We start from the raw sequence: 45,387 nt of genomic DNA on the forward strand, positions 1-45,387 counted from the left end.
ACGATGCCGGAGTTGGAGCTGTTGGTGAAGCCGTTGATCGACAGGCCGGGGAAGCTCACCGCGTGCTCGACGCCGGGGTGCTTCAGCGCAACGTCACCCATGCGGCGGATCACGTCTTCGGTGCGGTCCAGCGTGGCGCCGTCAGGCAATTGCGCGAAGCCGATCAGGTACTGCTTGTCCTGGGCCGGCACGAAGCCGCTGGGCACGGCTTTGAACAGGCCGCCGCCCAGTACGAGCAGCGCAACGTAGACACCCATCATCACCGCCTTGCGCGAAACCACCCGCGTCACGCCGCCGCTATAGCCCGCCGCACCACGCTTGAACGTGCGGTTGAACCAGCCGAAGAAGCGTCCGAACAGCGCGTCCATGCCCCGCGTCAGCGCATCCTTGGGCGCACCGCGGCGTTGCAGCAGCAGCGCGGCCAGCGCTGGCGACAAGGTCAGCGAGTTGATCGCCGAGATCACCGTCGAGATCGCGATGGTCAGCGCGAACTGGCGGTAGAACTGCCCCGTCAGGCCGCTGATGAAGGCCAGCGGCACGAACACCGCCACCAGCACCAGCGCGATGGCGATGATGGGCCCGGACACCTCACGCATCGCGCGGTAGGTGGCTTCACGCGGCGTCAAGCCGGCTTCGATGTTGCGCTCGACGTTCTCGACCACCACGATCGCGTCGTCGACGACGATGCCGATGGCCAGCACCAGGCCGAACAGGCTCAGCGCGTTGATGGAGAAGCCGAACAAATGCATCACCGCGAAGGTGCCGATCACCGAGACCGGCACTGCCAGCAAGGGGATGATCGACGCGCGCCAGGTCTGCAGGAAGACGATGACCACCAGCACCACCAGCGCAATGGCTTCCAGCAGCGTGTGGATCACCGATTCGATCGAAGCGCGCACGAACTGCGTCGGGTCGTAGACGATCTCGTAGTCCACGCCTTCGGGCATGTACTGCTTGAGTTCGGCCATCGTGGCGCGCACCTGGTTCGAGATCTCGATCGCATTCGACCCCGGCGCCTGGAAGATCGGCACGGCCACCGCCGACTTGTTGTCCAGCAGCGAGCGCAGCGCGTACTCCGACGCACCGAGTTCGATGCGGCCGAGTTCGCGCAGCCGCGTCACCTCGCCGCCGGCGCCGGTTTTGACGATGATGTCGCCGAATTCTTCGACGGTCTTCAAGCGCCCTTGCGCGTTGATCGACATCTGCAGGTCGACACCCGGCAGCCCCGGCGACGCGCCGACCACACCGGCGGCGGCCTGCACGTTCTGCTCGCGGATCGCACGCACGATGTCGCTGGCCGACAGGCCGCGCTCGGCCACCTTGGCCGGATCCAGCCACACGCGCATCGAATAGTCGCCCGAGCCGAACAGTTGCACCTGGCCCACGCCCTGCACCCGCGCCAGCCGGTCCTTGACGTTGAGCAGCGCGTAGTTGCGCAGGTAGGTCATGTCGTAGCGGCCGTTCGGGGACAACAAGTGCACGACCATCGTCAGGTCGGGCGCACTCTTGACCGTGGTGATGCCCAAGCGCCGCACTTCTTCCGGCAGGCGCGCCTGGGCCTGTGCCACGCGGTTCTGCACCAGTTGCTGCGCCTTGTCCGGATCGGTGCCGAGCTTGAAGGTGACGGTCAAGGTCATCAGGCCGTCGGTGGTGGCCTGGCTGCCCATGTAGAGCATGTCCTCGACGCCGTTGATCGACTCCTCCAGCGGCATGGCCACGGTCTCGGCAATCACCTTGGGATTCGCGCCGGGATACTGCGCGCGCACCACCACCGAGGGCGGCACGACCTCGGGGTATTCCGACACCGGCAGTGCACGCAAGGCGATCAAGCCGGCGATCAGCATCAGCAGCGACAGCACGCCGGCGAAGATCGGCCGGTCGATGAAGAAGCGTGACAGGTTCATGGTGTTCTCCCTCGACTCGGTAGATCAGGACTTCTTGGCCGGCGCGTCGTTACGCGCCTGGACTTCGGGCTTGGCGTCCATCGCCACCAGCTTGGGCTCGACCAGCGCGCCCGGCCGGATGCGCTGCAGGCCGCCGACGACGATGCGCTCATTCGCCTTCAAGCCCTCGGTGACGATGCGCAGGCCTTCGACGTTGGCGCCCAGCTTCACCTCGCGGTACTCGGCGTGGTTGTCGGGCCCGACCACCATCACGAACTTCTTGCTCTGGTCGGTGCCGACCGCACGCTCGTTGACCAGCAAGGCCTGACCGTTCTTCGCCTGGCCCATGCGCAGGCGTGCGAACTGGCCCGGCATCAGGCTGCCGTCGGCGTTGTCAAACACCGCGCGCACGCGCACCGTGCCACTCTTCGCATCGACCTGGTTGTCGACCAGCTGCAGGTGGCCGTTCAGCGGCGTGCCCTCGCTGGCCGTCGTGCCCATCTGCACCTGGATGCGCTCGATCTGCGCGCGGGCGGACGCACCGCCCTTGTCCATCGTCTTCAACTCCTTCAACGCGGCGGCGACGACCTGCTCATCGGCATCGAAGCTGGCATAGATCGGGCTCACCGACAGCAGCGTGGTCAGCACCGGGGCACCGGGACCGGCGGCGACCAGGTTGCCGGCCGTCACCTCGATGCGGCCGACACGCCCGGCCACCGGCGCGCGCAGCTGTGTGTACGACAGGTTCAGCCTGGCCGATTGCAATGCGGCCTGCGCGGCACGCAGGTTGGCATCGGCCTCGCGCTGGGCATTCAGGCGTTCGTCGAGTTCGCGCTGTGCAATCGCGCGTTCGTCCCACAGCCGCTGCGCGCGCTCGAATTCGCTTTTCGCATAGCCGACACGCGCTTGTGCCGCGGCGACCTGGGCCTCGGCCCGATCGACATCCGCCGCGAAAGGTGCGGGGTCGATGGTGATCAGCAGATCGCCTTTTTGCACCAGTGCGCCTTCGCGGAAATGCAAGGACTGCACGGCGCCGGAGACGCGCGAGCGCACGTCCACACGCTCCACCGCTTCGAGCCGGCCGGAGAACTCGTGCCACGAGGCCACGTCGCTGGCAGCGACCGTGGCCACCGAGACGGGTGTGGCCTGCGCGACCGGCGCGGCCGGTGTGGACTCGGCATTGCTGCTGGACCAACCGAACAGGCCGGCACTGACGGCGGCGATGGCAGTCACTGCGGTGAAGGCGAGACCGGCCGTGACGCGGGTGCCAGACGTGTTGAAGAGATTGCGTGCCATGGTGGACTCCAGGTTGTCGTGAACAGCAAAGCTCAGCCCGTGCGACGCGGCAATGCCGGTCGCATGTTTGCTGGCGGAATGAAGGTGAAGCCTGGGCTGAGGCTCAGGGCTCGGGCTGCGTTGCCAGGAAACGCTGCAGCCGCTCGCGCAGCGGCGATATCCACGCGGCGCCGCGGGATGCCGAGTCCATGAACGAACAAGGCCAGCCGGTGACCGCCGTCAGCAGCGCTTCGTCCACCGGCACGCCCGCGTCACGCAGGCGGCTGGCGAAGGCGCGTGTCTCGTCGCGCATCGGATCGTCCTCGGCCGTGACGAGCAAAGTACGCGGCAGCAACGACAGCCGCATTGCCCGGCCGGGTGCCGCATAGGGGTGCATCGCGTCGTCGGGGCGTTGCAGGTAGTCGTGCCAGCCGTCGGCCCAGCGGCAGCCCACCGGCCCGGCCTTGGCGCTGCGCAGCGAGGCGGTCGCCACGCAGGTGTCCAGCATCGGCGACAGCAGGATCTGGCCGGCCAGCAGTGGCCGTTGCAGGTCGCGCGACTTCAGGCCGATCGCGGCGGCCAGGTTGCCGCCGGCCTCTTCGCCGGCCAGGTAGACCGGCGCACCCGCGCCGGCCAGCCTGCCGCGATAGCGCCAGGCCCATGCGAGCGCGGCATGCCCGGCCTCGACCGCGGCGGGAAACGGATGGGCCGGCGCCAGCGGGTAGTCGACCGACATCACCACCGCGCCGGCCTCGGCCAGCAGGTGGCCGATCACGCTGCCGCTGTCCAGGTCGCCGCTGACGAAGGTGCCGGCATGAAAGTGCACCACCAGCGGCTGGGCCGAGCTCGCGGACATCTGCCGGTGGCCGTAGAAGCGCACCCGCAGCGCCGGTTTGCCGTCGAACGTGATCGTCTGGTCGACCGGCAGGTCGCCGCGGGTCGCTTGCCGGGCTTTTGCAACGGCCGCCGAGGCAGTCGAGGTGGCGGTGGAGGGGATGGTGGACGACATGGTGGGGTCCGGTTCTTCGTTGCCGCAACAAAGGTATTGCCGGCTTTTGCGATGGACTGAACGATAAGCCCGCCGAGGCCGCCAACAAATAGCCGCACGGCTCATGCTTTATTTCATCGCCCTCAATAATCGGCCGCCTCGGCGCAGGCGAAGCTTGCGCCCCCACCGCCCTGCCCCGGGAGAGATGCAATGGACAAGTTCACCGCGATGCAGGCCTTCATCCGTGTGGTCGAGGCCGGCAACTTCAGCAAGGCCGCGGACACGCTGGAGATGCCGAAGCCCACTGTGACGCGGCTGATCCAGTCGCTGGAATCGCAGTTGCAGACCAAGCTGTTGAACCGCACGACGCGGCGCGTCACCGTCACGCAGGACGGCGCCGCGTACTACGAACGCGCACTGCGGGTGCTGAACGACATCGAGGAGCTGGAGTCGGGCATGTCGCACGCCAAGGCCAACCCGCGCGGGCGGCTGCGCATCGACGTCAGCGCATCACTCGGGTGCCTGGTGCTGATTCCGGCGCTGCCCGATTTCCACGCCCGCTACCCCGACATCCAGATCGACCTCGGCGTCACCGACCGCCCGGTCGACCTGATCGGCGAAAACATCGACTGCGTGCTGCGCGCCGGCGTGATCAGCGACCAGTCGCTGGTCGCCCGGCGCGTGGCCGAGGTGTACTACATCAACGCCGCGTCACCCGACTACCTGAAGCGGCATGGCCGACCGCAGCACCCGAACGACCTGGAGCGCGGCAACGGCCATCGCGTGGTGGGTTACTTCTCGGCACGCACCGGCCGCATGACGACGATGGACTACGTCAAGGGCGATGAGCGCTTGGAGATCGACGGCCACACGCTGGTGGCGGTGAACGACTCGAACGCCTATGTCGCCGCCGCCGTGGCCGGCATGGGCGTGCTGCAGGCACCCAGCTTCATGCTGCAGGAACACCTGAACCGGGGCGAGCTGGAGATCGTGCTGGCCGACTGGTGCTCCGACCCGATTCCGCTGCACGTGGTGTACCCGCCGAACCGGCACCTGAGCGCGAAGCTGCGTGTCTTCGTCGACTGGGTGGCCGAGCTTTTTGCGAAGCATGACCTGTTGCAGCGCTGCAGCAGCCTGCCCGCTGAGCACGCGAGGATTCCCGGCGCCGGATTCACGAGGGACGCCGCGGGCGCGCGCTCTGCGACTTGGTCGCCAGCACCAGCGCAATCCCCCCCAGAATCGCCGCTGAGGCCACAAGCAAGCGCGGTGTGATCGCCTCCGACAGGAACACCACGCCGCCAAATGCGGCGATGGGCGGCACCGACAACTGCACGGTGGCAGCCCGCGTGGCGGAGAGCCCTCTCAGTGCGGCGTACCAGATGACATAGCCGATGCCGGACGTGACGGCACCGGAGGCAAGGGCCAGCGCGACCCCGGCCGCATCGGCATGCGCGCGGGTGGCGAGCAGCAGGCTCAGCACCAAGGCCAGCGGCGCGGCGCGCACGAAGTTGCCCGCCGTGGCGGCCAGCGGGTTGGCCACGCCCCGGCCGCGCAGGGAATACACGCCCCACGCCAAGCCGGCAATCCCCATCATGGCCGCCCCCAGGGGTGCCGGCGCGGCAAGACCCGGCGACACCAGATAGACCAGCCCGGCGACCGCCAGGGCCAGGCCGATCCAGGCGATGGGACTGAACATCTCCCCCGCACGCAAACCCACGCTGAACATCGTCACCTGAACCGCGCCGAACAGGATCAACGCGCCCGTGCCTGCGGACAAGCTGAGATAGGCGAAGGAGAAGAACGCGACATACGCGAACAACATGGCGGCCGCGAGCCAGTCTGTTTGACGGGACGCGGACGGATTCGGATCCGATCTGAGCCGCACGATGACGGCCAGCGTGACCGCGCCGGCCACCAGCCGGATGCTGGCAAAGCTGGCCGGATCGATGAACTCCTGTCGCAGCGCAAGCCGGCACAACAGCGAATTGGCCGCGAAGGCGAGCATCGCCGCTGCGGTGAGTGCCAGCGTCTGCAGGAGCGGCAGGCCCGCGCGCCCGTCAGGCATGGGTCGCCACCAGCACCGCTGCCCAGCCCAGCAGAGCAACACCCAGCGGCGCGCTGAGCCGACGGCCCCAGCGAACATTCTTTTCGATCGCCATCACCGCGGCCAGCAGCATCATCCAGCCGAGGCTGCCGGTGCCGACGGCGAACATCAACAACATCAGCGCCCAGCAGCAGCCGACGCAGAACAGGCCGTGGTGCGCACCGAGCGCGAACGCATGCCGCGCCTGTGCCGTGCCACGCCAGTGCTCGATGACGAAGCTCAAGGGCGTGCGGCACTTCTCCAGGCACCGGTGCTTGAGCTTGCTGAACTGGAAGGCCCCGGCCACGGCGATGGTGGCAGCGCCGATCAGCCAGCCATGCCAGGCCAGCGTGGGCATGCTGGCGAGCAGCGACAGCAGTGCGGCGTGAAGCGCATGGGCCAACAACCCGAAGGCGCCCCACACGCTCACGTAGCCGAGGCCGAGCAGGGCGAGCAGCTGTCCGTGGTCGGCGCGCCGGGCCGTCAAGCGATCGAAGGCATTGAACAAGGGCAAGGTGGTCGGCAGCATCATGGCCGCCGTCATCAGGATCCACGCCGCGCCGTACAGCAGCGCGGGCACGAGCACATTGCCGCCGGGAATGACGCTGCACAGAAACGCCGCCGGCCCCGACGCCGTCCAGTCACCATGCTCGAGGTAGCGCCCGTAGGGGCTGCGCACCCACGCCCACAGCGCCAGCCACGCCAGCGCCACCAGCGCGATCAGCACCACCAGGAACACGCGACGATGGCGCGAGCCACCGGCCGGTGGCGGGCCTGCCGGCGCTGCGCCGCCCAGGGCGCTCACTGGAGCACCCTTGGCGCTGCGCGCCGTCCCGCCAAGCGGGGATGACCCCCTTCGGGCGGCCGAGCGGGGCTCATGCGTCGAAGACGAAGGTGCTCTGCAGGGCGTTGTGGTTCTTGATGTCGAGATCGATGCCGAGGGCCGCGTTCTTGGAGCGGTAGACCGGGGCCTTGCCGACAAACACCGGCGCCCCGGGCACGGTCGAGAACACGGTGTCGGACAGCGTGGTCAGGCCGCCCATCGCACCGCGATAGGGCTCGAGTTCGGCGTAGTAGTTGGTGCCGATCTCGAGAATGCCCTTGCCGTCGACCACGGTGAACTGGATCGGCGCCCGCTCCACCGACACCACCTGGCCGATGAGCGCGGCAAGATCGGCCACCGGGCCGCCCGCTTTGCCGGTATAAACCTTGAGCAGCGCCTCTTCCTGCGCTTTGGAAGCCTTGTCGTCGACGTAGATCGCGGCCGTCCAGTTGCCTTCCAGGATATTGCCGGGAACATGGGCCACCGCCGCGATGGTGTTGCCGCCGACATCGACGCCATCGACCGTGCCCTTGTCGACACGCCACGCGACGATGGTGTCGCAGGTGCCGTTGTCGGGATCTTCGCCGATCCAGCAGGGGCACAGGACATTGCAGTTGCACACCTCCAGCAGACGACCTTCCAGGTGATAGCTCATACGACCCTCCAAAGAAGCCACATGCACTTGGACTTGTCGCCGCAGTAGGGGCGGCAAGGCGAAATTCATCGTACGCCGCGGGCCGAGTCGAGTCCAGTTCCATGTCGGCCTCTGCCAGCGCCGCGCGCAGCGGCTGACGCTGGGCGGCGTCATCGCTGCGTCACGGCATCCCCCTAATGTCGTGGCTTTGTCGAGCCGCTGGGCCGATCATGGCGACATCGACACCACCCCTCGAGGAAACACCATGCGCCGAACGCTGTGCACGCTTGCCCTGGCCGCCATCACCAGCTCACTGCCCGGGCTGGCCCTGGCTGCTGCCGATAGCCATGCAAGCCAAGACAGGGCCGACAGGGCGAGCATCCAGCTCGGACCGCGCCCATTCTTCCTGGTGAACGACATGGCCGACAGCCCGCTCAAGCAGAAACTGCTCGCGTGCACCCATCGCGAATCATTCAAGCGCAGCCAGTTTTCGATCGGCCACCGCGGCGCAGCGCTGCAGTTTCCCGAGCACACCCGGCAGTCCTATGAAGCCGCGGCACGCATGGGTGCCGGCATCGTCGAATGCGATGTCACCTTTACCAAGGACAAGGAACTGGTCTGCCGGCACGCCCAGAACGACCTGCACACCACGACCAACATCCTGGTTACAGCCCTGGCCCAGAAGTGCATCAAGCCGTTCACGCCGGCCTCCTTCGACGCCAATGGCACGCGCTTGACGGCGGCGACCGCCGAATGCCGCACCAGCGAGATCACGCTGGCCGAGTTCAAGACCTTGCGCGGCAAGATGGACGCCGCCAATCCGAATGCGCGCAGCGTGGCCGAGTACCTGGGCGGCACCGCCAACTTCCGCACCGACCTCTATTCGGGTCCGAGCAGCGGAACCCTGTTGACGCACAAGGAAAGCATCGAGCTCTTCAAACAGCTGGGCGTGAAGATGACCCCCGAGCTGAAGAGCCCGAGCGTGGTGATGCCCTTCGATGGCTTCACGCAGCAGGCCTACGCGCAGAAGATGATCGACGAGTACAAGCAGGCCGGCGTGCCGGCCGACAAAGTCTGGCCGCAGTCCTTCGACAAGAACGACGTGCTGTACTGGGTGCAGAACGAACCGGCCTTCGGCCGCCAGGCGGTCTACCTGGACGATGCCAACACCGTGGCTGACTTGCCCAACGCGGCCGAACTCGCCAGCTACCGCGCGCAAGGCATTCGCATCGTTGCGCCGCCGATCTTTGCCCTGCTGAGCGCCGACGCGAACGGCAACATCCTGCCTTCGCAGTACGCCGCCGATGCCAAGAAGGCCGGCCTGGACATCATCACCTGGTCGCTGGAGCGCTCCGGTATCCTGGCCGACGGCGCCAACGGCTTCTACTACCAGACCTTCGACACCGCGATCCAGCGGGAAGGCGACATGATGCGGGTGCTGGATGTGCTGGCCAAGGACGTCGGCATCCTGGGCATTTTTTCCGATTGGCCCGCGACAGTGACGTTCTATGCCAATTGCATGGGACTGAAGTAGCTGGAATCACACGGGACGGCCATGACGAAGTGGCCGCATCCAGTTGCCATGGCCGATGTTTGGGTGTAAGAAGGGCCTGGCCTGGGGAGTTCATCCATGGGCGGCGACCTGGCGTCGTCGCCAAGCGAAGGAGATGACATGAACGCGTTCAACATCGTGCGCTTTCGGGTCAAACCCGGACGCCAAGAGGCATTCATCGAAGCCCACCGTCGTGCAGACCCCAATTTCAAGGGCTTCTTGCGCGGCACGCTGGTCAAGACCGGCGATCAAAGCTTCTGCATGGTGGGCGAGTGGGACTCGTTCGACAGCATCGTTGCGGCGCGGCCGCAGATGATCGGCCTGCTCGACGGCTTCCGTGATGAGCTCGAAGACCTCGGCAATGGCCTGGGCGTCACGGATCCTGTTTCCGGGACCGTGGTGCTGGATCTGAAGCCCTGAGGAGTCGAGGGTCGAAGCCGGCCGCCTGACACGAGCCTGGATGCTCATGCCGGAAAGACCGGCTCCCCCAGGTTCAGCATCAGGCGGTTGGCCCAGGCAAAGATGGCCACCGCATGCACGAGGTCCAGCACCTCCAGCGCTGCCAGGCCGGCAGCGCGCGCGGCCTGCAGCTGCGCGGGACCAAAGTCCGCCGGCGCGCGTGTCAGCTCGATCGCCAGTTGCACCACGGCGCGTTCGCGGGCGGTGGTGCCGGCGCCTTGCGGCTCGGCGAACAGCTGCGCGATGACGTCGTTGCGCTTGGTGAGTTGCTCGAAGCGCTGGGCGTGCACCGACGCGCAGTAGACGCAGCCGTTGACGCGTGAGACCGCCGCGCTGGCCAGTTCGCGCTCGGCGCGCGAGAGCCCGCCCGGCGCGTACATGATGGCGTTGAAGACCAGCGATCGCTCATGCAGGATGCGCGGCTGGTGAACCAGCACGCGGTAGTAATCGGAGGTCTTGGCCTTGGGGTGGCTGCTCTCCAGCACGGCCAGTTGTTCCGGCGTGGCCCAGGCCAGGTCCACCACCGGCAGCCAGGCTGTCCAGCCCAGGGTTTCGTTGGTGTAGCCGTTCACGCGCATCGGCTCGCCGGGCTGCGGCAGGTTGGCGGGATGGACGAAGGGTGATGTTGCCTCGTCGGGCGGTGCTTGCCCGGGCTGGGCACCGGCGGGGTCGATCGCCGTCATCTCCGCCATGGCCTGCAAACCGGCGACCACGCGCACCTGGTAGGCGACGAAGGCGATCAATTGGGCCAGCGTGATGACTTCGGGGGTGCTGAGGCCGGCCGCCGGCAGCTTCAACAGCGCGGCGCGGTCGCCCTGCACCGGATGCTCAGTCAGGACTTCGGTGAAGGTGAGCATGGCTTGCTGGCGCTCGCCAGCGGGCGCCGGTTCAGGCAGGCCGTCGCTGCGGTCGCGGTAATGGGCCTCCAGTGCTGCGCTGCCCGACAGTCGCGCGACGGTCTGCGCGGCCAGCAGGCGTTCGGCCAAGGACAGCCCCGGCAGGGCCGGGTCGAAGATCGCGTCATAACTGCCTTGCGTAGCGGCCACGACTTTCTCGCGCTGATGGCGCACGGCATGCAGCGGGCTGGCGGCGTGCAGCGGCACGAGGGCGTCGACGAGATCGACTTCAGAGGCGGGCGTGGACATGGTTGACCTCACTTGCCGACAGTCGTCACCTGCATCGCGGTCGTGCGGTCGCTCAACAGCGGCACGACCTTCAGGCCCTTCTTCGCGGCCCAGATGTTCTGGTAGTGGAACAGCGGGATGTGGCCGACGTCGTCGGTCACCAGCTTGACGGCGTGGCGGAACATCGCTTCGCGGCGGCGCGCGTCGAACTCCACCGTCGCTGCGTCCAGCGCCTTGTCGACCGACTCGTTGCTGTAGCGGCCCCAGTTGTTGGCGCCGCGGCCGCGCTTGGGGTCGTTGGTGGCCAGCGTCTGCAGCAGGCCGTAGCCGGCCTCGCCGGTGCCGTTGCCCCAGGCGATGACGCTGACGGCGTACTCGTTCTTCGTCGCGCGGGCGGAGTACACCGACCAGGGCACGACTTCGACCTGGGTCTTGACGCCGATGCGGGTCCAGAACTGGGCCACCGCCTGCACCGTTTCCGGCGCCTGCGGATAGCGGTCGCCGGGCACATGGATGCTGAGCTGGAAGCCTTGCGGAAAGCCCGCTTCGGCCAGCAGCTTCTTCGCCTGGTCGGGGTTGGTCGTGATGTCCTTGACCTCGGGGTTGAAGCCGAAGGTGCCCTTGGGCATCCACTGGTTGGCCTCGGCCACCGTGCCTTGCAGCACCCGGTCGGCGATGGCCTTGCGGTTGATCGCCATCGACAGTGCCTGGCGCACGCGCAAGTCCTGCAGCGGGTTTTGCGCCAGCGGCTTGCCGGCGTTGTCGATGATGAATTCATTCGGGCCTGGCCGGTGGCTGGGCTGCAGCAGCAGCACGCGCAAACCGGGGTAGGTGTAGACGCTGACCGAGGGTGTCTTCCGGAGCTTGTCGACATCGGTCACCGCGACCTTGTCGATCACGTCCACATCGCCGGCCAGCAGCGCCGCGGTGCGTGCCGCGCCGTTGTTGATGAAGCGGTAGGTGACCTTGTCCCACAGCGGCTTCGGTCCGTAGTACGTGCTGCTGCGTTCGAACACCGTGCGGTCGCCGGGGCTGTAGGAGACAAACTTGTACGGCCCCGTGCCGACCACCGCGCGGCCGGCGTTGTAGTCCTCGGTCCTGGCCTTCTCGCCGGCGTGCTTGCTGACGACGTAGATCGACGCGATGTCCAGCGGCAGCATCGGGTTCGGCGTGCTGGTCTTGACCACGACGGTGTGGGCGTCCTTCGCGGTGGTCGACTCCACCGTGCGCAGCGCCCCGGTGTACGAGGCCACCGTGCCCGGCACGTTGCGGGCGCGCTGGAACGAGAACACGATGTCCTCGGCGGTGACCGGCCTGCCGTCCTGCCATTTGATATCGCTGCGCAGCTTGAACTCCCAGGTGCGCTCGTCCAGCGCCTTCCAGCTGGCTGCCAGCGCGGGCTCGAGCTTGCCGCCGTCGCGCGAGTTGATGATCGAGTCCCAGAAGTGCAACGCCAGCGATCGGTCGCCGGCATGGTTGTTGAGCTGCGGATCGACCGACGAGACCGGGTCGGCGAAGCCGATCGACAAGGTCTGTGCGCTGGCGGCAGCGGCTGTGGCCAGCAGCATGGCGGCCAGAGTGGAAAGCCGGCGATGGTTCATGACGGTTCCTTCAAGTGAGACTAAACGGTGGGATCAAAGCGGGAGTCAGAGCGCGAAGACGAGCGCAGCATCACGCCGCGTCGTTCAGGTGACAGGCACTGGCGTGGTGGATGGCGATGCCGCGCAGCGTCGGCGCCTCGCTGCTGCAACGTGGCATGGCTTGCGGACAGCGCGGGTGGAAGTGGCAGCCCGAGGGTGGGCTGATGGGGCTCGGGATCTCGCCGCGGATGGTGTTGAAGGCCGTGCGCCGCTGGTCGATGCGCGGAATCTCGGCCAGCAGCGCGCGTGTGTAGGGGTGGTTCGGCCGCGCGAACAGTTCATCGACCGACGCACTTTCCACCACCCGGCCGAGGTACATCACGGCGACGCGGTCGCACAGGTGGCGGATCACGCCGAGGTCATGGCTGATGAAGAGGTAGGCCAGGCCGAGCTCGTCGCGCAGGTCCATGAACAGGTTCAGGATCTGCGCCTGGATCGACACGTCGAGCGCCGCCACCGCTTCGTCGCACACCAGCATCTTCGGCTGCACCGCCAATGCACGCGCAATGCCGATGCGCTGGCGCTGACCGCCGCTGAACTGGTGCGGGTAGCGGTGGCGCAGCGCCGGGTCGAGGCCCGCGCGTTGAAGTTGCGCGCTGACGTAGTCGTCCTCGCCGGCCGCATCGGTCAGGCCATGCAAGCGCGCTGCTTCGCCGACGATGCGCGAGACACGCAGCCGCGGGTTCAGGCTGGCGAACGGATCCTGGAACACCATCTGCACGCGCAGCCGGGCGGCGAGCCGCGCTGGCGCGTTCAGTTCGTGCAAGGGCAGGCCGTCGACCTGCACGCGGCCTTCGGTGGGGCTAAGCAGACCCGCGGCGATGCGGCCCAGCGTGGACTTGCCGCAGCCCGATTCACCGACCAGGCCGACGACCTCACCCGGGCGCACGGCCAGGTCGACGCCGTCGACGGCATGTGTGACCACCGGCGGCTGGGTCCAGCCCAGGCGCTGTAGTGCCCGGCCGACGGCGCCGGGTGGCTGCTGCGCGCCGAAGCGCTTGCTGACGCCTTGCAGGTCCACCAGCGGCAGCGGCACAGGCGCCTTCATGCCGACGTCTCGACAGCCACCGGCCCGGGGTGGAAGCAGCGCACGCGATGGCCGGGTGCACCGGCGCGTGGCGCGGCCATCTCGGGCATCACGGCGCAGGCCGCCGTGGCGCGCGCGCAGCGGGGCGCAAAGGCGCAGCCCGCGGGCATCTGCAGCAGGTTCGGCGCCATGCCGGGGATCTGGCGCAGCCGTGTGCCGCGACGCTGATGTTGCACGTTAGCGCTCGGCAGGCTGCCGATCAGCCCCTGCGTGTACGGGTGCTGCGGATCGTCCAGCACCTGGTCCACGGTGCCGTGCTCGACGATGCGGCCGGCGTACATCACCGCGATCTCGTCGGCCAGGCCGGCCACCACCGACAGGTCGTGGCTGATCCAGATCAGCGAGGTGCCGCGTGCGGCCACCAGCTTCTGCATCTCGGACAGGATCTGCGCCTGGATCGTGACGTCCAGCGCCGTGGTCGGTTCGTCGGCAATGATCAGGTCGGGCCCGTGCAGCAGCGCGATGGCGATCGCCACGCGCTGGCGCATGCCGCCGGAGAGCTGGTGCGGGTAGGCGCGCAGCCGCTCGTCCGGGTTGGACAGGCCCATCAGCGCCAGCGTGTCGGCGGCTTGCTGTCGAGCCATGGCCGTCGAGACGCTGCGATGGGCCCGCACGGTCTCGATCATCTGCGTGTCGATGCGCAGCACTGGGTTCAGCGTGGCCATCGGGTCCTGGAAGATCATCGCGATGCGGTCGCCGCGCAAAGCGCGCCGTTCGGCGTTCGACATCTGCAGCAGGTCGCGGCCCTGGAACAGCACCTGGCCGCCTTCGACCCGGCCCGGCGGGTCCACCAGGCCCATGATCGAGAAGCCGGTCACCGACTTGCCCGAGCCCGATTCGCCGACCAGCCCGAGCACCTTGCCGCGGCCGAGCGTGAACGACACGCGTTCGACCACCGGCAGCACGCCGCCGCGCGTGTGAAAGCGCGTCTGCAGGTCGCGCAGATCGAGCGTTAGGATTTCGCCGCTCACTTCTGCAACCTCGGGTTCAGCACGTCGCGCAACTGGTCGCCGACCAGGTTGATCGCGACGATGGTCGCCAGCAACGCCACGCCGGGAAAGAAGCTGATCCAGTATTCGTTGGACAGCAGGTACTGGTAGCCGTTGGAGATCAGCAGCCCCAGCGAGGGCTCGGTGATCGGCACGCCCAGCCCCAGGAACGACAGCGTGGCCTCCAGCGTGATGGCGCGGGCGATCTGCAGGGCGCCGATCACCAGCAGCGGCGGCAGGCAGTTCGGCAGGATGTGGCCGCTGAGGATGCGCCACGGCGGGATGCCCTGGCCGCGCGCGGCCTCGACGTAATCGCGGCGTGTTTCCACCAGCGCCTGGCCGCGTGCGGTGCGTGCGTAGTAGGCCCATTCCAGCAGCACCAGCGTCAGCACCACGTTGCCGACGCCCTTGCCGACATAGGCCAGGATCATCAGCGCCATCAGGATGGTCGGGAACGACAGCAGCAGGTCGACCAGCCGCATCAGCGCCGCATCCACCTTGCCGCCGGCGTAGGCCGCGAGCAGGCCAACGGCCGTGCCGAGCACCGCGGCGATGAGCGCCGAGCCGACGCCGACCAGCAGGCTGATGCGCAGGCCGTAGACGATGGCCGAATAGAGGTCGCGGCCCTGGCCATCAGTCCCCAGCCAGTAGGTGTAGCCGGCGGCGCTGCTGGGCGTGCCGGGTTTCAGGCGCGCGTCCAGCACATCCAGCTGCATCAGGTCGTAGGGGTTCTGCGGCGTGATCCAGGGCGCGGCGATGGCCGCCAGCGCCACCAGGGCCAGCAGCGCCAGCCCGGCCACCGCCACGCGCGACTGCAGGAAGTCGGCGGCCACGCGCCACCAGATCGAGTGTTCGTCGAAACCGCGGCGCCGGCTCATCGTGCACCCTCCAGCCGCACGCGCGGATCGAGCAGCTTGTAGAGCAGGTCCACCACCAGGTTCAGCGTGACGAAGATGACCACCACCACCATCAGGTAGGCCACCACCACCGGCCGGTCGAGGCTGTTGATGCTGTCCAGGATCAGCTTGCCGGCGCCGGGCCAGGCGAAGATCGTCTCGGTCACCACCGCGTAGGCGATCGTCGCGCCCAGCTCCAGGCCGAGCACGGTGACCAGCGGGATCAAGGTGTTGCGCAGCACATGCACCCCCACCACGCGCGCCGGCGACAGACCCTTGGCGCGCGCGAACTTGACGAAGTCCTGCGGCAGCACCTCGCGCACGCCGGCGCGCGTGAGCCGCAGCACCAGCGAGATCTTGAACAGCGCCAGGTTGAACGCCGGCAGGATCAGGTGCTGCAGGCCGTCGAGCGTCAGCCACGACCACTGCACGCCGAACAGCGCACGCGTCTCGCCGCGGCCGCTGGCCGGCAGCCAGCCGAGCTGCACGCTGAAGACCATGATGAACATCAGCGCGACCCAGAACGCCGGCAGCGAGAAGCCGACGATGCTGGCCGCCATCAAGCCCTTGGACAGCGGGTGATCGGGCTTCATGCCGGCAAACAGCCCGAGCGGCACACCGATGAGCACCGCCAGCAGCAGCGCACCGACGGCCAGCTCCATCGTCGCGGGCAGGCGGTGCAGGATCAGGCGGATCGCGTCTTCCTGGTAGACGAAGCTCTTGCCCAGCTGGCCATGCAGCGCGCCGTCGACGAAGGCCAGGTACTGGCGCCACAGCGGCTGGTCGAGCCCGAGGCGGCTGATGGCCTCCAGCCGTTCCTGCTGGTTCAGGTCTTCGCCGATCAGGATGTCCACCGGGTTGCCGATGGCATGCAGGCCGACGAAGACGATCACCGTCATCAGCAGCACGACCAGCGCCGCCTGCGCGATGCGGCGCAACAGCCAGCCGATCACGGCGTGCCCTCGATGTCGGCCTCGGCGGCCTCGCTGGTCTCGTAGGTCGGAAATTCCGCAGGCATCCACTCGTCGCCGATCAGCTCGGGCTCGTCGAAACGGTCCATCGCCGCGAAGTGCAGGGCAACGTCTTCGGCCAGCAGCTGCGCCGCCAGGCCACGCGCCAGCCGCTGCGCGCCGTCGCTGATCTGCGGAATGTCGCCGCTGGCCGCGCCGTGCGACAGCGCTGCGGGATAGCAGAAGCAGTGCACCCGCTCCAGGCCGGGGCAGGCGCCGGGCGCCTTCTGCTGGAACTCGTACAGCGGCCCGAGATCGGGCGAGGCGGCAAGCTCGGCATCGTCTTCGCCGGCGGGTGGCGTGAAGCGGTCCTGCCACAGCCGCACATGGGGCGCGAAAGGCGCGAACTCGGGGCGCAGCGACCAGTCGGTGCGAAAGCCGGTGCAGAAGATCAGCGCGTCAGCGGCCAGCGGCCCCTTGCTCGTGTCGACGCGCAAGGCGCCATCGGCGCGCTGCACGACCGAACGCACCGCAGCGCCGAGGTGGAAGAACGCGTTCGCATGGCGCGATACACGCAGCGTGCTGCCATGCGGCGGCGGCACCTGCTGCAGGTTGAGGTAGTGACGAAAGCGCCACTTCCATTCGTCGGGCAATGCCCAGAAGCCGTGCGCCATGCCGGGACTGCCGGCGCCCTTGCCCTTGTTGATGCGCGGCAGCTCGGGCCGGCGGATCAGCAGGTCGACCCGCGCGGCGCCACTTTCCAGCGCCGTCGCCGCCGCATCCATCGCCGACGAGCCGCCGCCGATGACGGCCACGCGCAGGCCGCGCAGCGAGGCGCCGTCCCACTCGTCGGATGAGTGGCGCCAACGTTCGCGCGGCAGGGCAAGCGCCCAGTCCGGCACCCAGGGGCCGCCCAGGCCGTCGCGGCCGGTGGCCAGCGCGACATGGCGGGCCAGCACTTGGTAGATCGCGCGGTGGGCCACGCCGTCGCGGGGGTCGTTCGACAGCCCATCCGACAGCCCGTCAGAGAGTTCGTCCGACACCTCCAGCTGCACCAGGCCGTCGGCGCGCGGCCGCACGGCCAGCACGCGCTGGCGGTTGCGCACGTCCAGATCCAGCACCTGGCGATACCAGCGCAAGTACTCGGCCCACTGCAGGCGCGGGATCTTGTCCATCGCGTCCCAGGCGGCCAACCCGAACTGCGCTTCGAACCAGGCGCGGAAGGTCAGCGCCGGCAAGCCCAGCGCCGGCCCGGTCAGCTCTTTCGGCGAGCGCAGCGTCTCCATGCGCGCCGTGGTGGCCCACGGGCCTTCGAAACCCGCCGGCGCGCGGTCGACGATGCGCGCCTGGATGCCCAGGTGGGTCAGCGAGGCCGCCAGCGCCAGGCCGGCCATGCCGCCACCGATGATGGCCACGTCGAGCACTTCCACACCGTCGTGACGGCCGTCAGTCCGCACCCAGCGCCGCGCCGGCAGACCCAGCCATTGCAGGTCCTGGCGCAGCCGCGCTTCGAGCGCCGGCAGGCCGGTGGGCGGGGTATCGGTCATCGGGCGGGTCTCCGCGAAACGGCGCGCTTGGCAGGAGGCTTGGCAGCGCGTTTGGCAGCGCCGTCGTCGAGCAGCAGCGCATGGTCGGCCAGCTCACGCTGCACGAAGCCGGGCAGCAACTGGGCGGCCTGCAGCAGCGCATCGGCCAGCGCCTGCACGGGGGCGGTCAGCGGCCGAGATGGCGGCGTGATGACGCCGAAGAAGAACGGGATGTCGGTGTCGATCGGTCGCACCACCAGGCCCTCCATCGGCGCGCCGTGCGCCGTCAGCGGTTCCAGCACGGCAACACCCAGCCCGGCGCGCACCAGGGCCTGCGCGCTGGTCGACGAATTGGTCTCGATCAGCGCGTCGCGGCGGTCCGGCGCACGACCGGCCCGGGCCAGTTCGGCATCGAGCCGGTGGCGCAGGCGGAACGGGTTGCTCATCGTGACGATGCGCCGCTGCGCCAGCGCTGCCAGCGGCACGGTGGTCTGCTCGGCCAGCGGGTCGCCGGCAGGCAGCACGGCCACGCAGGGCAGTTGTGCGATCCAGTGCACCTGCAGGCCGTGGTGCGCCAGCGGCAGGCTGCAAACCCCCAGTTGCACGGCACCGGTCAGCACCGCATGCAGCACCTGCTCGGGCGCGGCGGTGCGCAGCTGGATCGGCACCGGCCCGGTCTGCGCTTCCACGCGCCGCAAACCCTGCGGCAACAGGCCGACCGCCAGCGCCGAGGTCGCCGCCAGCAGCAGCGGCTGTGCATCGCCGCGCGCGATCTCCGCCGCGCGCAGGTGGATCTGGCGCAGGCCGGCCAAGGCGCGCTCGGCATCCTCGTGCAGCAGGAAGCCTTGTGCCGTCGGCGTGACCCGCGGGCCGTGGCGCGAGAAGAGCGGGTAGCCGATCTCCGCTTCCAGCTCCTGCACCAGGCGCGTGATGGCCGGCTGCGACCGCGCCAGCAAGCGCGCCGCACCGGTGATGCTTCCGGTGGACATCACGGCGGCGAAGGCTTCAAGTTGGCGCGGTTCCATGCTTCGATCATGCAGATGCCGAATCATCACGCATTTAGTATGCCAATTGCAAATACTAAGTGCGTCGCAACTTATGCGCCGATCGACTTTCGCTTTCGTGGACGGCCGCGGAACTGCCCTTCACCGGCTCGGCGGGCGGGATGCTTGCCGGCACACGAAAGCCGGCCTGCAACAGGGCACCGGCACAGCCTGGCGTGGGCGAGCCGGCCGCAGCGGCCAAGCGAGCCCGGAGCCGGCTCAGAGCCCGGCTGCGCAGCCCATCACACTCGCCCCGAAGTCCTGCAGCGAGCCGTATCCCTGTGCCTTCGCCCAGGCCTGCACGCGCTGAGCGATGTTGGTCCGAGCGTAGGGCCGCACTCTTTCGAACAACTTGCTTGCCGGCAGCACGGCGACGATCATCTCGCGCGTGCCGGTGTCGAGGGACAAGGCCTCCTGGTACGTGCTCGGCATGCGCGAGCCCGTCAGCAAAGCCATGTTCAGCGCGACCGAGCCTTCACCGATGCGCTTGCCGTCACCGCTGTCGCCGATCACGGCCGCAACGCTCGCGCCGGTCGCCGGGTTGATCGCCAGCACCAGGTCGCCCACCGATGCGCCCCATGCCTTCATCGGGTTGGTGGCGCCGCGCAGCGCCAGCGAAGGGATGAAGCGCTGATCGATCTGGTTCTTGACCATGCACTCGCCCGCGGCGTCGCCCGACAGCCCGTTCTGCTGCGAGGTGAGCGAGCCGAAGTAGCCCGCGTTGTCCTGCTTGAAGATGCACGGCTTGCCGTCCTTGGCCGCGATGACGTTTTGCCAGGTGATCCTGTAGCCGTCGGGCACCTTCCAGCCGGGGGACGCACGCCACCGGTCGAAAACTTCGATGCGCTGCGCCGTGGTCATCGATGCGCCGCTGGAGGCCTTGATGACGATGCCGTTGTCGAGGTGGTTCATGGCCAGGCGCTCGCCCTTGTAGTCTTCCGGGTGATAGGACGTCGGTGCGCCATCGGTGTTGACCGCCAGCGGCGCCTTGAATATCGCGACGTTCGCGCTGTTCGCCAGGCCGGCTGGACGGGTGAGGCGCACCGTCTCGCCGGCGAACGAGGCGGTCTTGTCGACGGTACAGGCGGCGACGGTGGCGGCGGTAAGCGGCAGCGGAATCACCTGCGATCGAAAGCTCTTTTTCTCGACCGGCACCTTTTTGTGCTTGCAGTCGCGGCCGTCCACTTGCTCATCGCCGTCGTCGCTGAGGATCACCAACTCGTTGGCGCCCTCGTCCACGAACAGCGCCTCCGCGCGCTGGCTGCCGGCGTCAGTGCCACGGACGAACATCGGCGACGGGTCGGCGACGCCGCTCCAGCGGAACAGCGCGAAGGCGGGCAGAACGGCGTTCGCATCGGCAGGCCCGTGCGGCCCGGCGGCCAACACGATCTCGTTCCCCACACGCTCCATGCTGCGGATGCCGCGGCCACCGAGGTCCAGCCGCACGAGATCGCCGAACACCGGTGCCGCGCCGCTGTCCACCACAGGCGCCGGGTTGAGCAGCGGCACCACCAGGGCCTTGCCGCCGGGCCGGGGGTTGCGCAGTCCGATGAGCAGCTTGCCGTCGGCGGTGGCAGCGAGTCCCTCGATGTTCAGACCCTTCTCGGTCTCGGGGCCGAGGCCGGCGGCTTCGGCCAGCGGGGCGAAGCGCGCATCCGCGAGCAAGGCCTTGAGCAGCGATTCGTACGGCATGCCCGCGGCCTGGACGGATGGCGCCTGCGCACCGGTGATCACGTCGGTGGCAAAGAACCGCTGCCGATGCGTGTCGACGCTGCCGTCCTTGCCCTTGCGCGCATGAGAGCTGATCCAGTAGATGCGGTTTCCGATCTGCGCTGCGCCTTCGATGTCAGCCTCGGCAGTTTCGCCATCGGCAGCACGGTTGCGCAGATGATCGGTGAGGTCCACCGCGTTCACCGGCATCGGCGTGCCGCGCTTGTAGATGCGCAGCACGTCGCTCTCGTCATCGGCCACCACGAAGTGGCCCCCACCCAGCCCCACGGCGGCCGAGGCGTCGCACAGGCCTCGATAGGCCACCTCGGCGAATGCGCCGCAACAGGCCATCGTCGCAATCGCTGCGGCCAGCAAACCCTTCCCTGAGATCGTCATGACTTCTCTCCCGTGGTGCGCATGTGATGCGTGGACAAACCGTGTCGATGCTGGGGCGTTCGGCTCGCGCCGGTGTCATCAACAAGGGGGACGTGACGCGCACGCCTTGCCGAGCGAAGGTCAAGGCCTGCTCGCGGGGCCAGGGCCGACGCAAGGTCCTCAGGCGTTGCTCCGATACTGGCGGGCTGCCGAAAGTCGATCGCAAGGCCCTGTCCTCCCATGCTGTCACGTGTCCGATCCTGCACGCTCCGCCTCGTGCTTGGCTACCTTGCCGTCGCCGCGGCGTCCTGCACGGCCCCGGCGCCGCGGCCACCCTGGGAGTCCCGTTTGACGGGCGATGCCATCGTGCTGCTCGGGGAGGTCCATGACAACGCCGCGCAACACCAGTTGCGGCTGGACCTGCTGAAAAAGGCCTTTGCCGCCGGGTGGCGGCCGGCCATCGCGATGGAGCAGTTCGACATCGAGCGCCAGGCCGACATCGAGCGCGCGCGCCGCGAGCGGCCGCGCGAGGCCCAGCACGTGATCGACTTGGCCACCGCGCCTGCCGGCGCGGCGCGCTCCGGCGGCGGCTGGAACTGGGCCTTCTACCGCCCCTACGTGGCCCTGGCGCTGGACTACGACGTGCCGCTGCTGGCGGCCAACCTGTCCAATGCCGACACCCGCCGCATCGTGCGTGAGGGGCTGGCCGCGCGCTTCGACGCCGGGCGGCTGACAGCGCTGGGGCTCGACCGTGCGATCGCTTCGGACTGGCAGCAGGCACAAGAGCGCGAGATCGACCGCGGGCACTGCGGCGCGCTGCCGTCGACGCTGTGGCCGCGCATGGCGCAGGCCCAGTTCGCGCGCGACGCCGTGATGGCTGAGCTCCTGCGGCAACATGCCAGGCAAGGCATCGTGCTGCTGGCGGGCAACGGCCACGTGCGGCGAGATGTCGGCGTGCCGCGTTGGCTTCGAAGCGAAACCTCGCGGCTGTTCGTGGTGGGCCTGCTGGAGCGAGACGACGTGCACACGCCCGCGGACGCCTTCGACGCCACGCTGCGCACCGAGCCGGCCGAGCGCCCCGACCCGTGCGCCCAGTTCAAGCCGCGAGCCATCGGCAGCTTGCAGGTACTGGCTGCACCGCTGGGTGGGTTGGGTGCTGGTCGGCCCCCACGCTGAGCATCGCGGCAGCGGCCCGCCGTGAGGGAACCGCGGCGGCCGTTCGTAGTGCAGGGAAGACGCCCTTCCACCCTCCCCCTGCAAGCCATGAACACACCGCACCTCCGTTTGGCCTCACCGCTGCATCGGCTTGCCGCCGCGGCTCTGCTGGCCATCGCCATGCAGGCTGCCCTCGCGCAGAGCCACGCCTTCACCCTCCCTGCCCAGCCGCTCGACCAAGCGCTGGCGCAGTTCGCCCGCCAGGCCAAGCTGCAACTGGCTGCATCGGCGGAGTTGCTGCGCGGTTTGCGCAGCCAGCCCGTCAGCGGCACGCTCGACGTCAAGGCTGCACTGGCCGAGTTGCTGCGAGGCAGCGGCCTGCAAGGACGCATCAACGACGGTCTGCTGACCATCGAACGCGGCGCGCCACGGACAGAAGCCGAAACCACCTTGCCGACCGTGCGTGTGAAAGCCAGCGCCGAACGGGAGAGCGCCACCGGGCCGGTGTCCGGCCACGTCGCCCGGCGCAGCGCGGCCGGCACCAAGACCGACACGCCGATCGCCGACACGCCGCAGTCGATCTCGGTGATCGGCGCGCAGGAGCTGGAGGACAAGGGCAGCACCACGCTGCCCGAGGCCCTGGCGCAAACGCCGGGCGTGGCAGTCAACATGTTCGGTTTCGATTCCCGGGCGCCCGACTGGGTGCTGCTGCGCGGCTTCGACGGCTGGTACACCAGCAGCTACCGCGACGGCCTGGTGCAAAACGTCGGCATCACCTTTCTCGGCGTGCAAACCGAGGTCTACGGGCTGGAACGCATCGAGGTCGTGCGTGGGCCTTCGTCGGTGCTGTTCGGCAAGGGCGACGCCGGCGGCGTCGTCAACCGCGTCAGCAAGACACCGCGTGCCGATGCGGTCAACGAGTTCGGCCTGCAGCTGGGCAGCCATGGCCGCAAACAGGTCATGGCCGACCTCGGCGGCGCACTGGACAGCGGCGGCCAGTGGCTGTGGCGCCTGGTCGGCCTGGGGCTGGACACCGGCACGCAGGAACGCTACCCCCACGGCGTGCGCATGGAACAGCAGCGCCAGTACCTCGCGCCCTCGCTGCGCTGGCAGCCCACGGCGCAGACCTCGCTCACGCTGCAGGCGGAAGTGCTGCGCGACGACGCATCCGACGACGTGCAGTACGTCACCGGCGCCGATGGTCAACCCACCCGGGTCAAGGAGGGCGACCCGAGCTTCAGCCGCATCCGGACCGAGTCGGACGCCGTGGGCTACCAGTTCGATCATCGGCTCGATGGTGCCTGGCGCCTGCAGCAGAAGCTGCGCTATGCCGAACGCCGCATGGACAAGCACCACATCCTGTCGTGGCTGGCAGACGCCACCACGCTGGAGCGGCAGGCTCGCCACGACGTGGAGTCGGTCAAGGAGCTGGCCGTCGACACCTCGGTGCAAGGCACGCTGCGCACCGGCGGCATCAAACACACCCTGCTGCTCGGGCTGGACTGGGACCGCAGCCGGGCGAGCTGGCAGCGCTGGCGCGACATGAGCTCCAGCCTGGACCTGAGCCGTCCCGTCTACGGCATCCCCATCGCCGAACCGAGCACGCAGGCCGCCGACACGCAGCAGGACAGCACACAGCTGGGCCTGTACGCGCAAGACCAGATCCAGCTCGGCGAGCCATGGCGATTGACGCTCGGCACCCGGCGCGATCGCGTCAAGTCCGTCAATGACGACCGCTTCTACGCGCAGCGAAGCGAGCAGACCGACAACGCGACCAGCAGCCGCGTCGGCGTCTCCTACGCCATTGGCAACGGCTGGGCGCCGTATGCCAGCTACGCCGAATCGTTCGTGCCCAACGTCGGCGTCGATGGCACGGGCCGCGCCTTCAAGGCGAGCCGGGGCCGGCAGGTGGAACTGGGCGCCAAGTACATGCCGGACAGCATGCCCGTCTCGTTCGCCGTCGCGGCTTTCAGTCTCGAAAAGGACAACGTCGTCAGCTACGACCCCTCGTCCTATGAACCGCGGCAGATCGGCAAGCTGCGCTCACGCGGACTCGAACTCGAGGCCAAGGCCGAGTTGTCGCGGCAACTGCGCATGACGGCTTCCTTCACTGCATTGGACATGAGCATCCTGTCCAGCGCCAATCCCGCCGAGGTGGGAAACATGCCGATCCTGACGCCGCGGCAAACCGGCTCGCTGTGGTTCGACTACCAGATGGGCGAAGGCGCGTTGCGTGGCCTGGGGGTGGGCGGCGGCGTGCGCTACGTCGGCAAACGCTGGAACGACGAGGCCAACACCTCGTCGGAGCCGGCCTATGCGCTGGTGGACACGGCCGTGCACTACGACACCGGCCGGTGGCGCGTCGCACTCCACATCACGAACCTGTTCGATCGACACTACTACGCCGGACGTGCTTATGGCAGCCACTTCGTCGGCGCGGAACGCAATGTCGTGCTGACGGCGAAGTACCGGTTCTGAGCACAACCGGCTGCAGGCGCGATTCACAGGCGCCGGAATGAGAACGACAACGCGTCGCGATACGAGCACCATCACAGCGCACTCGGGTTACCGCCATTTGAGGTGGCCACGACCACAATCGGGTGATCGGGTTGATCCGTCCACCCCCGCAGGGGCCGCTGAAGATATCACACCATATGAGCGGCACGCTGTGCCTGGTGACGGCGCTGGTGAAGCTGCTTGCCAAGGAACCACCATGACAGACCACCCATCGATCGCGAGAGGTGTTGCCACGGTGCTGACCGTCCTCGCTTGCATGAGCGGTGCAGCAGCCGAGTTGTCGGTCGACCAGGTCTCCGCGATCTTGAAAGGCACATCGGCCAACCGGCCGGCCGACTTCACTGGAAAGGACCTGTCCGATCTTGACCTGAGCGGACTCGACTTCCGACATGCCAAGTTGCAGGGTGTCAGCTTCTTTGGCAGCAAGCTGGTACGCACGGACTTTCGCGGCGCAAGCCTGGTCGGCGCCAATCTGAACGGTTCGTGGTTGATGGGCACCGACTTCACCGGCGCCGACCTGACGAGGGCGAGCTTGTTGTCCGTCGTGGTGCTGGGCGGCGAGGTCAAGAAGATGCCGATCTTCAAGAGCGCCAACATGACGGGCGTCAAGATGATTGCGGATCTGCCGGGCGCCGACCTTTCGGGCGCAGATTTCAGCCGAGCCATGGTCGGCGTCAACATCAAGAATCAGGGCATGGGCCAGATGCGCACGGACTTGTCCAACGCCAATCTTTCCGGTGCGACGCTGGTGGGGGCCGACTTCAACCGATCCCTGATGAGCTTCTGCGACCTGAGGGGCAGCAAGCTTCAGGGAGCCAACTTCTTCCGCGTCAAACTCGCTGGTGCCGACCTGTCCGGCGCGGACGTGACGGAGGCGGACTTCACCGAGGCTGATCTGACAGCAACCATCTTTCGAGGTGTGAAGGGGTTCGACAAGGCCAAGGGGCTGGACCGTGCCGAGAACGTCGACAAGATCGTTCGGTGATGGCCCGCGCAGTCGCTGAACTTGGGCGCCACCACAACGACCCTTTCGACCGGCTGCTGATGGCCCAGGCAGTGGGCATCATCACCCCGTGGCCACACCGCTGAACGTCGAGTCTTTCCCGCTGCACCTGCGCTTGCACGGCCCGCCACTGCTGCGGGCCGGCAGCCGCAGCCTCCTGCTCGAGCGCAAGGCGGCGGGTGCGCTCGCCTGGCTGGTGCTGCGCGGGCCGGTGTTGCGCGTTCGGCTGGCCGAGCTGCTGTGGCCCGCCAGCCCGCCGGAGGGCGCGCGCAACAACCTGCGCCAGCTGATCTTCAAGCTGAAGAAGGCGATGGACACGGTGGTCATCGACGGCCAGGACGAGCTCAGGCCCGCCGCGGGACTGCGCGTCGAAGCGGCTGAAGGCGAACTGCTGGCCGAGTGCCGCTACGACGACTGCCCGGCCTTCGCCGAGTGGCTCGAGACAGCGCGCCTGGCCCAGCGCCAGCAGGCCCTGCAGGCGCGGCTGGCGGCCGCCGACGCCGCGCTGGCCGCTGGCGATCTGGACAGCGCACTGGCCCTCGCCCGTGCACTCGTCGCCGACGACGAACTGAGCGAGCCGGCCCACCTGCGCCTGGTCAGGACGCTGTACCTGCGCGGCGAACGCGCGGCCGCGCTCGACGCGGCGGCGCGCTGCATGGCGATGCTGGATCAGTCGCTCGGCGTCGAGCCGTCGGCCGATTTGCAGCAGCTCGTCGCCACCGTGCGCAGCGCTGCGGCGCCGGCGGCCGCCACGACGACGATCCCGGCCTCCGTGTTGCGCCCGCCGCGACTCATCGGCCGCACGCGCGAGCTGGTTTTGCTGCGCCAGGCGCGCGCCGAGGGCCGTGTCGCGTGGATCGCCGGCGAGCCCGGGCTCGGCAAGTCGCGGCTGCTCGCCGAAAGCGCGGCCGAGGTCGCGGGGCTGCGCCTGCTCGGTGCGCGCCCCGGCGATGCCAACGTGCCCTACGCGGCGCTCGCGCGCTGGCTGCGCGCGCTGCTCGCCGACCATGGCGCGGCACTGGAGCCGCTGCCGCCCGCGCTGCACCGCCTGCTGCCCGAGCACGACGCCAGCGCCAACGCACGCGGCAGGCCGCTCGACCTGCCCGGCGCGGTCGCCGAGACGCTGCGCCGCGCCGCCGCTGACGGGCTGGTCGGTCTCGGTCTCGACGATCTGCACTTCTGCGACGAAGCCAGCCTCGGCATGCTGCAGTCGCTGCTCGACGAGCCGGCGCTCGCCAGCTTCGCCTGGCTGCTGGCGAGCCGGCCGGCTGAAGGGACACCAGCACTCGACCAGCTCGCCGATCGGCTCGCCGACGAAGCCCGGCTGCTGCCGGTGGCGCTGGCGCCGCTGGACGCGCACGGCGTCAGCGAGCTGATCGCGTCGCTCGCGCTGCCGGGCATCGACGCTGCCGCGCTGGCGCCGGAGCTGCTGCGCGCCACCGGCGGCAACCCGATGTTCGTGCTCGAGACGGTGAAGGCCATGCTGGTGACGCCGGCCGCCAGCGGGGCCGCGTTGCCGCGGCCGCGCGGCGTCGGCGCGCTGATCGAGCGGCGGCTGCGACAGCTCTCGCCGCAGGCGCTGTCACTGGCGCGGGTGGCCGCGCTGGCCGGCCCCGACTTCGGCACCGACCTCGCGATGCAGGTGCTCGATGTGCCGTTGATGGCGCTGGCCGACGCCTGGACCGAACTCGAGGCGGCACAGGTGCTGCGCGACCAGGCGTTTGCCCACGACCTGGTCTACGAGGCGACGTTGGGCGGCGTGCCGGCGCCCATCCGCCGCCATGTGCGGCGGGCGATCGCCGAGTTCCTGGCGCTGCGCGACGCCGAACCGTCGCGACTGGCCGAGCACTGGCTGGCCGCGGGCGAGGCGGCCCGTGCAGCGCCGCTGTTCGAAGCCGCCGGCCGCCGTGCCGAGGCCGCGGCACGCTACAGCGAAGCCCGCAGCCTGTTCGAGCGCAGCGCGCAGTGCCATGACGACGCCGGACAGCACACGCGTGCCGTCGACACCCGCCTGGCGCTGGCCGACCTGTTGATGGAAGCGCGAGAGTTCACCGCGTCCCAGGCGGTGCTCGACGGGCTGCCCGTGGCGACGATGACCGTCGATGATCGCCTGCGCGCGCGCATGCAGCGCATGCAGCTGAGCCTGCGCCAGTCGCGCGCCGAAGAGGCGGTGCAGATCGGCACCGCCACGCTCGCCGACGAAGCGCTGGTCGACGAGGCGACGCCGATGCGCCTGGCGACGCTGCGCTGGACGCTGGCCATCGCGCTCAGCAACGGGCTCGGCCGCTACGAGGCGGCGCTCGCCCAGCTGCAGCTGGCGGCGCCGATGCTCGCGCAGGCAGAGGACCCCTCGTGGCGATGCTGGTTTCACAGCCAGCACGCAGTCGCCAGCAGCGGGCTGGGCGAGATTGCGCAGGCGCTGCGTTCACAGGACCAGGCGATCGCCGCAGCGCGCGTGGTGGGCCGCAACCGCATGACCGCTGGCTGCCTGCAGAACGCCTGCACCTTCACGACCCACACCGGACGACTGGTCGCCGCACTCGACCTCGCCGACGAATGCCTGCTGCTGATGGGCGACACCGGCGGCGACGACCACTTCAGCTTGCATGTGCGCTCGCAGCGCGCACGGCTTCAAGCCATGCTGGGCCGCTACGGCGAGGCGATCAAGGCCCTGGAGGCGCTGACCGCCGACGACGGCGGACTCGCGCCGAAGACCCGCGCCGGGTCGCTGGTGACGCTGGCGCTGGCCTGGGCCCAGCTCGGCCAGCTTCCGCGCGTGCAGCGTGCGCTGGACGCCGCGGCGATGGCACACCACGACGAAGCGAACCAGGCGCTGATGGCCGCCGCCCGCTGCGAGCTGGCGTGGCTGGGCGGCCAGGCCTGTGATCCGGCCGAGTCCGGGCTGCCGCACGAGTGGGTGCCGCTGGCCTGGCGGGTGTCTCCGGAGCGCATCGAACCCCGGGATCTCGCCGCGTACCGCGCACGCTGGGCCGCGGCCGGGCTGGCGGGGCACGTCGTCCTGGCCGATGTGCTGGCCGCCGTGCATGCCCGGCAGCTGGGCGACGCCGCCACGGCCGCAGGCTTCGCGGCGCGGGCGCTGCCCGCGTTGCGCCAGACGCTCGCCCCGGGGGTCTACCGGCCCTGGGCCTACCTGGAAATCGCGCGCTGCGCCGCCGCGGCAGACCCCTCTCTGGCGCAGCGCGCGGCGCAGGAGGGCGCGGACTGGGTGCACGGCGTCGCGCGTTTCCAGCTCCCGGAGCCACTGCGCGAAGGGTTCCTGCGGCGCAACCGCCTCAACGCCGAACTGCTCGCGCTCGGCGCCGGCACGCGAATAACGGGCCGATAACACCGCCGCAGGACATTGCTTCCCACGCCGCCGGGCATCCCGCCCGGCCACCGCGACAGAAGGGGCAAGCCATGACGATCACGGCCGAGAAGTGGATGGCAGGGACAGCGAAGGGGGCTGCGTCATGAGCGAGACCGACCTCGCCGGTTGGGGCGCCGCCGGGCTGACGCTGCTGACCTTCGTCTGCAAGGACATGCGACAGCTGCGCCTGCTGGCGATCTGCGCCAACGGCGCCTTCATCAGCTACGGCGCCATGGCCGGGCTGGTGCCCGTGCTGGTGCTGCACGTGGCGCTGGCACCGATCAACGTGTGGCGGCTGCTGCAACACCGCAGCGGTGTGGCCACGCGCCGCAGCACGCCGGCGGCGGCGGCGGTCCTGCAGCCTGCCTCTGCTCCCGAAAGCAAAGGCGTTGCGAGCCGTCAGCGCAAGGCATCCGTCCGCTGGCGTGTTGCAGGTACGCTGCGCTCGAACCTGTCGGCCTCGTCGCAACTGCAGTTCTCCCGACGGCATCAGAACTTCCGCAGGCAGCCCGTACAAGGACACTCGGATCTCTGAGAATGTCATTCGCCGCGAAACGCTGCCCCCCATGACCCGCCTGCACAGTGAATTCGCCCGCCTGTACCTGCCCGATCCAGCGGCTGCAGCCGACCGTGCGCCCACGGCCGCCGATCTGGTGGACGCATCGGGCCGCGTGCGGGCCTTGGTGCTGGAACTGCATGCCCCGGCCGAGTGGGAGCCCTTGCGCGCAGTGTGGCGTGGCGTGCAGACCGACCTGGATCTGCCGGCGCCGGCCATCGCGGTGAATGGCGTGGACGGGCTGCAACTGTGGTTCTCGCTGGCCCGGGCGGTGACGGTGGCGCAGGCGCACGACGTTCTGGCCGCGCTGTGGCGGCGTTATCTGCCCAGCGTGCCGCTGCACCGGCTGCGCCTGTGGCCATCGGCCGACGATGCCGCGCCGGCGGCGCAGGTCCTGCGGGCGGCCTGCGTGCCCGCGCCGCAGCCGGGGGGCGAACGCTGGTCAGCCTTCGTGGCTCCCGACCTGGCGCCCATCTTCACCGAAACACCGTGGATCGACGTGGAGCCCAGCGATCAGGGCCAGGCCGGCCTGCTGGAGCGCGTGGCCTCGATCCAGCCCGAGGCACTGGCCGCCAGCCTGGCACAGCTGGCGCCGCCGGTGCCAGCTGCCCAGCTTGGCATGGCGGCGCCCCTGGCGGCCGACGCGGTGGCCACCAGCCACGCTGCCGGCGGGCACCGCGCAGCAGGCCAAGGGCTGCTCAGCCCGCAAGCCTTCTTGATGCGCGTGATGAACGACGAGAACGCCCCGCTGGCGCTACGCATCGAGGCCGCCAAGGCCTTGCTGCCCTACCAGGGCTCAGGCCGACGCGGCGATGCTCCCGCTGCGAGCGCCGACACCTGACCGACGGGAGTGGACCAGTGCGACAAGAGCCGCCAGACGGCCGCATCACACGGCAGGCCCGGACGGAATACCACGCAAGGCCTCGCCATCAGTTTCCTTCGTGACCGGCGCAGCGCTCATCATCGTTGCGCGACGCGCAACATCGCTGCGACCGCCTCCTGCCGGACCCGCTGCAGCTCGCCGCTGCCTTGCATGTTGCGCAACTCCTGCTCGACGCGCGGCACGAGCGCGCGGTGCCGCTCGTGCAGGAAGTGGTGCAGCGGAATGTGCTGGAGCGGCGGATCGACCACGCGCAGGACCTTGCCGAGCCCGAGGCGCTGGATGATCAGCAGGCCGCTGAACCGGTCGTTGACCGCCACTTCGTAGCGGCCCGCGGCGAGCGCCTGCATCAGCTGGTCCATCGTGCTGACCGCCTCGACGCGGGCCATGCCTCGCGTGCCGGCCTCCGACGAGCCGACACCGCGCACGATGCCGACCGAGTGCGGCGCAAGCGACGGCCAGCCCTCGACGCGCAGCGCGAGGTCCTTCACGAACGCCGAGGGCTCGATGTAGTTGAACGACGGCTGCAGCGCGACCAGCGTCGGGTACTGCGTCTGCACCGCGAGGATGCGCTGCACTTCGCCGTCGACGCGGCCCTCGCTCGACTCGAGCAGCGAGCGCTTGGCCGGCAGGTCGACGAAGACGACCGGGATCCCGAGCCGGCGGTAGACCGCCGTCAGGATCTCTGCGCCGAGTGCCTGATCCGGCACGTTCTCCAGGCGCGCGAGCCGCAGCGTCGGCTCGGCGCGCGCCATGCCGAAGCGCGCCAGCAGACCGGCGCCGACCAACGACGCGATGCGCCGCCGCGTGAGGCCGGAGCCAGGGGACACGAGAGAGGATGGGGATTCCACACGGACTCCTTCAGGAAGTCATGGGGCCGGCGTGACGGCCTGCCGGGCGGACCAGGACGCCAGGCCCACCAGGATAGGCGCCATCGTGGCGGACAGTTCGTCGAGCCGGGCGCGCACCGTGGGCTCGTCGCCTGCCATGCAGGCCACTTCCAGCGCGAGGGCAGCTTGCTGCAGTTCGTGCATGCCCAGCGCGCCGGCCAAGGACTGGAGGTCGTGCGCCATGCGCCGCGTCCCGGCCGTGTCGCCGGCAGACCGCGCCGCGGCGAACTGCTCGGCGAACCCGCGATGCGCGGCGAGAAAGCGCAGCAGCGTGCGCCTGAACACCGGCTCGTCGCCACCGAGCCGGTCGAGCGCATCATGCGCATCGACACCGGGCAGCGCGTGCAGGTCGGCCGCGCAGTCGCCCGCTGCGCCCGGGGCCGGCGCCGGCGCCGCGGCGGTGCGCCGTGGCACGATCCAGCGCGCCAGCGTGCCGAACATCTCATCGATGTTGATCGGCTTGGCGATGTGGTCGTTCATGCCGCACGCAAGCACTCTCTCCTTGTCGCCGACCATCGCGTTGGCCGTCATCGCGATCACCGGCAGGTCGCGCAGCTCGGCGCGCTCGCGCAGCGCCCGTGTCGCGGCAAAGCCGTCCATCACCGGCATCTGGCAGTCCATCAGCACGGCGTCGAAACTGTGGTCGCGCAGCACATCGAGCGCCTCGCGTCCGTCACGGGCCAGCTCCACCGTGATGCCCTCGCGGCCCAGCAGGTCGAGCGCGAGCTCGCGGTTGATCTCGTTGTCCTCGACGAGCAGCACACGTGCGCCTTTCAGCTGCGACCGGTTCGCCCGCTGCGCGCCCTGGCGGCGTTCGGAGCGCAGCACGGCCGGCGGCGCGAAGCCGAGCGCGCGGCAGCAGGCATCGACCAGCGTCGACGGCGTCACCGGCTTGTGCAGCAGGCCCGCGACGCGCGCGCCGGATTCGTCGATGCGCCGCACCACCTCCTCGCGCGAGAAGGCGGTCAGCATCAGCACCGTCGGCGGCCGCCCGCCGCGCGTGGCGGCCTCGGCGATGCGGCGGGCGCATTCGATGCCGTCCATGCCCGGCATCTTCCAATCGAGCAGGACCAGGTCGTAGGGCCGACCTGCGGTCTGCTCGCGCGTCAGCTTGGCGAGCGCCTGGCTGCCGTCCGCGGCGGCGTCGGCCCGCACGCCGAGCGAGCTGAGCATCTCGTCCAGGAGCTCGCGTGCCGCCGCGTTGTCGTCGACGACCAGCGCGCGGCCGCCGCGCAGGCCGTCCGCGCGCAACGGGGCCGCGGCGGCGGCCCCGGGCTGCAGGTCCAGCCGCAGCGTGAAGAAGAAGCGGCTGCCCTGGCCCGGCTTGCTCAGCAGCTCCAACTCGCCGCCCATCAGGCGCACGAGCTGGCGGCAGATCGTGAGGCCGAGCCCGGTGCCGCCATAGCGGCGGCTGGTCGACGCGTCGGCCTGCTCGAAAGGCTCGAACAGCCGCTGCTGCAGCGCCGCAGCGATGCCCACGCCGGTGTCCCGCAGCTCGAAGCGCAGCGCAACCCAGCCGCTGCCGCGTTCTGCCACCGAGATCGCCAGCGCGACCTCGCCGCGCTCGGTGAACTTGACCGCGTTGTTGCCCAGGTTCAGCAGCACCTGCCCGAGCCGCAGCGGGTCGCCGACCAGCGCGGCCGGCAGGTCGGGCGGCTCGACGAACAGAAGCTCCAGGCCCTTTTCCTCGGCCTTCAGTCCGACGACGTTGGCGAAGTTGTCGAGCACGGCGCCGAGGTCGAAGTCGGCGCGCTCGATGCCGAGCTTGCCGGCCTCGATCTTCGAGAAGTCGAGGATGTCGTTGACGATGCCCAGCAGCGCCTCTGCCGAGGCGTTGATCTTGCGAACGTAGTTTTCCTGCCGCGCCGTCAGCCCGGTCTGCAGCGCGAGGTGGGACATGCCGAGGATTGCATTCATCGGCGTGCGAACCTCGTGGCTCATGTTGGCGAGAAAGTCGCCCTTCGCCCGGTTGGCGACCTCGGCGCGCTGCTTCGCGTCCTCGAGCTGCGCCGTGCGCTCGCTGACCGCCTGCTCGAGCGCGTCGCGATGCTCGCGCAGCCCCTGCGTCGAGCGGTCCAGCGCATCGGCCATCGTGTTGACGCGCCCGGCGAGCCGGCCCACCTCGTCCTGGCTGCGCACGCTGCAGCGCGCGCCCAGGTCGCCCGACGAGATGCGCTCGAGCGTCGCCTCCATCTGAACGATGGGCCGGGTCACCAGGCGGCGCAGCAGCCAGAAGGTGACGATGTAGACCACCAGCATCACGGTGGCAATCAGCGCGGCGATCGTGCCTCGCGCCTGCTCGATCGCGCGCTCGGCGACGTCGCGCGTGAACGCGACTTCCACCTCGCCGAGCGTCTGTGGCGTCCCGCCGGAGGGCGTGTAGACGATCGCCCGCCGGCGAATGACCCCGGCCGACAGGTCCGCGCCGGGCTGGCGCACGACCTCGGCGACGGTGCCGTGGTTGACCGCCGTGACGCGAAAGTAGACGACCTCCGGGTTCGGCGCGAGGGCCTCGAGCTGGCCCTTGATCGCGCCCCAGTCGACCGTCCAGAGCGTGGTCACGAGCGAGCGGCTGAACAGCTCGGCGATCCGATCGGCGCGCGCTTCGAGCTCCTGCATGCGGCGCTGGCGCTCGCGGTCGGTCAGCACGGCGACCGAGACGGCCGCCAGCACGCAGACGACCACCGCCAGCGCAAGCATCAGCTTCGTGTGCAGACTGGCGGCGCGCAGGTTGATTCGCATGCCCGATCGCCGGGCCGGGACCCAGGCGTCAGTGTGGCGGTTCATTCTGCCGGGTCCGCCTTGGCGACGTACCGGTGTTTCCTCTCGGATGCGCAGGCGGCCGGCCAAGCCTCAGGCATCCAGTGTCGATCTGCGCCGATGGAAGTCACGGATTCAGGTGAGGGAAACCGAACGCTCGACCCTCGGCTGTCTACTGCCGCTCATGGTCTGCACTAGCAGTTGGCGTGCGGCAGCGGATTAGCCTCACCAGATCTGATGATGATCTACCGGCGCCAGGATCGCCAGGAAGCCATCGGCATCCGGCCGAGGTCGTGCACGTGCCGCGCGAGGGCGGCAGCGGGAGCGGCGCCGTTACAGTCCCGCATGACCGAGCTCCGCGATGCCAGTCCCGCGCCACTGAACCCCGCCGCGCCGAGCGCTGGCACACCGCAGCGCCCACTGCCGCAGCGCCTGCTGCCGCTGGCCTGGCCGCTCTTCATCGAGCAGAGCCTGCACATCCTCACCGGGGTGGTCGACACCTTCATGGTGAGCTTCGTGTCCGATGGCGCCGCCGCGGCGCTGGCGGTGGCCAACCAGTTGGTGATCTGGTTCATCATCGTCTTCAACTTCATCGGCATCGGCGCGATGGTGGTGGTGACGCATCACCTCGGCGCCAACGACCGGCCCGGCGCCGACCGCGTCGCTTCCACCGCCATCGCCGTGTGCACCTGGCTGGGGCTGATCGCCAGCGCGGTGATCGCGCTGGCCGCGGCACCGCTGCTGCGCCTGCTGCAGTTGCCGGCCGACCTGATGCCCTACGCGCAGCCTTTCCTCGCCGTGGTTGGCGCGGGCCTGGTGATCGAAGCCGTCAACCTGGCCATCGGCTCGGTGCTTCGCGCCCATGCCCGCACGCGCGAGGTGATGGTGGTGTCGGTGCTGCAGAACGTGATCAACGTCATCGGCAACGCGATCGCGCTGTTCGGCTGGTTCGGCCTGCCGCAGTACGGCGTGGTGGGCGTGGCAGTGTCCACCGTCTTCAGCCGCGCGGTGGCATGCGCGGTGCTGTGGCTGCTGCTGGCGCACCGCGCCGGCGTGCACGTGCGGCTGCGCGCCTTCTTCAACCTGCAGCGCGAGACGCTGGGCCGCGTGCTGCACATCGGCGCACCGGCGGCGGGCGAGAACATCAGCTGGTGGACCGCGTTCATGGTCGTGACCTCGTTCACCGCGCGCATGGGTGAGCAGCCGCTGGCCGCGCACACCTACTGGATGTCGATCGCCGGGTTCATGATTCTGTTCTCCAGCTCGATCGGCATGGCCACAGAGATCCTGGTCGGCCACCAGGTCGGCGCCGGCCAGTTCGAGCAGGCCTACAAGCTGCTGCTGCGCAGCCTGCGCACAGCCTTCGGCGTGGCCTGCGTGGTGGCGCTGGCGATCGGCGCCGCGGCGCCGTGGATCATGAGTGCCTTCAGCCGCGACCCCACGGTGCTGGCGCTGGGCACGCTGCTGCTGCGCCTGAGCCTGGTGCTGGAATCCGGCCGCACCTTCAACCTGGTCGTGATCAACGCGCTGCGCGCCAGCGGCGATGCGCGCTTTCCGTTCTACATGGGCCTGCTGTCGATGTGGGGCGTGTGGGTGCCGCTGGCCTGGCTGTTCGGGCTGCAGCTCGGCTGGGGCCTGCTCGGTATCTGGCTCGCCTGTGTCTGCGACGAGTGGTTTCGCGGCCTGCTGATGTACCGCCGCTGGCGCCAGCGACGCTGGCTGAAGTACGCGCAGCGCACGCAGGCCCGGGTGGGTGCGCTGCGCGATGCTGCCGCAGGACCCGGGGCCTGAAACACTGCTTCAGCGGTTGCTGCCGACGCTGACCATTGAAGCGCCGGCCGCTGCGTCCTGCAGTCGAACCGATACCCCTGCCCTCCAGACTTCCCGACATGCCAGCCCCTGCCCGCAGCGGCCTGGCCCCCACTCCCTGTCGGCCCTGGAAAGGCACATCATGAAAACCGCATCTTCCCTTTGCGCTCTGCTGCTGGCCCTGGGTGCCAGTGCGCTCAGCGGCCTGGCCCCGCAGGCCCATGCCGCCATCGTCGTGCAGGACCTGGATTTCGTCATCGACGCCATCGCCGCCCACGACGGTACCGGCCCCTGGGTGGTGACCGGCGAAAAGACGGCGGTCTTCAAGCAGTTCGAGCCCGGCCTGATGCTGGGGACGCTGACCGCAGCGCGCTGGGAGCTGACTTCGACCTGGGGGGCTTTCGGCGCTGCTGCAGTCCAGTCAGGACTGACCGATCCCAGCGCCGTGGTGAGCGGTGCGCTCAAGGTCGAAGTCGGCCTCGACACGCGGGTCAACTTCGGCGGCAGCCTGCTCGGCACCGGCGGCCAGTACTTCAGCAGCTACGGTCAGGCGAGCCAGGACTGCAGCACCACGCTGGCGCTCGGGCCCTGCAACATCCAACTCGAATTCACGAACATTTTCGACGGCGCGATCGATGTCAGCGACCTGGCGGCGCTGACCGGCAGCGGCGAGTTCGTGCAGGGTGTCGAGGCCGCTCTGCAGCTGACCAACACGATCGCCGGCCTGGCATCGATGTCGTCGGCCGGCGAGCTGACCTGGTCCGAGCACTTCGACCGCGGTCCGGTCGGCCGCCTGCGACTGGTGTACGAGTACGAGCTCACCACGCCCTCCGAGCCACCGGGCAGCGTGCCCGAACCCTCGTCACTGGCCCTCGCCGTCCTGGCCCTGGCCGCGCTGCGACGCGCCGGGCGCAAGCGCTGAACTTTGCGCCGCTGCCCTCACCGATTCACCTTTTCGCTCCTTTTGCCTTCACGGATCCAAAGATGCAATACGCCATTCGCATCCTTTCCGCCGCAGCCCTGGCCTGCGCGCTGCTGGCCACGTCCAGCACCTTCGCCAACGACAGCGTCACCCTCATCGACCAGGCCAGGGCCATGGCCGGCGGCGTGGTGCCGGGCGACGAGCCGGGCTGGCCGGTTCGCATGCGCCAGAGTGGTCACTACCGCCTCCCGGACTGGACCTTCGACATCGATGAGAAGTTCAGCCGCTTCGACTTCGAATGATCGGCAAGTTCAGGCCGGGCCAACTCCACGGCGAGGACGGTCGACCTGGCTGCACAAGTCCCTGACCCAGCACCGTTGCTGAGGCGCGCCACAGATCTTGAGCAACTGAACCTGAATTCCCTGGCGGGCCGGCAATGCCGCAACGACTGAATTGACTGATGAGGTGTTGTCGCGCTTCGGCGCCCTGCCCTCGTTCTTTGGCGGTTCGTATGACTGCTTCCTGGCCGATCGCATTGTGTCGCGATTGACTCCTTGCGACCCGTACGGCACCGCCCGTCCTATCCGCAGGACGAGCGCCCGGCGACTTCGATCGGGCGCGGATGGATTCGCCGGCACCGGGAGATCCGGCAGCGGGGCGCCGTGTGCCGGCTGTGCTGCCCGCCGCCGACACTTCGACCCATGCGTGCTGCGATTTCTTCCACATCGAACGGGCCGGTGGCTGGAACGCCGGATCCGCGAAGGCGCCCACCGCGATGCCTACCAGTCCTGAAAACCAGCCGAGCCGCCAGAGGATGTTCGCGCATCCGTTGCAGTGAAGCGGGCGGCACTTCACGCCAAGTGCGCGATCTTCCCGATCTCCGATTCAAGGTGGTCGTCGATATCCACCAGGACCTTCAGTGCATCGGTCGTCCGAGATGAGCAATTGCGCGGCGGCATCGCGAAACCCGTCGATCATCGTGCGAACCCAGGCGGGCCAGCGCTGGTAGAGGCGACGGCTGGCAGCACCGGTAACGATGCAGACCTTGTTCTGGCGTTTCATGGCGCTTCTTTCGTTCTCATGTGGGAAATCCGGCCTCAGACCCACAGCTCGCGGCCGCCGGCGATCGGTGCCTCGTCGTTCAGGTACATCGCGTGGACGTAGCCACCCGCCTTGCCTTCGAAAGTCACCGGGATGACCTGGCCCGACTCCGTGTAGTCGCCGAAGCCGGTGGAGTCGGGCATGCGGATGAACTCGTACTTGACGATGGGCTCGCCGATCTCCAACGGTTCGGGCACGACGGCTCGCAGCGCGTCAATGTCGGTGCGGTAGGTCACGATCAGGAACTCGCGGTTGACGAACCGGTAGGGCCCCGGCGGAAAGGCGGGGCTGGTCAGCGGCATCGCAAAGGCCGTACGGCGGACCTCGTCGAGGTTCATGCGGCCGCCTTGTTCGCCGCAGTCGTCACCGTCACCGCGGTCACTGCAGTCTCCGACGGCGCGTCGGACGTGAGGTCGAACACATGCACGCCCGTCACGCTGCGGTCGTGGTTCATCCAGCGAGGGTCATGGAGCGTCTGCGCCATGTCGGCGCGCCCGGCCTCCCAGTGCTCCTGCATCGACAGTCGAGAGAACTCGTAGTCCTTGGACTGTGTCTCGTAGTGCTTGCTGCGGTAGATCAGGTGCACGACATCGACCGCGCCGTCGCAGCGCAGGCGCGCCAGGGCATGCACATCGGGGTCGTCGCGCAGTCCTGCCGGCAGCTTTGCGATCAGCCGCCGGGCCGCCTGCGCGATCACCTGCATGTCGAGTTCGTTGGTGGTGTTCAGCCGCGTGCGGCTGGAGAAGCGGATGTCCTTCTCGCGCTCCACCACCTCCGCCAAGGTCGTCGGCAAGGCGCCGGTGGCGGCGAACAGGTCGACCTGGAACACGACACGCGGCTTCTGGCCCGGCTGGTCGAGCACGTACTGCAAAGGCGTGTTGGAGACCAGGCCGCCGTCCCAGTAGTGCTCGCCGTCGATCTCGATCGGCGCAAAGCCTGGCGGCAGCGCGCCGCTGGCCATGATGTGCCGCGCGTCGATGGATTGCCTGGCGGAGTCGAAGTACTCGAAGTTGCCGCTACGCACATTCACGGCGCCAACGGACAAGCGCATGGATCCCGAGTTGATGAGGTCGAAGTCGACCATGCGCTCGAGCGTCTGCTGCAGCCCGGAGGTGTCGTAGTAGCTGATCGCCGCCAGCGTCCCGCGCGGCTGGAAGGGCGCGGGCGGGATTCGGGGCTGGAAGAACCCCGGCACGCCGAACAGCATGACCTGCGATGCGCTGGCGTCGTTGAGCGCCTCGCGTGGGGCCAGGAAGGGCACCATCGCCGCCAAGGCCGTGGGACCGGCAAAGGGATGGCCCGAACTCACCAGGTCCCAGAACTCGTGCAGGCGCTCGACGCGCCGGTGCTCCGGGTTGCCTGCGATCAGCGCCGCGTTGATGGCGCCGATCGAGATGCCCGCCACCCAGTCGGGTTCGCTCCAGGAATGGGCCATGGCCTCGAACACACCGGCCTGGTAGGCACCCAATGCGCCACCACCCTGCAGCACGAGGATGCAGTCCTCGCTGCCACGCGGCGCAGCCTCGCGAATGCCTGGGGGGCCTGAGGGGCCTGAGGGCACGGACGACTGCCTCACCAGCCGCCCCCGTCGTCCGACGTGCCGGGATCGGCATCGCCGCCGCCCCAACCGTCGCCGGTGCCGACGTCGATGGGGCGCTGCTCCAGTTCACGGGCCGCTGCGACATCGCCAGGCCGGTCTTCGAACAGTCCGGGCTCCAACACACGGTTGCCCGACGAGAAGGCCGATCCCAGACCCGCGTCGCGATGCCCTTCGAACAGCTTCTCAGCCAACATGCCCGCTGCAACGCCGCCGGCAACCGCCATCCCGGTTCCCAGAAGACCATTGCCAGCCGGCGGTGCTGCGGGAGCGTAGCCGGGCGCGAAACCACCGTAGCCGGTTCCTGCCGAGCCTCCTGGCGATGCCGTAGCCAGCGCTGCGCCGGGCCCCGGCACAGCGGGTGGCCATTGCCCCGGAGCCTGCTGCCGCGAGCCAAACGCCCGCCATGCCAGCAGCGCCAGCACACCGGCACCCAGACCCCACACCCAGCCTGGAACGCCGCCAGCGGGCTGCGACGGCCGTGTTGCAACGAATCTCTGCGGATCGCTTCGGCTCGCAGGAGCAGCTTGGCGGCCGGCAGCCTGCTCACGATCGAGCAACTGCGTGAAGGTGTTGAACTTGTCGGGCTGCGTGAAGGCCAGCGTCGGGTCGAGCCTGCGCGCCTGCGCGGCCTCCTCGGCGGCCAGCGCGAAGCGCTTGTCGTGCGCGAGGATCTCCGCATAGACGTATCGCGCCCGGGCACTGTCGGGCTTGGCCGCGACGACCTCGCGCATCATCTCCTCGGCATGGGCGTAGTTGCCCTTGCCGATCTCGGCTTGGACCGCGTCGATGCTCGGCAACGCGAAGGCCGAGAGCGTGAGCACTGCGAAGGATGCAGCCACCAGAAAGCGCTTCATGAAAACTCCTCGAAGGTTGAACTCAGCTCAGCCGCATGGGCACGTAGATCTTCATGTCGCCGCGCTGCACGAGGATCGCCACCGATGTGCCCGTCCAGTTCGCCGCGACACCGCCCTGCGCGAGGCTGGTCACCGGCTGCCCGTCGATGGCCAGCAGCAGATCGCCGGGCTGGACGCCGGCGCGTGCAGCGGGGCCGCTGACGCCCTCGATCACCAGCCCGGCTGTGAGACCGGATTCGCGTTTCTCGTCCGGATTCAGCGGCCGCAGTGCCAGGCCGAGTCGCCCCCTGGGCGTGGTCACTCCGGCATTGGCATGACGGACGCCGTTGGTCTTCGCGTCATCCAGTCGCGCCCGCACCATCCGATGGGCACCCTGGCGCCAGACATCGATCTCGATCTGGTCGCCCGGTTGAGCCAGGCCCACGATGGCGGGCAGGTCGCCGGACAGGTCGATGGCATGGCCATTGACGGCCAGCACCACGTCGCCGCTTTGCAGACCGGCCCGCTCGGCCGCGCTGCCTTTCTCGACATCGCCGATCAGGGCGCCGGCGGGCTTGTCGAGCTTGAAGGCCTCGGCCAGGGATCAGGCCGTCGGCACGGACGATGAAGCCAGAGCCCTCGCCGCGCACCGGCATCTTCAGCTGTGGTGGCAGGCCACCGAAGCGCTGCTGGAAGCCGCGCAGGAAGTCGCGCATCGCATCAGCGTCGGGCGCACCCGCCGCGTCTTCAGCGTCGTCCCCCGTGGTCCCATCGGGCGATGAGGCAGACGTGGAAACCTTGCGCGTACCGCTGACGCTGATGTTCACCACCGCCGGCCCGAAACGCGCGGCAATGCCGGCCATGTCGGGCAGTCCGGCCAGCATCGGCGCGACCCGATCGGCGCCGATGGCCGCTTGTGGCTGCGGGCTGGTCTGGGCATGGCTGTGTTCGTAGTAGCCGGTGGCCGCCAACACCACGGCGGTGACGGCGGCAATGGCCACGACCGAACGGCGCTGCGGGACCAGGGTGGTGGATTGCATGAAATGACTCCTGCAGGGGTTCTTGAAGTGGTGCGTTGGATGACTTGGGGGTAGCGCAGGCCCGCGAGGCCTGATCAACCCGGCTCGTCCGGTCCGTGCAGGTAGAGCGTGGCCAGTCGGCCCACTTCCGCGTCGACAGCACCCATGCGCTTGACGCGGCCGAAGTCGGCCAGGACGTGGTATTGGCCGGGGGGCAGGTCGACGTCGGTCAGAGCGTCCGCCTCGTCGAGAGAGAAGGTCTTCTGGCCGTTGGTGCCCGTGATGATGAGCCGCACGCCCTTGGCGTCGGCGTGGTGTCTGCCTTCGGACAACGCGATCTGCAGGTCGTACGGTTGCGCGCCACCCAGGATGCCAGCAGGAGGCACGGTCGCGCTGCTGCCAGTCTCGAAGGCATGTCCGTCCAGCGTGCCGAGGACACTGCCGGCCGTCGTGGGCAACGCCTGCGCCGAGGCCTGGATGAAGGTGCCGATGAACGCCAGGGCGACGGCGGCGGCGATGAAGGTTTGGGTGGTGTTCATGGTGTAGCTCCGGCTCGGGTGCCCAGGGGGCTCAAGCCCGCGGTGGATTGCGCTGCGGTCATGTTGTGGGGAGCGCCATCACGTCGTGTTGCAGCCTTCGCCGCCTCTCATGACGGATGACATGACAGCCGACTTGCGGTGCAGAGCAGCCAGGCTCCACGCCGGGCATCTCCCGCCCGTCAAGCGGCGTCCTTCCGCCAATGCAGGGTCAGACTGGCCGGCTGGCCCGGCTTCACGTCGACGCTGGCACCTTGCTTGACGCCGTCGAACTGACCTGCCACGTGATAGTGGCCGGCCGGCAGCTTCACGTCCGTCAGCGGGCCGGCGTCTTTCAGCGCGAACACGCCCTTGCCGCTGGCATCGGTGATGCGCAGCTTCACGTCGGCGACGTAGGCGCCGTGCAAGCAGCGCCGGACCGGCCGCGCCGCCGTGCGAGGCCGGACATTGCAGGCGTCACGCGGGATCGGCCAGACCGCAACCTTCATGACCCTGTGGCGGCCGAAAGTGGACTGCGCTCGGAGCGTGGTGCTGCGGGCATCACTTCCTTTGAAGGAGAACCTCTCATGACATCGAGGTGGCAAATCTCAAGTAGGCGCACGGTCGGCTTGGCCGCCCTGGCCGGTGCAGCCTCGGTGCTGGGCGCCTGCACCAGCATGGGCGTGGGCAGCGGCTCGCTGAAGCCCGACAACACGCCCGTGGCCCTTTCGTGGACCAGCAAGGATGGCGGCACCACGGGCACGATGACGGCCACGGCCGGCACCGCGGGTGTTTTCAGCGGACCGTTCGCGCAGGTGACCAGCAGCGTGCGCACCGAGATGCTGGAGCCGATGTGGCGTGGCTGGCGCCGGGGCTGGGACGATTGGCGCTACTTCGGCCCGTATCCCGCCACCGCCTTCTCGACGATCTATTCGGGCAAGGTCATCGCCAACCTGGCCGGCCCGGACGCGCAGCCCCTGCGCTGCCGCTTCCACCTCAACGACCCGGCGGCGGGCATGAAGGCTGGCGGCCAGGGCGAATGCCAGTTCAATGGCGGTCGCACCGTGGATGCGGTCTTCCCGCGCGCCTGAAGCGAGTCACGTCCTCGCTCCACTCAACTCAGGAGGTCACCATGAACGAAACACCCATGACGGGGCAAGTACCGCACCCTTTGCCTGGGACCTTGCTGGCCGCAGCCGCACTGCCGTCGTCCTTCGCCGGTGCCCGAAGCGAGGTTGATCGCTCTATTCATGGACGCCGTCTCGCGATCGATCCGTGTCGATGCTGAGCGTTGTGGCCTTGACCGGCTTGCGCTCCTTCTCGCGGCCTCGGTCTGAGGGCTCGAAAATCTGCAGAGCCATCCTTACGCCCCCGAAGTGCAGATGGAGCACGAGGTGATGAAGCGTGCCGATTCCCTGAATCCACTTGTCCTCGCAATCAACTTCCTGCCTGCCGTAAACAGGTGCCAGCGCGCGCACCAGTCCACTGAAGATGCGCAGCTGGCGCTGGTACATCGGAGCATCGAAGTACGGCATGTCCCATGAATAGCCGCTGGCTTGATGCTTCGCCTGGCGCCTGGCTTCGGCCTCGCGCAGCCGCGCCAAGGCTGGATGAGGCGTGCGGAGGTCCCGGGGGGCGACAACCTTGCCAACACGCTTGACCGCCACGCTGACCTGCTGCTCCAACTCCTCTTCCCACACCGGCGGATGCAGCGGCTCGTCCGGACCTTTCCTGGTGTACCAACGCTCGCGGATCCCTCCCGATCTCGATCGTGTTGGATTGGCCAGGCAGCCGGATCGGCAGCGGAATGCGTCGCACCGGCGCGCCTGCGTTCAGTTTTGCCCAGTACCCCAGCGGGGGTGCGGGAATGCTCGCCCTCGTGCAGTGCTTTCCGATCGCCACGTCGGAAACGCCCAGTTCCTCGGCGAGCGCCGTGCGAGGCTTGGACCAGACGAGTTCGTACAGCGCTTGACGGGTGAGGATCGTTGTCATCGGATCTCTGGGCTGACCGGGTGAAGCGCAGCGGGCGGACAGACGGCAAGAACCTCAGAGGCCGTCGAGACGATGCGCGGGGCCGGGTTGCCGCTGACAAGGCAGGCGAGCCGGCTCTAAGCTGGCTCGCCACCGCTGCCGACGAAATTGACTTCCAGATCATACTGAAACTTGTATACTCACCAAGGATGATCAAGAAGGACATCGCCTTCGTCGGTACGGCTCTTGAAGAGCTACGAGCGTTTCCGCTCGACGCGCGCCGCGAGGCTGGCTTTCAGCTGGACCGCGTGCAGGATGGCCTGCAGCCAGATGACTGGAAACCCATGTCGAGCGTCGGTTTGGGAGTCCAGGAGATCCGTGTGCGAGACGAGTCAGGTGCCTATCGTGTCATCTACGTGGCGAAGTTCGCCGACGCGGTCTACGTGCTTCACGCGTTCCAGAAGAAGACGCAGCGGACATCGAGAGTTGACATCGAACTTGCGATCAGGCGCTACGCCGAAGTCTTGAAGGAGCAACGGAAGTGACGATCCAACGTTTCGCCAGCGTCTGGGATGCCATCGAGGACACCCCCGAGGAAGCCGAGAACATGAAGATTCGCTCCATGCTGATGAAGGCTTTGAAGGAGCGCATCGAGAGCCAACATCTGACGCAGGCGAGCGCCGCGAAGATGTTTCGCGTCACGCAACCGCGCGTCTCCGATCTGCTTCGTGGAAAGAGCAACCTGTTCGCGATCGATGCGCTGGTGAACATGGCAGCTGCATCGGGGTTGGTAGTCGAGCTGAGGGTGAAGAAGGCCCCAGTTGCCAGGAGGCGCCTGGCCACCAAGGCGCGATCAGCGGTCGCAACGGACGCGTGACAGCAGAGTCGATCTCACCGACGAAGTCACAAAGTTCACAAGCACGAGCCCCGGCTCGGCACTTCAGCGAAACGCATAGCCTGACCCACACCCAGCCGCTCTGGCCTCCTGTCAGACGTTCATCACCGCGACAGCCTAGGCATTGAGGTAGGCCTCGACCGCTTCCGGACCGCCTTCCGAGGCTCAGCACGGTGGGTTGCCAGAAGTTGCCGGTCTCGCCGATGCGCTCGCCACCGGTCAGCACCTCCGCGCCGCGCTCGACGGCGTCCCGCGTGAACTCGGCCATCGCTGTCACGCGGCGCGGATTCGCGAGCGGCCCCATCTGCGTTCCCTCGACCAGGCCGTCACCCACCTTCAGATTGCCGGCCTGCAGTGCAAGGGCCTTGGCGAACTCGTGGCGGATGCTCTCGTGCACCAGGAAGCGTGTCGGCGAGATACAGACCTGCCCGGCGTTGCGGAACTTGGCGGCGCCCGCTGCCTTCACGGCCAGCGCGATGTCCGCGTCCTCCGCCACGATCACCGGTGCGTGCCCGCCCAGCTCCATCGTGACGCGCTTCATGTGCCGACCCGCCAGC

The 45,387-nt window shown here is 68.8% G+C and carries 41 protein-coding genes and 2 pseudogenes; 17 read left to right on the plus strand and 26 right to left on the minus strand.

Annotated elements, in window-relative coordinates:
- The 3 genes from VLK61_RS10790 to VLK61_RS10800 all read right to left on the minus strand — a co-directional run.
- Positions 1-1,904 (minus strand): efflux RND transporter permease subunit (locus VLK61_RS10790; RefSeq protein ID WP_325420987.1); only part of this gene is annotated, 1,904 nt, incomplete at its 3' end.
- Positions 1,905-1,928: 24 nt separating this feature from the next.
- A complete protein-coding gene (locus tag VLK61_RS10795) occupies positions 1,929-3,179 on the minus strand; it encodes an efflux RND transporter periplasmic adaptor subunit (RefSeq protein ID WP_325420989.1) in 1,251 nt (416 codons plus the stop codon).
- Between the two features lie 103 nt (positions 3,180-3,282).
- A complete protein-coding gene (locus VLK61_RS10800) occupies positions 3,283-4,167 on the minus strand; it encodes an alpha/beta hydrolase (protein WP_414636802.1) in 885 nt (294 codons plus the stop codon).
- Between the two features lie 189 nt (positions 4,168-4,356).
- On the opposite strand from VLK61_RS10800, the gene VLK61_RS10805 reads away from it, so the two are divergent.
- The gene (locus tag VLK61_RS10805; RefSeq protein ID WP_325420991.1) at positions 4,357-5,418 is read left to right on the plus strand and encodes a LysR substrate-binding domain-containing protein; all 1,062 of its coding nucleotides are present in this window, start codon (positions 4,357-4,359) and stop codon (positions 5,416-5,418) included.
- On the opposite strand, the gene VLK61_RS10810 is transcribed toward VLK61_RS10805, so the two are convergent.
- The 3 genes from VLK61_RS10810 to VLK61_RS10820 all read right to left on the minus strand — a co-directional run bounded on the left by VLK61_RS10810 (position 5,318) and on the right by VLK61_RS10820 (position 7,707).
- Positions 5,318-6,211 (minus strand): DMT family transporter, encoded by an 894-nt coding sequence (locus tag VLK61_RS10810; RefSeq protein ID WP_325420992.1) that lies wholly within the window; start codon positions 6,209-6,211, stop codon positions 5,318-5,320. The genes VLK61_RS10805 and VLK61_RS10810 overlap by 101 nt on opposite strands.
- A complete protein-coding gene (locus tag VLK61_RS10815; protein WP_325420993.1) occupies positions 6,204-7,034 on the minus strand; it encodes a DUF2182 domain-containing protein in 831 nt (276 codons plus the stop codon). Before VLK61_RS10815 ends, VLK61_RS10810 begins: the two co-directional genes overlap by 8 nt.
- Before the next feature lie 70 nt (positions 7,035-7,104).
- Positions 7,105-7,707 carry a DUF1326 domain-containing protein gene (locus tag VLK61_RS10820; RefSeq protein WP_325421046.1) on the minus strand — a complete coding sequence of 201 codons (603 nt, stop codon included), beginning with the start codon at positions 7,705-7,707 and terminating at the stop codon, positions 7,105-7,107.
- Between the two features lie 397 nt (positions 7,708-8,104).
- On the opposite strand from VLK61_RS10820, the gene VLK61_RS10825 reads away from it, so the two are divergent.
- Positions 8,105-9,220, plus strand: a complete 1,116-nt coding sequence (locus VLK61_RS10825; RefSeq protein ID WP_325420995.1) for a glycerophosphodiester phosphodiesterase family protein — start codon at positions 8,105-8,107, stop codon at positions 9,218-9,220.
- A 138-nt stretch (positions 9,221-9,358) separates the two neighbouring features.
- Positions 9,359-9,658, plus strand: a complete 300-nt coding sequence (locus VLK61_RS10830; protein ID WP_325420997.1) for an antibiotic biosynthesis monooxygenase family protein — start codon at positions 9,359-9,361, stop codon at positions 9,656-9,658.
- 44 nt (positions 9,659-9,702) lie between these two features.
- Here VLK61_RS10830 and VLK61_RS10835 read toward each other — a convergent pair whose 3' ends face one another.
- The 9 genes from VLK61_RS10835 to VLK61_RS10875 all read right to left on the minus strand — a co-directional run bounded on the left by VLK61_RS10835 (position 9,703) and on the right by VLK61_RS10875 (position 21,037).
- Positions 9,703-10,842 carry a CMD domain-containing protein gene (locus VLK61_RS10835; RefSeq protein WP_325420999.1) on the minus strand — a complete coding sequence of 380 codons (1,140 nt, stop codon included), beginning with the start codon at positions 10,840-10,842 and terminating at the stop codon, positions 9,703-9,705.
- A gap of 8 nt (positions 10,843-10,850) precedes the next feature.
- Positions 10,851-12,422, minus strand: coding sequence for an ABC transporter substrate-binding protein (locus tag VLK61_RS10840; protein WP_325421000.1), 1,572 nt, complete (start codon positions 12,420-12,422; stop codon positions 10,851-10,853).
- Positions 12,423-12,492: 70 nt separating this feature from the next.
- The gene (locus VLK61_RS10845) at positions 12,493-13,509 is read right to left on the minus strand and encodes an ABC transporter ATP-binding protein (protein WP_325421001.1); all 1,017 of its coding nucleotides are present in this window, start codon (positions 13,507-13,509) and stop codon (positions 12,493-12,495) included.
- A complete protein-coding gene (locus VLK61_RS10850; RefSeq protein ID WP_325421003.1) occupies positions 13,506-14,519 on the minus strand; it encodes an ABC transporter ATP-binding protein in 1,014 nt (337 codons plus the stop codon). Before VLK61_RS10850 ends, VLK61_RS10845 begins: the two co-directional genes overlap by 4 nt.
- Positions 14,516-15,415 carry an ABC transporter permease gene (locus VLK61_RS10855; RefSeq protein WP_325421005.1) on the minus strand — a complete coding sequence of 300 codons (900 nt, stop codon included), beginning with the start codon at positions 15,413-15,415 and terminating at the stop codon, positions 14,516-14,518. The genes VLK61_RS10850 and VLK61_RS10855 overlap by 4 nt, the downstream gene beginning before the upstream one ends.
- The gene (locus VLK61_RS10860; protein ID WP_325421007.1) at positions 15,412-16,386 is read right to left on the minus strand and encodes an ABC transporter permease; all 975 of its coding nucleotides are present in this window, start codon (positions 16,384-16,386) and stop codon (positions 15,412-15,414) included. Before VLK61_RS10860 ends, VLK61_RS10855 begins: the two co-directional genes overlap by 4 nt.
- Positions 16,383-17,930, minus strand: a complete 1,548-nt coding sequence (locus VLK61_RS10865; RefSeq protein WP_325421009.1) for an NAD(P)/FAD-dependent oxidoreductase — start codon at positions 17,928-17,930, stop codon at positions 16,383-16,385. The genes VLK61_RS10860 and VLK61_RS10865 overlap by 4 nt, the downstream gene beginning before the upstream one ends.
- Positions 17,927-18,934 carry a LysR family transcriptional regulator gene (locus VLK61_RS10870; protein WP_325421011.1) on the minus strand — a complete coding sequence of 336 codons (1,008 nt, stop codon included), beginning with the start codon at positions 18,932-18,934 and terminating at the stop codon, positions 17,927-17,929. The genes VLK61_RS10865 and VLK61_RS10870 overlap by 4 nt, the downstream gene beginning before the upstream one ends.
- 237 nt (positions 18,935-19,171) lie before the next feature.
- Positions 19,172-21,037: a DUF3616 domain-containing protein gene (locus VLK61_RS10875; protein WP_325421013.1), complete on the minus strand. Its 1,866-nt coding sequence runs from the start codon at positions 21,035-21,037 to the stop codon at positions 19,172-19,174.
- Between the two features lie 348 nt (positions 21,038-21,385).
- Between VLK61_RS10875 and VLK61_RS10880 the strand changes: the two genes are divergently transcribed.
- The 6 genes from VLK61_RS10880 (at position 21,386) to VLK61_RS10905 (ending at position 30,476) form a co-directional block, all read left to right on the plus strand.
- The gene (locus VLK61_RS10880) at positions 21,386-22,213 is read left to right on the plus strand and encodes a ChaN family lipoprotein (RefSeq protein WP_325421015.1); all 828 of its coding nucleotides are present in this window, start codon (positions 21,386-21,388) and stop codon (positions 22,211-22,213) included.
- An 87-nt stretch (positions 22,214-22,300) separates the two neighbouring features.
- Positions 22,301-24,670, plus strand: a complete 2,370-nt coding sequence (locus VLK61_RS10885) for a TonB-dependent siderophore receptor (RefSeq protein WP_325421017.1) — start codon at positions 22,301-22,303, stop codon at positions 24,668-24,670.
- A 235-nt stretch (positions 24,671-24,905) separates the two neighbouring features.
- Complete coding sequence (locus tag VLK61_RS10890) at positions 24,906-25,694, plus strand: pentapeptide repeat-containing protein (protein WP_325421019.1); 789 nt, start codon at positions 24,906-24,908, stop codon at positions 25,692-25,694.
- An 88-nt stretch (positions 25,695-25,782) separates the two neighbouring features.
- Entirely contained in the window at positions 25,783-29,058 is a 3,276-nt protein-coding gene (locus tag VLK61_RS10895) for an ATP-binding protein (protein WP_325421021.1), read from the plus strand.
- A 124-nt stretch (positions 29,059-29,182) separates the two neighbouring features.
- Positions 29,183-29,614 (plus strand): hypothetical protein, encoded by a 432-nt coding sequence (locus VLK61_RS10900; protein WP_325421023.1) that lies wholly within the window; start codon positions 29,183-29,185, stop codon positions 29,612-29,614.
- 31 nt (positions 29,615-29,645) lie between these two features.
- Entirely contained in the window at positions 29,646-30,476 is an 831-nt protein-coding gene (locus VLK61_RS10905) for a hypothetical protein (protein ID WP_325421025.1), read from the plus strand.
- Between the two features lie 119 nt (positions 30,477-30,595).
- On the opposite strand, the gene VLK61_RS10910 is transcribed toward VLK61_RS10905, so the two are convergent.
- Together VLK61_RS10910 and VLK61_RS10915 are read right to left on the minus strand one after the other, a co-directional pair.
- Complete coding sequence (locus tag VLK61_RS10910) at positions 30,596-31,366, minus strand: substrate-binding periplasmic protein (RefSeq protein ID WP_325421027.1); 771 nt, start codon at positions 31,364-31,366, stop codon at positions 30,596-30,598.
- 18 nt (positions 31,367-31,384) lie between these two features.
- Positions 31,385-34,147 carry a response regulator gene (locus VLK61_RS10915; RefSeq protein WP_325421029.1) on the minus strand — a complete coding sequence of 921 codons (2,763 nt, stop codon included), beginning with the start codon at positions 34,145-34,147 and terminating at the stop codon, positions 31,385-31,387.
- 363 nt (positions 34,148-34,510) lie between these two features.
- On the opposite strand from VLK61_RS10915, the gene VLK61_RS10920 reads away from it, so the two are divergent.
- The 3 genes from VLK61_RS10920 to VLK61_RS10930 all read left to right on the plus strand — a co-directional run bounded on the left by VLK61_RS10920 (position 34,511) and on the right by VLK61_RS10930 (position 37,198).
- Complete coding sequence (locus tag VLK61_RS10920; RefSeq protein WP_325421031.1) at positions 34,511-35,956, plus strand: MATE family efflux transporter; 1,446 nt, start codon at positions 34,511-34,513, stop codon at positions 35,954-35,956.
- Between the two features lie 160 nt (positions 35,957-36,116).
- Positions 36,117-36,896 (plus strand): PEP-CTERM sorting domain-containing protein, encoded by a 780-nt coding sequence (locus tag VLK61_RS10925; RefSeq protein ID WP_325421032.1) that lies wholly within the window; start codon positions 36,117-36,119, stop codon positions 36,894-36,896.
- Between the two features lie 62 nt (positions 36,897-36,958).
- On the plus strand, positions 36,959-37,198 hold the full coding sequence (locus tag VLK61_RS10930; protein WP_325421033.1) for a hypothetical protein: 240 nt from the start codon (positions 36,959-36,961) through the stop codon (positions 37,196-37,198).
- A gap of 583 nt (positions 37,199-37,781) precedes the next feature.
- Here VLK61_RS10930 and VLK61_RS10935 read toward each other — a convergent pair.
- From VLK61_RS10935 to VLK61_RS10955, 5 genes and pseudogenes are all read right to left on the minus strand, one after another.
- A complete protein-coding gene (locus tag VLK61_RS10935) occupies positions 37,782-37,958 on the minus strand; it encodes a hypothetical protein (protein ID WP_325421034.1) in 177 nt (58 codons plus the stop codon).
- Positions 37,959-37,999: 41 nt separating this feature from the next.
- Positions 38,000-38,335: pseudogene (locus VLK61_RS10940) on the minus strand (acetoacetate decarboxylase); the annotation flags it as partial.
- A complete protein-coding gene (locus VLK61_RS10945) occupies positions 38,332-39,558 on the minus strand; it encodes a patatin-like phospholipase family protein (protein WP_325421035.1) in 1,227 nt (408 codons plus the stop codon). The gene VLK61_RS10945 and the pseudogene VLK61_RS10940, both read right to left, overlap by 4 nt.
- Before the next feature lie 11 nt (positions 39,559-39,569).
- Positions 39,570-40,451, minus strand: a complete 882-nt coding sequence (locus VLK61_RS10950) for a tetratricopeptide repeat protein (RefSeq protein WP_325421036.1) — start codon at positions 40,449-40,451, stop codon at positions 39,570-39,572.
- A gap of 22 nt (positions 40,452-40,473) precedes the next feature.
- Entirely contained in the window at positions 40,474-41,031 is a 558-nt protein-coding gene (locus VLK61_RS10955; protein WP_325421048.1) for a PDZ domain-containing protein, read from the minus strand.
- On the opposite strand from VLK61_RS10955, the gene VLK61_RS10960 reads away from it, so the two are divergent.
- Positions 41,006-41,212 carry a hypothetical protein gene (locus VLK61_RS10960; RefSeq protein WP_325421037.1) on the plus strand — a complete coding sequence of 69 codons (207 nt, stop codon included), beginning with the start codon at positions 41,006-41,008 and terminating at the stop codon, positions 41,210-41,212. The genes VLK61_RS10955 and VLK61_RS10960 overlap by 26 nt on opposite strands.
- 7 nt (positions 41,213-41,219) lie before the next feature.
- Positions 41,220-41,384, plus strand: a complete 165-nt coding sequence (locus tag VLK61_RS10965) for a hypothetical protein (RefSeq protein ID WP_325421038.1) — start codon at positions 41,220-41,222, stop codon at positions 41,382-41,384.
- A gap of 160 nt (positions 41,385-41,544) precedes the next feature.
- On the opposite strand, the gene VLK61_RS10970 is transcribed toward VLK61_RS10965, so the two are convergent.
- Complete coding sequence (locus VLK61_RS10970) at positions 41,545-41,988, minus strand: hypothetical protein (protein ID WP_325421039.1); 444 nt, start codon at positions 41,986-41,988, stop codon at positions 41,545-41,547.
- Positions 41,989-42,167: 179 nt separating this feature from the next.
- Positions 42,168-42,368: a hypothetical protein gene (locus tag VLK61_RS10975; RefSeq protein ID WP_325421040.1), complete on the minus strand. Its 201-nt coding sequence runs from the start codon at positions 42,366-42,368 to the stop codon at positions 42,168-42,170.
- Between the two features lie 183 nt (positions 42,369-42,551).
- Between VLK61_RS10975 and VLK61_RS10980 the strand changes: the two genes are divergently transcribed.
- Complete coding sequence (locus tag VLK61_RS10980) at positions 42,552-43,055, plus strand: hypothetical protein (protein ID WP_325421041.1); 504 nt, start codon at positions 42,552-42,554, stop codon at positions 43,053-43,055.
- 153 nt (positions 43,056-43,208) lie between these two features.
- On the opposite strand, the gene VLK61_RS10985 is transcribed toward VLK61_RS10980, so the two are convergent.
- A complete protein-coding gene (locus VLK61_RS10985; protein WP_325421042.1) occupies positions 43,209-43,664 on the minus strand; it encodes a hypothetical protein in 456 nt (151 codons plus the stop codon).
- A gap of 480 nt (positions 43,665-44,144) precedes the next feature.
- On the opposite strand from VLK61_RS10985, the gene VLK61_RS10990 reads away from it, so the two are divergent.
- The gene (locus tag VLK61_RS10990) at positions 44,145-44,480 is read left to right on the plus strand and encodes a type II toxin-antitoxin system RelE/ParE family toxin (RefSeq protein WP_325421050.1); all 336 of its coding nucleotides are present in this window, start codon (positions 44,145-44,147) and stop codon (positions 44,478-44,480) included.
- On the plus strand, positions 44,477-44,812 hold the full coding sequence (locus VLK61_RS10995; RefSeq protein WP_325421043.1) for a helix-turn-helix domain-containing protein: 336 nt from the start codon (positions 44,477-44,479) through the stop codon (positions 44,810-44,812). Before VLK61_RS10990 ends, VLK61_RS10995 begins: the two co-directional genes overlap by 4 nt.
- Before the next feature lie 184 nt (positions 44,813-44,996).
- On the opposite strand, the pseudogene VLK61_RS11000 reads toward VLK61_RS10995, so the two are convergent.
- A pseudogene (locus VLK61_RS11000) lies at positions 44,997-45,387 on the minus strand (aldehyde dehydrogenase family protein); the annotation flags it as partial.

This window comes from Aquabacterium sp. (genome assembly GCF_035476535.1).
Lineage (GTDB): Bacteria > Pseudomonadota > Gammaproteobacteria > Burkholderiales > Burkholderiaceae_C > Pseudaquabacterium.

Excerpts from the sequence above, each read along its gene's own strand:
- VLK61_RS10970 (WP_325421039.1), bottom strand. The coding sequence starts at position 41,988 with ATGAACACCACCCAAACCTTCATCGCCGCCGCCGTCGCCCTGGCGTTC.
- VLK61_RS10805 (WP_325420991.1), top strand. The coding sequence starts at position 4,357 with ATGGACAAGTTCACCGCGATGCAGGCCTTCATCCGTGTGGTCGAGGCC.
- VLK61_RS10855 (WP_325421005.1), bottom strand. The coding sequence starts at position 15,415 with ATGAGCCGGCGCCGCGGTTTCGACGAACACTCGATCTGGTGGCGCGTG.
- VLK61_RS10950 (WP_325421036.1), bottom strand. The coding sequence starts at position 40,451 with ATGAAGCGCTTTCTGGTGGCTGCATCCTTCGCAGTGCTCACGCTCTCG.
- VLK61_RS10905 (WP_325421025.1), top strand. The coding sequence starts at position 29,646 with ATGACCCGCCTGCACAGTGAATTCGCCCGCCTGTACCTGCCCGATCCA.
- VLK61_RS10800 (WP_414636802.1), bottom strand. The coding sequence starts at position 4,167 with ATGTCGTCCACCATCCCCTCCACCGCCACCTCGACTGCCTCGGCGGCC.
- VLK61_RS10870 (WP_325421011.1), bottom strand. The coding sequence starts at position 18,934 with ATGGAACCGCGCCAACTTGAAGCCTTCGCCGCCGTGATGTCCACCGGA.
- VLK61_RS10840 (WP_325421000.1), bottom strand. The coding sequence starts at position 12,422 with ATGAACCATCGCCGGCTTTCCACTCTGGCCGCCATGCTGCTGGCCACA.
- VLK61_RS10990 (WP_325421050.1), top strand. The coding sequence starts at position 44,145 with ATGATCAAGAAGGACATCGCCTTCGTCGGTACGGCTCTTGAAGAGCTA.
- VLK61_RS10830 (WP_325420997.1), top strand. The coding sequence starts at position 9,359 with ATGAACGCGTTCAACATCGTGCGCTTTCGGGTCAAACCCGGACGCCAA.
- VLK61_RS10900 (WP_325421023.1), top strand. The coding sequence starts at position 29,183 with ATGAGCGAGACCGACCTCGCCGGTTGGGGCGCCGCCGGGCTGACGCTG.
- VLK61_RS10915 (WP_325421029.1), bottom strand. The coding sequence starts at position 34,147 with ATGCGAATCAACCTGCGCGCCGCCAGTCTGCACACGAAGCTGATGCTT.
- VLK61_RS10795 (WP_325420989.1), bottom strand. The coding sequence starts at position 3,179 with ATGGCACGCAATCTCTTCAACACGTCTGGCACCCGCGTCACGGCCGGT.
- VLK61_RS10920 (WP_325421031.1), top strand. The coding sequence starts at position 34,511 with ATGACCGAGCTCCGCGATGCCAGTCCCGCGCCACTGAACCCCGCCGCG.
- VLK61_RS10925 (WP_325421032.1), top strand. The coding sequence starts at position 36,117 with ATGAAAACCGCATCTTCCCTTTGCGCTCTGCTGCTGGCCCTGGGTGCC.
- VLK61_RS10810 (WP_325420992.1), bottom strand. The coding sequence starts at position 6,211 with ATGCCTGACGGGCGCGCGGGCCTGCCGCTCCTGCAGACGCTGGCACTC.
- VLK61_RS10885 (WP_325421017.1), top strand. The coding sequence starts at position 22,301 with ATGAACACACCGCACCTCCGTTTGGCCTCACCGCTGCATCGGCTTGCC.
- VLK61_RS10845 (WP_325421001.1), bottom strand. The coding sequence starts at position 13,509 with ATGAAGGCGCCTGTGCCGCTGCCGCTGGTGGACCTGCAAGGCGTCAGC.
- VLK61_RS10980 (WP_325421041.1), top strand. The coding sequence starts at position 42,552 with ATGACATCGAGGTGGCAAATCTCAAGTAGGCGCACGGTCGGCTTGGCC.
- VLK61_RS10825 (WP_325420995.1), top strand. The coding sequence starts at position 8,105 with ATGGCCGACAGCCCGCTCAAGCAGAAACTGCTCGCGTGCACCCATCGC.
- VLK61_RS10865 (WP_325421009.1), bottom strand. The coding sequence starts at position 17,930 with ATGACCGATACCCCGCCCACCGGCCTGCCGGCGCTCGAAGCGCGGCTG.
- VLK61_RS10835 (WP_325420999.1), bottom strand. The coding sequence starts at position 10,842 with ATGTCCACGCCCGCCTCTGAAGTCGATCTCGTCGACGCCCTCGTGCCG.
- VLK61_RS10935 (WP_325421034.1), bottom strand. The coding sequence starts at position 37,958 with ATGAAACGCCAGAACAAGGTCTGCATCGTTACCGGTGCTGCCAGCCGT.
- VLK61_RS10930 (WP_325421033.1), top strand. The coding sequence starts at position 36,959 with ATGCAATACGCCATTCGCATCCTTTCCGCCGCAGCCCTGGCCTGCGCG.
- VLK61_RS10890 (WP_325421019.1), top strand. The coding sequence starts at position 24,906 with ATGACAGACCACCCATCGATCGCGAGAGGTGTTGCCACGGTGCTGACC.
- VLK61_RS10820 (WP_325421046.1), bottom strand. The coding sequence starts at position 7,707 with ATGAGCTATCACCTGGAAGGTCGTCTGCTGGAGGTGTGCAACTGCAAT.